The organism is Arhodomonas sp. AD133 (assembly GCF_051195215.1).
Classification (GTDB): Bacteria; Pseudomonadota; Gammaproteobacteria; order Nitrococcales; family Nitrococcaceae; genus Arhodomonas.
This window is the reverse complement of sequence record NZ_JBNAZM010000008.1, coordinates 1-57,671: the sequence shown is the minus strand read 5'-3', so window position 1 is coordinate 57,671 and position 57,671 is coordinate 1. Positions and strand designations below refer to the sequence as shown.

Here is a 57,671-nt window from a genome sequence, read left to right as displayed (position 1 = left end):
AGATCATGGAAGTGGGCCCGGAGTTCTTCGGCGAGAAGCTCGACGTCTGGGAGCAGCGCTGGCGTGAGCGTACGCCGGTTCTGGAGGAACTGCGCGCGGATGCCGAGAGGCTGTTGTGAGCTTCGAGGCAACGAATACCCGGGAGGGACGCGTCGCAGCGGCGGCGCGTTCGACCGGGGGCGGTCACCGCTGCCGGTTGCCTCCCGTGGCATGGCTCGTGGGCGTCGATGACGTGGTCGGCCGCTGCGAGGCACGTCTTTGCCAGACGCTGGTGGCCGCGTTGCCGCTGATGATCCTGGTGAACGTGACGAGCCGTGCCATCGGCCAGCCGATCTTCTGGATGGATGAGCTCGCCATCTACACCATGGTCTGGCTCGCCATGATCGGCCTTTCGCTCACAGTGCACAATCGAGACGCTGTGGCGGTCACGCTGGTCCAGAACGTGGTCCCTGCGCGCCTGCGCCGCGCCCTGGTGGTGGTGGCCGATGCGGTGGTCGTCGCGTTTGCCGTTGCCCTCGGCTATCTCTCGTATCTGTGGTTCGATCCCGTCGGTCTCGCCCGCGCGGGCTTCGACGTCGCGGAGTTCTCCACGCAGACGTTCAACTACGTTTACCAGGAGCCCACCGCCACCCTGGGTGTTCCCAAATTCTGCTTCTGGCTGATCGTCCCGCTCGTGGCGGTCACCACCACCCTCCACGGGGTCAACAACCTCATCGCGAGCGTCACCGCCGCGGTGTCCGGCGTCGACGCCGAGGCGCGCACCGACGCGCGGGGCAACTCACTGGAGTAGCGCCATGGTCGCAAGCACGTTCCTGGCATTGCTGTTCGTGGGAGTGCCCATCGCCGTGGTGCTGGGCATCTCGGCGATGGTGTACATCGGCGTGAGCGGCAATGCCGTGCTGTATCTGTCGTTCCCGCAGCAGTTCTTCGGCGGGCTGGAGAAGTACGGCCTGCTCGCGATTCCGCTGTTCATGCTGGTCGGCGAGCTCATGAACGAGGGCGGCATCACCCGGCGGCTGGTCTCGCTCGCCTCGGCGTTCGTCGGTGCCGTGCGCGGCGGACTCGCCTACATCAACATTCTCGCCAACATGCTGCTGGCCTCCATCGTGGGTTCGGCGAATGCCCAGGTGGCGGTGATGTCGCAGGTCATGGTGCCGGCGATGCACGAGAAGGGCTACGACCGCGGTTTCGCGACGGCGACTACCGCCGCGGGCGCGCTGCTCGCCCCGGTCATTCCGCCGTCCATGCTCTTCGTCATCTACGGCGTTCTCGCCCAGATCTCCATAGGCGATCTGTTCATCGCCGGGATCATTCCGGGGTTGTTGATGGCGGTGGGCTTCATGGGCGTGATCGCGCTGCTGGGGTTCGTTTACAACTATCCCCCGGGCGAGCGCCTGACTCTCGCCGAGAAGGCCCGCAACGTGCTCGCCGGGCTGCCGTCCATGCTGGTGCCGGCGGTAATCATCGGCGGGATCATTGGTGGTTTGACTACCCCCACCGAGGCCGCTGCCCTCGGCGCGGCGATGGCGGTGGTGGTGGGCAAATACGCCCACGGCGAGATCCGCTTCGAGCGCATGGGCGCGATGCTGCTGCGGGTGGCCACCAACACGGCCGTGGTGCTGGTGCTGGTCGCCGCCGCCAACGTCTTCGGCTGGATCATCGTCTACGAGGAGCTTCCGCAGACGCTGACGGTCTATCTGCAGTCTCTCACCCAGGATCCGTTCCTGTTCATGCTGCTTATCAACGTGCTGCTGCTGGCGATCGGCACGGTCATCGACGGCATTGCGGCGCTCATCATCCTCGTGCCGATCCTCTTGCCGGTGGCGCAGTCGACCTACGGCATCGATCCGTTCCACTTCGGCGTGGTGATCTGCATCAACCTGGTGCTGGGGCTACTGACCCCGCCGGTGGGAGCGGCGCTGTACGTGGCCTCGCGGGTCACCGGCGTGAACCCGGGGGCGATCTTCAAAGCGCTGCTGCCGTTCCTGCTGGTGACCGCCGCGGTGCTCGTCGTCATCTCCTGGCAGCCGCACCTCGTGACCGTCTTCATCCAGTAACTGCCCCGGTGTTCCCGCGTTGATCGGAGGCACTCGGGCGAACACATCGAACCATCAGGAGGAGGGCTTCCATGGGCAAACTCCAGGGCCGCGTCGCCATCGTCACCGGCGGCGCTCAGGGTATCGGCGCCGAGTACTGCCGGGCGCTTGCCGAGGCGGGTGCGAAGATCGTCGTGGCGGACATTCTCGACGGCCAGGCAGTGGCCGGCCATATTGAGAAGGCGGGTGGAGAGGCGATGGCGCTCACGGTCGACGTCGGCGACGAGGTTTCGGTCATCGCCATGGTGGACGCCGTGGAGGCCCGGTTCGGCCGCATCGACATACTCGTAAATAATGCGGCGGTCTATGCCTCCCTCGCGCTCAAGCCGTTCACCGAGATCGACGTTGCCGAGTGGGACAGGGTGATGGCGGTGAACGTCCGCGGGCCGTTCCTGTGCGCTCGGACGGTGGTGCCGGTGATGCGGCGCAACCAGTACGGACGGATCATCAACATCGCCTCGGGCACCCCCTACAAGGGCACCCCCGGGATGCTGCACTACGTGAGCTCCAAGGGCGCGACCATCGCCTTCACCCGGGCGCTGGCCCGCGAGGTGGGCGAGGACGGCATCTGCGTCAACACCCTCTCGCCGGGACTGGTGCTGAGCGAGGGCGTGATGGGCAACGACAGCCTGCGCGAAACCCTCACCGAGCCCGTGCTCGCAAGCCGCGCGATCAAGCGTGACCAGCTACCCGAGGACCTCCTGGCTCCGCTGATTTTCCTGGCCAGCGACGATTGCGCGTTCATGACGGGGCAGTCGATGGTGGTCGATGGCGGCTCCGCCATGAACTGAACCGCCCGTCGGGCGGCGGTATTCCCGCAACACGTGCAGCCACGGCCCGGCCGTGGCGATGGAGGAGACAATGCAGCAGACAGCCCAGCACTGGATCGATGGGCAGTGGGCATCGGCGTTCAGCGGTGGCGAAGCGGACAGCCAGGACCCGGCGACCGGCAAGGCGATTGGCCGCTTCGCCGACGGTGGCCGGGAAGAGGCGGAGGCGGCGATCGCCAGCGCCCGTCAGGCCTTCTTTTACGGTGACTGGGCGGCGAGCCCGAGGCAGCGCGCCCAGGTACTGCTCGACTACGCCGATGCCCTGACGAGCCGGCGGGACGGGCTTGCCGAGCTGCTCACGCGCGAGACCGGCCGGCTGCTGGGAGCCGCGCGCGCGGAGATCGACGGCGCCATCTCCGAGCTCCGGTTCTACGCGGGGCTCGCGCGCACGGTCTTCGGGCGGGTTTCCGAGGTGGAGCCCGGCACGTACTCGCTGCTTACCCGCGAGCCTGCCGGCGTCGCCGGAATTATCGTCCCCTGGAACGCGCCTGCCATCCTGCTGGTGCGCTCCCTCGCGCCCGCCATGGCGGCCGGGTGCACCAGCGTGATCAAGCTCGCGCCGCAGTCGTCGCTGTGCCAAACCGCGTTTCTCGCGCCGTTGTACGAGCAGACGTCGCTGCCGCGCGGCGTGGTCAACTCCGTATGCGGTACCGGCAACGAGGCTGGCGAGACGCTGGTGGCCTCGCCGGATGTGCACGTCATCAGCTTCACCGGCAGCAGCGCAGTGGGCAAGCGCATCATGGCCGCCGCGGCCGGCACCATGAAGCGGCTCAACCTGGAGCTCGGGGGGAAGGCGCCCTGCGTGGTGTTCGACGATGTCGACGTACAGGCCGTTGCGCCGCGGCTCGCCGCTGCGGCTACCATCCTCTCCGGTCAGCAGTGCACCGCCGCCGACCGGGTTCTGGTCCACGAGAGCCGGGCCACGGAGATGCGGGAGGCGCTTGCCGAGGCGCTGTCGGCGTTGGTGGTGGGGCCCGGTGACGATGCCGCGAGCCAGATGGGCCCCCTCATCGATCGGGCGAGCCGCGACCGCGTGGCCGCGATCGTCGACGACGCCGAGCGCTACGGCGAGGTGATCCTGCGTGGATGCATTCCGGATGGAACGCTCGCTGACGGCACCTTTCTCACGCCGAGCCTGATCGCGGTCAGCGACCTCTCCGCGCCCATGGTCCAGGAGGAGTTCTTCGGGCCCGTGGTCAACCTGGAGACCTTCGCCGACGAGGCGGATGCGGTGGCGCGGGCCAACGCCACGCCCTTTGGCCTGGCGGCGAGCGTGTGGACCGCCGATGCCGCACGGGGCCGCCGGGTGGCGCGGGCGATCCGTAGCGGCACCGTGTGGATCAATGACCACAACAAGCTCTTCGCCGAGGCCGAGACCGGCGGCTTCGGCGAGAGCGGGGTAGGGCGGCTGCACGGCGCCGAGGCGATGGCCGAGTTCCTGGAGACCAAGCACATCTACGAGACCGTCGGGCACATCGAGCCCGCGGTGTTGCACCCACACACCAGCGATCGGACTCCGGGGTAAAAGGCCGGCGTCCGGTGCAATGCCTCGTGTCGATCATCGACTTGCGATTTGAAGTAACGACAGGGCAGTGGCCACGTCACGGTTACGGTGCCGCGCCCTCCTGGAGGAGAGAGTCCATGCCTGACGAGACGCGCCCGGTAACCGGCCTGCGCGAATGGCTGCGCCGGCTTGCCGACAGCGGCCGCCTGAGCGTGGCGCGCCCCGGTACGCCCCTCGTCTACCGCCTAGCCGCCCTCGCCAAGCGCCTGGACGGCCGGCAGGCGACGGTCTTTCCCGAGCCCGACGGCCACCCCATTCCGGTGATTTCGGGGCTCGTGTCCTCCCGGGCGTGGATCGCCGAGGCCATGGGCGTGCCGGAATCCCGGGTGCTCGAGTGCTACGAGGCCGCCGCCGAGGCGCCGGTGCCCTGGCGGGAAGTCTCCGATGCGCCGGTGCAGGCCGAAGTGCACCGCGAGGTGGATCTGACCCGTCAGCTGCCGGTGCCCACCCACAATGAACACGACAGCGGCCCCTATATCACGGCGGGGTTGCTGCTCGCGCGCAATCCGCGCACCGGTGTGCAGAACGTCTCCATCAACCGCTGCCAGATCAGCGGTCCGGACCGTATCGGCGTGTTGATTCTGCCGCGGCACGCGCACGCGTTCTACCAGATGGCCGAGGCCGCCGAGGCGCCCCTCGAGGTGGCGGTGGTGGTGGGGGTCGACCCGATGACGCTGCTCGCCTCCCAGGCGATCGTGCCCATCGATCACGATGAGCTGGAGATTGCCGGTGCACTGCGCGGCGAGCCGCTGGAGACGGTCAAGTGCGTGACCAACGAAGTGCGTGTGCCCGCCGCCGCCGAGATTGTCATCGAGGGGCGCCTGCTGCCGCAGGTGCGCGAGCCGGAAGGGCCGTTCGGCGAGTTCCCCCAGTACTACGGCCCGCGTGACGACCGTCACGTGATCCAGGTGGATGCGCTCACCCACCGGTACGCGCCGCTGTTTCACACCATCGTCGGCGGTGGCCTGGAGCACTTGTGGCTCGGCGCCATTCCGCGGGAGGCGACGCTGCTCGGGCATCTGCAACGCAGCTTCCCGGGTGTGGCGGACGTGCACCTGCCGGTGGGCGGTGTCTGCCGCTATCATCTGGTGGTGCAGCTCGACAAGCGCCAGGAAGGCGAGGCGAAGAACGTCATCATGGGGGCGTTCGCCGGCCACTATGACATCAAGCAGGTCGTGGTCGTGGACCGCGACGTCGATATCCACGACCCGGACCAGGTGCAGTGGGCCATCGCCACCCGCTTTCAGGCTGACCGCGACCTGGTGGTGATCCCGGAGGCGCAGGGCTCGAAGCTCGACCCGTCGGCTCGGAACGGCATCAGCGCGAAGATGGGTGTGGACGCCACGGTGGCGCTGGCGGCCGATCCGTTCGAGTTCACCCGCATCCGTGTACCGGATGAGGACAAGGTCGATCCCGACGCCCAGCTGGATCCGGACGGGTTGAACTGGCTTCGGCGGAAGCTTGGGGAATGAGTGCCACGACCTCGCGTCCGCGCATGATCGTCGGCATCACCGGCGCCTCGGGCACGGTGTTCGGTGTGCGCCTGCTCGAACGGCTGCGTGAGATGAATGTCGCGGGCCACCTGGTGATGAGCCGGGCCGCTCACCTCACATTGCACTACGAGCTGGGCATGAAGCCGGCGGCGGTTCACGCCCTGGCCGACACGGTCTACCCGGTCGAGGACGTGGGCGCGGCGATCTCGAGCGGCTCCTATCGCACCCTGGGCATGATCATCGCGCCGTGCTCCATGAAAACGCTCGCGGAGATCGCCACCGGTGTCACCGGCAACTTGCTGAGCCGCGCGGCGGACGTGGTGCTCAAGGAACGCCATCGGCTCGTGTTGCTCGCACGGGAGACACCACTGAACGCGGTACACCTGCGCAACATGCTCACGGTCACCGAGATGGGCGGTATCGTCGTGCCGCCGGTACCGGCCTTCTACAGCCAGCCGCAATCCCTCGACGACATGGTCGAGCACATCGTCGGCCGCAGCCTCGACCTGTTTGGCCTGGACACCGGCGAGGTGCGGCGATGGGGGGCATCGCCGGCATAGATAGCGCCGGCAAAGCGAGCTCCGCCGGAGCTGGCTGGGGCGAGCAGGTGCTGGGCACCATCGGCGCCGATGAGCGGACGATCAGCGACGATGGCGGCAGCAACACGTTCACGGATCTCTCCATCGTGAACCCCACCTCCCCGGCCGGGCGCGTGGATCCCTCGAGTCATGCCTCGCGGTTGTCCGGCGATCACGGAGATCGCGGAGACCACGAAGCGGCACTTACGCGTCAGGTGCCGTGGACCACGCTGTCGGTGTCGCCGCGCGGGCCCGACGGGTTGCCCTGACACTGACAGTCCGCCTGCTGCCGCCACCGGCGGCGCGCAGGCCGGTGCCTTTCAGACTCTCGGGCAAATCCCCGGACTGTTGTGCAGATATTCAGGCCCCGCGGCAATGCCCCGCGGCCGGGTCAACCGTAACCTTTTGCCCACGTGGCGCGCATTCCGGTTCGAACGGCGCCATGGGAGGAGAGAGATGGAAGCCCTTCGAGAGGTCGAGCGCGAGGTTCGGCAAAGCGAGATCGGCCGTTCCCGGGAGCGGGTGGAGGACGACGCGCTGCTGCGCGGCGCCGGCCGCTACGCCGACGATCTCGCCGTGCCCCCCGGCACCCTGCAGGCGGCCGTCCTGCGCTCGCCCCACGCCCATGCGCGGATTCGCGCGCTGGACTCCAGCGCCGCGCTCGCCGTCGACGGCGTGCACGCGGTGCTCACCGGCGAGGACGTGACCGCCTGGGCGGCGCCGTTTCCGGTGGGCGTGCGCGAGCCCATGGAGCACTGGTGCCTCGCCGTGGAACGGGTACGCTACGTCGGCGAGCCGGTGGCGGTGGTGGTCGCCGACGACCGCTATATCGCCGAGGATGCCCTGGAGCACATCGATGTCGACTACGAGCTGCTCGCCCCGGTGATCGATCCGGAGGCCGCCACCGAGGCCTCGGCGCCGGTGCTCCACGAGGGTGTCGGCGCCAATGTGGTGAGCGAGCGCCACTTCCGCTACGGTGAGCCCGAGGAGGCGTTCGCCGCGGCCGACCACCACGTCTCGCTCGAGGTGCGCTACCCGCGCAATTCCTGCACCCCCGTCGAATGCTACGTGGTGCTGGCGAGCTACGACGTCGCCGCCGGTGCCTACGACGCGACGGCGAACTTCCAGGGGCCGTTTGCGCTGCACTCGGTGATGGCGCGGGCGCTCAAGGTGCCGGCCTCGCGGCTGCGCCTGCGCACGCCGGCGGACTCCGGCGGCAGCTTCGGCATCAAGCAGGGTGTCTTCCCGTACGTCGTGTTGATGGCGCTCGCCGCCCGCAAGGCGGGGGCGCCGGTGAAGTGGGTGGAGGACCGCCTGGAGCATCTCCAGGCCGCTTCGTCCGCGACCAACCGGGTGAGCGAGATCGAGGCGGCAGTGACTGCGCACGGGCGCGTCACCGCCTTGCGCTACAACCAGATCGACGACTGCGGCGCCTACCTGCGCGCACCGGAGCCGGCGACGTTCTACCGTATGCACGGCACCATGACCGGCGCCTACGACATCCGTCATCTCGCCGTGCGCAACCGCGTGGTGCTCACCAACAAGACGCCCACCGGTCTCAACCGCGGCTTCGGCGGGCCGCAGGTGTACTACGCGCTCGAGCGGTTGATGCAGCACATCGCCGTCACGCTCGATCTCGATTCGCTCGAAGTGATCCGGCGCAACCTCGTGCCCGCCGACGCCTTCCCGTACCGCGCACCGGCGGGCTCGCTGCTGGATTCCGGCGATTATCAGGCCGCCGTGGATCTCGCGGTGCGCCAGGGTGGCTTGCAGAGCCTGCGCGAGCGCCGCGACGCCGCCCGCCGGGAGGGCCGGCTCTACGGCATCGGCCTGTGCGCGGCGGTGGAGCCGTCCATCTCCAACATGGGCTACATCACCACGGTGATGCCCCCCGAGGAGCGGCGCAAGGCCGGCCCCAAGAACGGCGCCGTGAGCACCGCGACGGTGAGCGTGGACCCACTGGGGGCCGTGAGCGTGCACGTCTCTTCCACGCCCCAGGGGCAGGGGCACCGCACCGTTGCGGCCCAGGTGGTCGCCGACGTGCTGGGCATCCCGTTCGAGTCGATCACGGTCAACGTCGAGCTGGATACGCAGAAGGACCCGTGGTCCATCGCCTCCGGCAATTACTCCAGCCGGTTCTCGGGGGCCGTCGCCGGAGCCGTGCACAAGGCGGCGGTGCGGGTGCGCGAGCGTCTCGCCGACATCGCCGCGCGGCAATTCGGCGTCGAGGCGGCGGCTATCCGATTTGCCGACGGCCGCGTACACGTCGATGGCGGCGACGAAACCTCGGTGTCGTTCCACCGCGTCGCCGGCACGGCGCACTGGTCGCCCGCCCTGTTGCCGGAGAGCGAGCCCGGCGGCCTGCGCGAGACCGCGTTCTGGACGCCGCCGGAGCTCGCCGCCCCCGACGAGGGCGATCACATCAACAGTTCGTTGTGCTACGGCTTCGTGTTCGATTTCTGCGGGGTGGAGATCGACCCGGTAACCGGGCGGGTGCGCCTGGACCGCTACGTCACCCTCCACGACCCGGGCCGCATCCTCAACCCCGAGCTGGTGGACGGTCAGGTCCGCGGCGGCTTCGCCCAGGGTCTGGGTGCCGCGCTCATGGAGGAGCTCGCCTACGGCGAGGACGGCAGCTTTCTCGCCGGGACGCTGGCGGATTATCTCATTCCCACCGCCATGGAGGTGCCCGAGCCGGTCATCCTCCACATGGAGACGCCGTCGCCGTTCACGCCTCTCGGTGCCAAGGGCGTGGGCGAGGGCAACAACATGAGCACGCCGGTGTGCATTGCCAATGCCGTGGCCGACGCGCTGGGCCGCGCGGACATCGAGCTGCCGCTCACACCCGCCCGCGTGCGTGCACTGATCGGCATCGACGAGCCGCCACCACCGGCGGGACTGGAACCCGCGGCGTCGCCTGCCGCGGGCGGTTCCTCGCTGAGCGCCAGCGACTCGGTGGAGCTGCCCGCGCCGCCGGAGACCGTGTTCGCCAGGATGCTGGAGCCGCAGACCCTCGCGGCGATCATTCCCGGCTGCCACCACCTGCAGGCGGTGGGGGAGAACGCCTACCGCGCCGACGTCACCGTGGGTGTGGGCATGATCCGCGCGCGCTACGAGGCGAGCGTGACCCTGAGCGATCTGGATCCGCCCCACGCGTTGCGTCTCTCCGGTGTGGGCAAGAGTGCCATGGGTACCGCCGAGGGCAGCGCGCGGGTGCGTCTGACCGCCCTCGATAACGGCGGCACGCGGCTTGACTACGACTACGAGGCCGCCATCGGCGGCAAGTTCGCCTCGGTGGGCGGGCGCATGCTCCAGGGCGCCGCCCGTGTGATCGTGGGCCAGATCTTCAGCCGCCTCGCCGCGGAGCTCGATGGCGGACGGGCGTCGTCGCCGTGGCGCCGCGTCGTCGACACGATTGCCCGCTTGCTGGGCGGCAGGGGAGGGCGCTCATGAAGCCTGCCGCATTCGACTACGCACGCCCCCGGACACGCCGCGAGGCGATCGATCTGCTCGTCGACGCCGGCTCGCAGGCGCGCATCCTCGCCGGCGGCCAGTCGCTGATGGCCGTGCTCAACATGCGCCTCGCCGAGCCGGGGCTCGTCATCGATATCACCGGCGTCGACGATCTCCACTACATCGAGGAACGCAACGGCGCACTGTGCGTCGGCGCGGCCACGCGCCAGGCGGAGCTCGCCGCCCATCCCGGGCTCGCCGAGCGCGTGCCGCTGGTGGCACGGGCCCTGCCGTGGGTAGGCCACTTCCAGACACGCAATCGCGGCACCGTCTGCGGTTCCATCGCACACGCCGACCCCAGCGCCGAGCTGCCGCTGTGCCTGGCGAGCCTCGGTGGCGAGGTGGTGCTCGAGACCCGGCGCGGGCGACAGCGCGTCGTGCCCGCCGCCGAGTTCTTCCAGGGCGTGCTGACCACCGCCCGCGGCCCGGAGGAGCTGATCATCGAGGTGCGCTTCCCCCTGGTCCGGACGGGCGTCGATTACCGCTTCACCGAGGTGGCCATGCGCCACGGCGACTTCGCCATCGTCGCGCTCGCCGCGGCGCTCGATCCCGACCAGGTCCGGCTCGGTGTCGGTGGCGTCGCCGACCGGCCCGTCGTGCAGACGCTGCCGCGGGCCGACGGCCTGGCGGACGCCCTCAATGAGCTCGCCTGGGCGCTGGGAGCGGAGGACGACCCGCACGCCTCGGCCGCATACCGCCGCCAGCTCGTCCGTGAGCTGGGATATCGACTGGTGACGGAGGGTTAGCAGGTGCTCAAGGTCCAGGCCAACACCACCCATCGCGTGCGCCTGACCCTGAACGGGCGGGCGCGCAGCGGCAACGCGCAGTCGCGCACGCTGTTGAGCGACTTTCTCCGCCACGAGCTGGGAGCCACAGGCACTCACGTGGGCTGCGAGCACGGCGTCTGCGGCGCCTGCACGGTGCTGGTGGACGGCGTCGCCTCGCGTTCGTGCCTGATGCTCGCCGTTCAGGCCCACGAGCGTCGCGTGGATACCGTCGAGTCCCAGGCGGAGGGTGACGGTCTGGGCGATCTCCAGGCCGCCTTTCGACGCAACCATGCCCTGCAGTGCGGTTTCTGCACGGCGGGGATTCTCAATTCCTGCGCCGATTTTCTCGGCCGGGAGCCCAACCCCAGCGAAGCGCAGGTGCGCGACATGCTCTCCGGTCACCTCTGCCGGTGCACCGGGTACACGGGCATCGTGCGCGCCGTCCTCGAAGTCGCCGCCGAGCGGCGTGGGAGTCAGGAGGAGAGGAGCGATGTTTGATCTCGGACGCAGTCTGCTGGCAACGGTGGAGCGCCGTCCCGGCGCGCTCGCCGTCAGCGACGGGGACCGGCGGCTTACCTATGCCGAGTGGTTCTCGCATATCCAGTGCGTCGCCCACGGCCTGGAGAGCCTGGGCGTGGGGCAGGGCGACCGCCTGCTCGTGGTGATGCAGAACCGCTGGCAGATGGCGACGCTGCACTGGGCCTGCCAGTTCGCGGGGGTGATCGTCACCCCGCTCAACTGGCGGTCGAAGCCCGAGGAGATCGATTACTGCATTCGTGACGCCGAGGTGTCGGCGATCGCCTTCGACGATGCGGCCGCCGACGCGGTGCGCCGGTGCGCGGCCGCGAGCCGTCTGCCCCAGGTGGTGGTCGACGGCGTGGAGGCACCCGGCGCAACGGCATTCTCGGAGCTCGCGGCGGCCGTGCCCACCGCAACCATGCTGCGCGCGAACGCCGAGGACATCTCGTTGATGCTCTACACCTCGGGCACCAGTGGCCGGCCCAAGGGCGTGCCGCGCCGTCACCGTGCGGAGCGCGCGGCCGCGCTCGCGCACGTGGCGCAGAATCTCTACGGCCACGGCGAGTGCACACTCGGCGTGATGCCGCTCTACCACACCATGGGCGTGCGCTCGCTGCTCGCCATGGCGCTGGTGGACGGGCACTTCGTCTGCGTGCCCCGCTTCGACGCCGGCGCGACGCTGGATGCCATCGAGCGTGAGGGCGTCACCAACCTCTACCTGGTGCCGACGCTCTACCACATGCTCCTCGAGCACGAGGGCTTCGCCCGCGAGCGGGTGGCGAGCGTGGAGAAGATCGGTTTCGCCGGTGCGCCCATGAGCGCGGGGCTCATGCAGCGCGTGGAAGCGGCGTTCCAGCCGCGGCTATTCGTCAACCACTACGGCAGCTCCGAGATCTACACCTTCACCATCGACCAGCGGGCATCGGCCAAGCCCGGCTCTTCCGGGCGGGCGGCGCTCAACCAGCGCATCCGGGTGGTGCCCATCGGTGCGAAGAGCCCCGAGCAACGCTGCGGTGCGGGCGAGGAGGGCGAGATCATCGCCGACCTCGCCGGCGACGAGGCCTTCGAAGGCTACTGGAACCGCCCCGATGCCGACGAGAAGGCGCTGCGGAACGGCTGGTACTTCACCGGCGACACCGGTTACTTCGACGCCGACGGCGATCTTTTCGTCACCGGACGCGTGGACGATCTGATCATCACAGGGGGCGAGAACATCAGCCCCGTGGAAGTGGAGAACGCCCTGTCCACCCACCCCGCGGTGGCGGAGGTGGCAGTGGCGGGGCTGCCCGACGAGCAGTGGGGAGAGGTCGTCACGGCGTTCATCAAGCGCCGCGAGGCCGTGGACGAGGCGACGCTCAACGATCACTGCCTGGACTCCGGGCTTGCCAACTTCAAGCGTCCGCGGCGCTACGTCTTCGTCGAAGAGATCCCGAAATCCGCGGTGGGCAAGATTCTGCGCCGCGAGCTGGTGGCGCATCGCTACGAAGTGGAACGCGCCAGTTGAGCGCCGCATTCAGACATTAGGTAGAACGATGGATTACGAGAGCATTGAGAACTTCCTCGGGACCACCTTCGACGGCTTCCGCGTCGAGGTGGATGCCGCACGCGAGCGCGCCGACATCGTGCTCGACCGCCCGCCGCTGAACGTGGTCTCCATGCCCCAGCGCGATCAGCTCCGCCAGGTCTTCGAGGTTCTGGACGACCACCCCGGGGTGCGCGTGATCGTGCTGCGCTCCAACAGCGAGCACTTCTCCAGCGGCGGCGACATCAAGGGCTTCCTCGAGGCGTCGCCCGAGCACGTCTCCAAGCTCGCCTGGAACGTCGCCGCGCCCGAGCGCTGCGAGAAGCCGGTCATCGCCGCCAACCGCGGCTACTGCTTCGGCGTGGGCTTCGAGCTCTCGCTCGCCTGCGACTTCCGCATCGCAAGCGAGACTTGCCGCTATGCGCTGCCGGAGCAGAACCTGGGCCAGATTCCGGGCTCGGGCGGCTCGGCCCGGCTGCAGAAAATGATCGGCATCGCCCGCACCAAGCACATGGTCATGCGCGCCAAGCGCATCAGCGGCGAGCAGGCCCACGAGTGGGGCATCGCGGTCGAGTGCGTGGCTGATGCCGAGCTCGAGGCGGCCACCGACGCGCTGGTCGAGGAGCTCCGCGGCTTCTCGCCGCTCGCCCAGCGCACGGCGAAGCGCCTGTTGAACGATGGCGAGAACGCCACGCTGGCGACCGCCATCGAGCTCGAAGGGCACTGCTACAGCCGTCTGCGCGCCTCGGAGGACTTCCGCGAGGGCGTGGAGGCGTTCGGCGAGAAGCGCAAGCCGGAGTTCCGCGGCTGCTGATTCGGTGGCCTTACGCGGGGAGGAGAGGATCATGAGTATCGACAATCACGGCGATTCCACCATGGCCCCTACCGAGGGCAGCTTTCGCGCGGGCCTTGCCGCGCTGCCGCGAGCGCTCACGCTCAAGGCCTTCAGCGCCGGCACGGTGGCCGCCATCTTCGGCTGCTCGGGGCCGGCACTGATCGTCATCAGCGCGGCGGACTCGGGCAAGCTCAGCGGCGGGCAGACCGTGGCCTGGTTGTTTGCCGTGTACTTCCTCGGTGGACTGATCAGCCTGCTGATGGCCTTGCGGTACCGGCAGCCCATCACCGGTGCCTATTCCATACCTGGCGCGGCCATCATGGTAGGTGCACTGGCGAGCATCAGCTTCAACGAGGCGGTCGGCGCATTCATCATGAGCGGTGTGCTCGTGCTGTTGATCGGGTTGAGTGGGGTCGTCGGCCGGATCATGCGCTGGCTGCCGATGCCCATCGTCATGGCGATGATTGCCGGGGCCTTGATCCGCTTCGGTGTCGGCGCCGTCGAAGCAGTAGGTAACGCCCCCATCGTGGCCGGTTCCGCCGTTGTGGCGTTTCTGCTGGCCGCGCGTTTCGTGCGTGCGGTGCCGCCCGTGCTTGCCGCCCTGGTCGTGGGGCTCGCCACAGCCATCATGTCGGGGCTGCTGCAGCCGGCACAGGTGGATCTCGCCTTTACGATGCCGGCGTTTACCGCGCCGGCATTCACCCTGGATGGTTTCTTCGCCATCTCCGTCCCCCTGGCCGTGCTGGTGATCGGCGCCGAGAACGCTCAGGCCACCGGTGTGCTCATGGCCGAAGGGTATCGTCCGCCGGTCAATGCCATGACCGTGATCAGCGGTGTCGGCGGCATCCTGGCCGGGGCACTCGGCGGGCACAACGCCAACATTGCCGGCCCCATGACCGCGATCTGCTCCTCCGACGAAGCCGGTGACGACAAGAACAAGCGGTTCGCGGCCACCGTGATCAACGGTGTGCTCTTCGGCGGTTTCGGACTGGTGGCCGGCGCGGCGGTGCCTTTCGTGCTGGCCTTGCCAAGCCGCTGATCGCTGTGGTGGGCGGGCTGGCGATGGTCAGCGTTCTGTTGATCGCGTTCCAGCAGGCCTTCTCCAAACAGGCTGGCCACCAAATCGGCGCCTTCGTGGCACTGGTCGTGGCCATGAGCAACGTCAGTCTGCTGGGGATCAGCTCGCCCTTCTGGGCGTTGGTGTTCGGCGTGGTGGTATCGCTGGTGCTCGAGGGTCGATTGGTGCCCCCGGCGCCGGAGACACGGGTCGAACAGAACTGATCGATTCCAACGCATTCCAGCGGTGCCTTTTGCCGGGCACCGTACGTTCACATGACGAACGGGGCGCCTGCGGGTGAGGTCCGGCGCCCAGAGGTGATAACCTACATAATGAGTTGCGGCCCCCGCCCGGGCGGTCGCTGGAGGAGAGATAGCCATGTCGAACGCGCAACGCGTGTTTCATGGGGACTTCGGCCGCGTTGCCCTGCTGGACATGGATGACCCGCTGGTGCCCCATGCGCATTCGGAGTGCCATGTGCTGCTCAAGGCCATGGGCGCGGATACCTACTTTTCCGTGCGCGGTCGGCAGCAGCCGCTGACCGATCGCACTGCGGTGCTGGTCAATGCCTGGGAGCCCCACTACTATGACCATCGCCCGGATGCGCCGCATACCCTGATTCTCGCGCTCTACATCGAGCCGGCGTGGCTCGCCGCGCTGCAACGCTCGCTGGCGCTGAGCAGCCGCCCCGACTTCTTCTCACGGCACTGCGTGGAACTCTCCCCGAGTATGCGCTTGACCGCGGACGCGCTGATCGCCGAGATGATGGCCTTCGGCCCGACGCCTCAGGATCGCATCGAGGCGCTGCTCTCGGAGCTGCTCATCTCCATCTGCGAATCGTTCTCCGAGTGGCGGCATCTCGAGCGCATGCGCGTCGCCTCGCCGATGGCGTTCTACGACGTGCGTATCCGCCGCGCCAACGAGTACCTCATGGCGCATTACGCCGAGGAGGTGCGCATGGATGAGCTCGCCGCACAGTGCGGGCTTTCCCGCGCGCACTTCTTCGCGCTGTTCAAGAAGAGCACCGGCATGACGCCGCACATGGTGCTCAACATGATCCGCATGAAGAAGGCCTGCGAGTGGCTCGCCTCGGCGCGCAGCGGCACCCTTGGCAATCTCTCGGAGTCGCTCGGCTTCTCCGAGCAGGGCCACTTCACCCGTTTTTTCCGCAACCATCTCGGCGCGGCCCCGAGCCAGTATCAGCGCGTGGTCGACCGTTATTCATCGTAAGCGCCTTTCGTCTCCTGCCCTGGCCGGTGCGGTCATCTATCGCCTGATCAGTACATTCCCCGCTTGCCCGGAGGCTTTCCCACCAGCCGTCGAAAAGAATGAATGGTTCATATAGACTGTTAATGGAATATATGTTCTATTCAGGCGGCTCGATGGAAGGAGGAGAGTCATGGTCCGGATCTGTCAGTTCGGCGCCGGCCGCATCGGCGCGATTCACGCGGCCAACGTCGCCGCCCATCCCGACGCGGAGCTTGCGTACGTGGTCGACGTCAACGCTCCCGCGGCTTTTGCGCTCGCCGAACGCTATGGGGCGGAGGTGACCGACGTCGCGACCGCGCTCGCCGATGACACCGTCGATGCCGTCATCGTGGCGAGCTCTACGGATACCCATGCCGATCTCATCGAGGGTGCCGCGAACGCGGGCAGGGCGATTTTCTGTGAGAAGCCCATCGATCTCGACATGGAGCGCATCGAGAGCTGCCTGGAGACGGTGCGTGCCTGCAACGTGCCCCTGGCCCTGGGGTTCAACCGGCGCTTCGATCCGAACTTCCGCGCGATCCGCGCGGGTATCGACGAAGGGCGTGTCGGTGCTGTTGAAAGCGTGCTCATCACCAGCCGGGATCCGGCGCCGCCGCCGGCGGAGTATGCCCGGCACTCCGGTGGTCTGTTCCGTGACATGACCATCCACGACTTCGACATGGCGCGTTGGATGCTCGGCGAGGAACCGGTGACTGTCTACGCGGTGGGGAGCTGCCTGGCGGCACCGGAGCTGGCCGACGTGGGGGATATCGATACCGCGATGGTGACCCTGCGCACGGCCTCGGGGCGTATGGCCCAGATCAGCAACAATCGCCGCGCCGTCTATGGCTACGATCAGCGCGTGGAGGTCTTCGGGTCGGCGGGCATGCTGCGTGCCGAGAACGAGACGCCCACGCGCGTCGAATACGCCGGCGAAGCGGGCGTGTGCCGGGACAAGCCGCTGCACTTCTTCCTGGAACGCTACGCGGCGGCCTACCGCGACGAGCTCGATGACTTCATCGCCGCCGTGCGTGACCGTCGACCACCGCTGGCCGGGGGTGAAGATGGCCGCCTGGCCCAGCGCCTCGCCGACGCCGCTCAGGCCTCCCTGGAGCAGGGCACGCCAGTATCGGTATGAGCCGGGACTGGTGTTCCGAAATGGCATTTCGTTGTCGGCCAGCGCCCGCGGCGCTCGCCGGCGTACAGCGACGGCGCTAGTTGGAAACCAGGTAGAAGGTCGGCTGCACTCGGCAGCCGACATCTCTGCGCCGGGCACGTCGGCCAGCGCTACGCACTCGCCGACGGCCATTGGTGCAGCGGCGGTGCTTCGGCGAGCACGGCGGCGTTGCCCGGTCGGTTCCGTGGGTTCGGTCACGTAGGTCGGGGACCGCCGCAGGCGGTGCCCGACATCGGTTACTCTGTGGGACGGGTTCGGCTGCCGGGTGCGAAGGGCGGAACCCGTGCGGGGAAAGTCGGTTGCCAAGAGCAACCGACCTACGGCTGCGGCCACCGTGTCGGTTGGCTGCTCTTGCCAGCCAACAGGACGCGCAAGCGGCCCGGGTTCCGGATCACCTGTTCACGCCGGTGCGTGTCTTATCGTGCTGTCCTTGCCTCAGGCATCCTGCCGCTCGTCGACGATATCCCGTTCCAGCCTCAGACCCACCCCAACGCACAATACCTGCGCCAGGCACATGGACGCGGTCAGTGAGCGGAACGTGTGCAGCTCCGCGTCGTGGATCTCGAAACAGACGTTCGCCTCGGCGGCGATCGGGCTCAGTGGGCTGTCGGTGATCACTATCGTCGGGCAGCGGCGCTTGCGTGCCCGGGCCACCACGTCCGTGGTCTCTTCCGCGTAGGGATGAAAGGAGACGGCGATCAACGCGTCGTCGCTGGTGAGGGCACCGGCCTGCTGGCGGAGCATTCCACCCACGCCGTCCAGCAGGTTCGCATAACAATCGATGCGCCCGAGCGAATAGGCCAGATAGGCCACCACGGGAAACGAACGTCGATGCCCGCACAGGTGAATGGCGCGAGCGTGGGCAAGAACATCCGCTGCTGCTTCGAGCTTGTCCGCCGACACCGTTTCGGGCAGATGCTCCAGAGAGAGTGTGTTTGCCTCGCAGAACTCCTGGAGCATGCCGTAGACGGTGGGCTCGCCATTGTGGGTGTGCTCGGCGCGCAGGCGGCGGATGCGTTCGCTGTAGCTGAGTGCCGTTTCCGCCAGCCGCGCCTGATACACCCGTTGCATGTCGCTGAAACCGCTGAAGCCGAACGCCTTGGCGAAGCGGATCACGGCCGAGGGTTGGACCTCCGCGCGCCGCGCGATCACTGCGATCGTCTCCAGCGCCATGTCGTTGGGGTGATCCAGGGCGAAGCGGGCGATCTGCTGCAGTCGCTTACTGAGCGCCTCGTAGCTATCGAGGATGGCGGCGCGCAGCTCGCTCGGGGTCTGGGGTGGGTTGGTGTTCATGCGCGGCATGGTATCGGCCTTCCCGGTGCTGGTTCCACTACATATAGAATAACAATTCCATAGTGGGTTGTAATGGAATTTTCTTTCTACTATAGTCGATTCCAGACTCCAGCGACTCGCCGGTGATCTGACCGGGGGCGTGAAGGGAGCGCTCGGCGCGCAAGCGCCGTCGATCGATCAACGTGGTATGGAGGAGAGGATCATGGCGCAGGCGTCTGCGACGGCCACGCCGAAGAGCGCATCCGGCAGTGACGAACGGGTGCGGCGGATCTCGGGCGTGCGCAAGCTGCTCAACCGGCCGGAGCTCGGTTCGCTCTCCGGTGTGATTCTGGTGTTCATGTTCTTCGCCCTGGTGGCGCCCGACTCCGGGATGTTCTCGCCGGATGGCACCCTGAACTGGCTCCAGGTCTCCGCCGAGCTCGGCATCATCGCCATCGGTGCCACCATGCTCATGATCGCCGGTGAGTTCGATCTGTCCATCGGCTCGATGATCGGCTTCTCCGGCATGATGATCGGCATCGCCAACGTGTTCTGGGGCTGGCCGGTCTGGGCAGCGATCATCTTCGCGTTCGCGCTGGCGCTCGCTATCGGCTTCATCAACGGCTACATCGTCGTGAAAACGGGGTTGCCGTCATTCATCGTCACGCTCGCATTCCTGTTCATCCTCCGCGGCCTGACCATCGGCCTGTCGGTGACGCTGACCAACCGCACCATCATCAGTGGCGTGATCGACAACCCCGAGGACGACTGGCTGGCCAACCTCTTCGGCGGCGACGCCTTCGGCTGGCTATTCCAGTGGCTTGCGGATATCGGTGTGATCGACACCTTCGTCGGTGGCGTGCCGGTGGTGCAGGGCATTCCCATGTCGATCATCTGGTGGCTCGGCCTTGCCGCGGTGGCGAGCTGGGTGCTGATGCGCACCAAGTACGGTAACTGGATCTTCGCCTCCGGTGGTGACGCCAAGGCGGCCAAGAACGTGGGTGTGCCTACGGACTGGGTGAAGATCTCGCTGTTCATGTTCACCGCCTTCTGCGCGACCGTCTACGCCGCCTGCCAGGTCACCGAGTTCGGCTCGGCGTCGGCTGACCGTGGCGTGCTCAAGGAGCTCGAGGCGATCGTCGCGGCGGTCATCGGCGGGACGCTCCTCACCGGGGGCTACGGCACCGTGGTGGGGGCCTGCTTCGGTGCGCTCATCTTCGGCGTGGTCCAGATGGGGCTCTACTTCACCGGCGTCGAGTCCTCCTGGTTCCGCGTGTTCGTGGGCGCGATGCTGCTGGTCGCGGTGATCTTCAACAACTACATCCGCAAGCGGGTCACCGAGGCCCGGTAAGGGAGAGTCAGCCATGAGCGAGAACATCCTCGAACTGCGCAAGGTCTCCCGCTTCTTCGGGTCGGTGATCGCGCTGCAGGACGTCTCCTTCGAAGTGAAACCGTCGGAAGTGCACTGCCTGCTGGGGGACAACGGTGCCGGGAAATCGACGCTGATAAAAACCCTCGCGGGCGTCCATCAGCCCAGCGACGGCGAATACCTCATCGATGGCAAACCCGTGACGCTCGGCTCGCCCCGTGAGGCGCTCGACCGCGGCATCGCCACCGTATACCAGGATCTCGCGCTGGTACCGCTGATGAGCATTACCCGCAACTTCTTCATGGGTCGCGAGATCACGAAGGGCTGGGGGCCGTTCAAGCGCTTCGACATCGACCGCGCCGACGTCATTGCCTGCGAAGGGTTGGCGCGCATGGGCATCGAGGTGCGCGACCCGGGGCAGGCCATCGGCACCATGTCCGGCGGCGAGCGCCAGAGCCTGGCGATTGCCCGGGCGATTCATTTCGGCGCGCGCGTGCTCATCCTGGACGAGCCCACCGCGGCGCTTGGCGTGAAACAGTCGGCCAACGTCATGAAGACGGTGGCCAAAGCACGCGCCGAGGGCATCGCCGTGATTCTCATCACGCACAACGTGCATCACGCCTTTCCCGTGGCCGACCGCTTCACGCTGCTCAACCGCGGTCAGAGCCTCGGCACCTTCGCCAAGGGCGACGTCAGCCGCGAGGAGGTACTGGAAATGATGGCCGGCGGTGCCGTCCTCGACGAGCTGGAAGTGGAGCTCGCGGAGTTCCAGCGCGCCGATGCCGCCCGCAATGGTGCCGCGGCTACGGATCAGACTGCGGCGCGATAGAACGAACCGCTTTACCGGTACGGGGCCGGACGGCCCTCAAATGGAGGAGAAGAGACGATGCGAAACGTGTTGCGGAAGATCGGACTGTCGGCGATGGCCGCGGCAGGCGCGGTCGCGTTCGGGCTTGCGGCGGGGCCGGTGGCGGCTCAGCAGAACAACGAGGCGCTGAGGTTCGTGCTCGTCAGCCACGCACCCAACGGGGACTCCTGGTGGAACACCGTCCGTAATGCCATCAACGAAGCCGGCGAGCGTGTGAATGCGGAGGTCGAGTACCGCAATCCGCCCAATGGCGACCTGGCCAACATGGCACGGATTATCGAGCAGGCGGTGGCTTCCCGACCGGATGGCCTGATAACGACGATCGCGGACTACGACGTGCTCGAGGATCCGATTCGCAAGGCTGTCCAGCGAGGGATTCCGGTGATCACGATCAACTCCGGAACCGAGGAGCAGAGCGCGGAGCTTGGCGCCAGCATGCACGTCGGGCAACCGGAGCACTACGCCGGCCTGAAGGCTGGCGAACGCGCCAAGGAAGCCGGGGTGACGCGTTTCGTCTGCGTCAACCACTACATCACCAACCCTGCGTCGGTGGAGCGTTGCCGGGGGTATGCCGAGGGCCTGGGCGTCGAGCTCGGTGACCAGATGATCGACGCCGGTATCGATCCCACTGAGGTGCAGAAAAAAGTGGCCGCCTATCTGCGTCAGAACCCGGATACCAACGGCATTCTGGCGCTGGGCCCCAATTCCGCCCATCCAACGATTCGTGCCCTCAAGGATCTCGGCGTCGCCGGCAAGGTCCACTTTGCCACCTTCGATCTGAGCGATCCCATCGCGGCGGCGATCCAGGCGGGTGTGGTCGACTTCGCCATCGATCAGCAGCCCTATCTCCAAGGCTATATGCCGGTGGTCACACTGGCGCTGTATAGCCGCTACGGCCTGATGCCCGCCAATAACATCCGCTCCGGCCCCGGTTTCGTGACCAAGGAAAACGTTGACTTGGTCAAGGAGCTCGCTGGGCGCGTGCGCTAAAGCCCGGTGGCGCCCCGGCCTGCGGGCCGGGGCGGCCCTTCGCGATCACTGAGAGAGCGTGGACGTAACGCAATGAACGAGCTGGGTATCGGGCTGATCGGCTCCGGGTTCATGGGCAAGGCCCACACCATCGCCTATCGGGCGTTACCGGCGGTATTCCCGGAGGCGGGGGCGGTGCACCTCGCCGTGCTCGCCGACGCCGACGAGGAGAACGCCCGCGCCGCCGGGCAGCGGCTGGGGTTCACCCGCTGTAGCGGTGATTGGCCGACGCTGGTCACCGATCCGGCCGTGGACATCGTGGACGTGTGTTCGCCCAACCACCTACACAAGCCCATGGCACTCGCGGCCATCGAGGCCGGCAAGCACGTCTACTGCGAGAAACCACTCGCGCTCACCGCCGTTGACGCCGAGGCCATGGCCGATGCCGCAGAGGCCGCCGGCGTGGTGACCCTGGTCGGTTTCAACTACGCGAAGAACCCCGCAACGGCGTTGGTTCGCGAAATCATCGCGAGCGGCGAGATCGGGGATGTGGTGCATTTTCGCGGCACCCACAACGAGGATTATCTCGCCGATCCGGCGGCGCCGTTCAACTGGCGCTGTGACCGAGCCCTGTCCGGCAGTGGTGCTCTCGGTGACGTCGGCGCCCACATCCTGCACCTGGCGCGTTACCTGGTGGGGTCGGTGGTGGAGGTATGTGCCGACCTGCGCACTGTGGTGCGCGAGCGCCCGCTTCCGGAAGACCGCACGCGCACGCGCTCGGTAGAGAACGACGACGAGGCCGCCTGCCTGATGCGCTTCGCCGGCGGGGCCAGCGGCGTCGTTGAGACCAGCCGCGTGGCCGTGGGCCGCAAGATGGGGCTCACCTACGAGATCACCGGCACCCGCGGGGCGATCGCCTTCGACCAGGAGCGCATGAGCGAGATCCGTCTGTACACCGGCTCCGACCCCCGCGGACGGCAGGGCTACCGCACCATCCTGCTGGGGCCCGATCACCCGGATTACGGGGCGTTCTCCCCGGCACCAGGCCACGGCCTCGGCTTTAACGACCAGAAGATCGTGGAGGCGCGCGATCTGGTGACGGCCGTGCGCGAGGGGACAAGCGCCGCGCCGGACTTTCGCGAAGCCTCACGCGTCTCGCGGCTCATCGAGGCTATCGAACACTCGGCCGCCGAGCGTGCCTGGCAGGCGCTGCCGGCGGTTTGACCGGAATGCACTGGCGCGGGCGTAGCGCGCCGAAACGGAGGTTTGCCTGACATGACCGACAAACCACTCGACGTGATCTGTCTCGGCCGGGCAGTGGTGGATCTCTACGGGGACCAGCTCGGCAGCCGCCTGGAGGACATGCAGTCGTTCCGCAAGTACGTGGGCGGCTCGTCGCTGAACATTGCCACCGGCAGCGCGCGTCAGGGCCTGCGCTCCGCCATGCTCACCCGCGTGGGCGACGAGCACATGGGCCGCTTCGTCCGCGAAACACTCGCCTCCGAAGGGGTGGATACGAGCCACGTGGTCACCGATCCGGAGCGGCTCACGGGGCTGGTGCTGCTCGGTATCAAGGACCGGGATACTTTCCCGTTGATCTTCTATCGCGAGAACTGCGCGGACATGGCGGTGGACGTGGCGGACTTCGACGAGGCGTTCATTGCTTCGGCACGCACGCTGCTCATCACCGGCACGCATTTCTCCACCGGCCAGGTGGACCGTACGAGCCGCCGGGCCATTGAGTACATGAAAGCCGCGGGCGGGCGGTGCGTCTTCGACATCGACTACCGCCCGGTCCTCTGGGGGCTCACCGGTCACGGTGCAGGTGAAGAGCGCTTCGTCGCGTCCCAGAGCGTGACCGAGCATTTGCAGGGCATCGTGGGGCTGTTCGATCTCATCGTCGGCACCGAGGAAGAAATCCATATCGCTGGCGGCAGCACCGACACCATCGCCGCACTGCGGCGGCTGCGCGAGCTCACCGACGCGGCCATCGTGGTCAAGCGCGGTCCCACGGGGTGCAGCATTTTCCCCGAGGCGATTCCCGAACGCCTCGACGATGGAATTTCCGTGCCGGGCGTGGCGGTCGAGGTTCTGAACGTTCTCGGTGCCGGTGACGCTTTCATGGCGGGCTTTCTGCGGGGGTACCTCAACGGCGAGGACTGGGGGAGCTGCGGGCGTTATGCCAATGCCTGCGGAGCGCTGGTGGTGTCCCGCCACGGTTGCACGCCCGCGATGCCGAGCAAGACCGAGCTCGACGACTATCTCGCCCGGGCCGAGCACGTGCCGCGGCCCGACCGCGACGCCCGATTGAATCACCTCCACAGGGTGACTACCCGGCGTCGGGACTGGCCGGAAGTCTGCGCGCTCGCCTTCGATCATCGCGTGCAGCTCGAGGACATGGCCGCCGAATGCGGCGCCGACGTCTCGCGGCTGCCCGCGCTGAAGGCGCTCATTGCCCGCGGTGCCCGGGAGGCGGCGGCGCAGGCGGGGCTCGCCGGCAATGCCGGTGTGCTGGTCGACGGCCGTTACGGCGAGCACGTGCTCGAGTCGCTCACCGGCGAGGGCGTGTGGATCGGGCGGCCGGTGGAGCAGCCCGGCTCGCGACCGTTAACCTTCGAGGCGGGTGCGAATGTCGGGCTCGAGATCGCACGCTGGCCGCAGGAGCAGGTGGTCAAGTGCCTGGTCTTCTATCACCCGGATGACGAACCTGACCTGCGTGTGGCGCAGGACGCGCGGGTGAGCGCTCTCTATGAAGCGTGCGTTGCCACCGGCCACGAGCTGTTGCTGGAGATCATTCCACCGGCCGAAACCGGGCGGGACGACCGTACGGTCGCGCGTGCGCTGGAGCGCATCTACGCGCTCGGTGTCTATCCCGACTGGTGGAAGCTGGAGGCGCCGAGCGAGGCGGCCTGGACCCACATCACGGCAGTAATCGAGGCGCGCGATCCGCACTGCCGGGGCGTGCTGCTGTTGGGGCTGGAGGCCCCGGCCGAGGCGCTCGCCGCAGGGTTCCGCGCCGCCGCCGCCCAGCCCTGGTGTAAAGGGTTCGCGGTTGGGCGCAGCATTTTCGCCGACCCTTCGCGGCGGTGGCTCGACGGCGAGATCGACGACGAGCGCGTGGTCGCCGAGGTCGCCGAACGCTACCGCGAGATCGTCGACCTGTGGCAGCAGGCTCGCACGAGCGTGACGGTACCCCCGCGGGGACAGGCATAGCCGGATCATCGATAAGGAGAGGGCGATGTCCACGGTTCGACTCACAATGGCGCAGGCGTTGGTGCGCTATCTCGCCAATCAGTACACCGACATCGACGGCGAACGTGTGCCGCTCGTCGCCGGCGTGTTCGCGATCTTCGGCCACGGCAACGTCGCCGGTTTGGGTGAGGCGCTCTATCACGCCCGCGAGGCGCTGCCCACGTTCCGCGGCCACAACGAGCAGGCGATGGCGCACACCGCGATTGCCTATGCCAAGGCGCACGAGCGTCGGCGCATGATGGCGTGCACCACCTCCATCGGTCCGGGGGCGACCAACCTGGTCACCGCGGCCGCGCTCGCGCACGTCAACCGCCTGCCGGTACTGTTGTTGCCGGGGGACACATTCGCCACGCGCGCTCCTGATCCGGTGCTGCAGCAGGTCGAGCACTTCGATGACCCCACGACCACGGTAAATGACTGTTTCCGCCCGGTCTCGCGCTACTGGGACCGTATCACCCGACCGGAGCAGCTGCTGCGCAGTCTTCCCCAGGCGGTGGCGACGCTTACCGATCCCGCCGACTGCGGGCCGGTGACCATCGCGTTGCCCCAGGACGTGCAGGCGGAGGCTTATGACTACCCGGAAGCCTTCTTCCGTCCCCGTGTTCACAGGCCACGCCGTCCTCAGCCGGACGCCGACGAGCTCGCCGAGGCGGTGACGCGGCTGCGCTCGGCCCAACGCCCCCTCATCGTTGCCGGTGGTGGCGTGCACTACGCGGGTGCCCGTGAACGCCTCGGTGAGTTCGCCGAGCGCCACGGGATTCCCGTTGCTGAGACCCAGGCCGGCAAGGGCACGCTTACCGCCGAGCATCCGGCGAACGTCGGCGCCGTCGGGGTGACCGGCACAGCGGCGGCCAATGCCCTGGCCGCCGAGGCGGACGTGGTGCTGGCGGTGGGGACACGTCTGGCCGATTTCCCGACCGCTTCCCGTTCGGTCTTCCAGGACCCGGACTTGCAGCTCATTGGCCTCAACGTCCAGCGCTTCGACGCGGCCAAGCACGACGCTGTGCCGCTGGTCGCCGACGCCGATGTGGGCCTGGCAGCGCTGGGTGAAGCCCTGGGTGGGCATCGCGCGCCGACGCAATGGATCGAGCGTGCCCACCACGCCTGGGACGACTGGTCGGCGGTGATCGACACCGTCACCGCCGACGACGGCCGGTTACAGCCCACCGACATGCAGGTGCTGGGGGCGGTGAACCGTTTCAGTCGGGAGGATGGAATCGTGGTTTGCGCCGCCGGCGGTCTGCCCGGTGAGCTCCACAAGCTCTGGCGGGTGAAGTCCCCGGGCGGCTATCACCTGGAGTACGGCTATTCGTGCATGGGCTACGAGATCGCCGGTGGCCTTGGGGTGAAGCTCGCCCAGCCGGAGCGCGAGGTGTTCGTGCTCGTCGGTGACGGCAGCTACCTCATGCTCAACTCCGAGCTCGCCACCTCGGTAGCCATGGGGGCGAAGCTCATCGTGGTCGTCCTCGACAACCGCGGCTTCGGCTGCATCAACCGCCTCCAGCAGGCCTGCGGCGGGGCGCCGTTCAACAACCTCCTCGCCGACACCTGGCAAGCCGGCGAAGGCGCGCCACCGGTGGATTTCGCCGCCCATGCCCGTGCCTTGGGCGCGGAGGCCGAGTACGTCGAGGGCATCGCCGCGCTGGAAGCGGCCCTGGAGCGCGCCCGCGCGGCGGAGCGCACCTATGTCATCAGCCTCGCCACCGACCCGGGACCGAGCACTGCCGAGGGCGGCGCCTGGTGGGACGTGCCCGTCCCCGAACGCTCCGAGCGCCAGGAGGTGACGGAGGCGCGGCAGGGCTACGAGGCGAACAAACGCCGGCAAAGGCCGTAGTCGAGTGGCAAGAGGAAAGTGGCAAGTACAAAGCGGGAGCGGCCGTGCCGTGGCGGCGGCCAGCCTACTGAACGGAAATGCGTTTCTTTTGACTTGCAACTTGAAACTTTCGCTTGGAGTTCCGCGGCCAAAGAACGCACTACGGTCGCCCCGCGCGACCTGAAACTCGCAACCCGAAACTCGCAACTCACACCCGGGAGCCCGCAATGACCGTACGTCTCGGCATCAACCCGATCACCTGGAGCAATGACGACATGCCCTCGCTGGGCGGGGAGACGCCGCTTGAGATCTGCCTGGCCGAGGCGCGGGAAGCGGGTTTCGAGGGCATCGAGATGGGTAACAAGTTTCCTCGGGAGCCCCAGGCGCTCGAGGCGAAGCTGGCGGAGTTCGATCTGAACCTGGTTTCTGGCTGGTATAGCGCGCAGCTGCTCGAACGCAGCGCCGAGGCAGAGATCGAAGCTGTTCAGAAACACTTGGAACTACTGAAAAGCCAGGGATGCACCGCCATGGTCTTCTGCGAGGTCACTGGCTGTGTGCACGGTGATCGTACCACGCCGGTCTCCCGGCGGCCGCGCATGAGCGACATCGAGTGGCAAGGCTTCTGCGAACGGCTAACGGTGGTGGCCGATTACCTGGCCGAGCAGGGTGTCCGCATGGCCTATCACCACCATATGGGCACGGTGGTGGAGACCGAGGAGGAGATCGATCGGCTCATGGCGGGGACCGGTGAGTCGGTCGGTCTGTTGCTGGATACCGGGCATCTCGTCTACGCCGGCGGTGACCCACAGCGGGTGATCGACAAGCATGGGCCGCGCGTCAACCACGTCCATTGCAAGGACATTCGGCGAGACGTGCTCGAGCAGGCGCGGGCGGCGGATTCGAGCTTCCTGGATGCAGTGCTCGCCGGCGCGTTCACCGTCCCGGGGGATGGCTTCATCGATTACCCGCCGCTGTTCCGTCATCTGGCCGCGCTCGACTACTCGGGCTGGGTCGTGGTGGAAGCTGAGCAGGACCCGGAGAAGGCGCATCCGCTTACCTATGCGCGCATGGGCTTCGATTACCTCGACCGCGAGACGGCGGCCGCGGGCCTGCGTTGATAGCCGTTCGTGCCCGGATGGTGGGTTGCGCGTTGCTTCACCCACCCTACGCCTATGGCGCAGCGCAAGCTTGAAGACCAACGAGTTGTCCCGAATATCGACAGGCACTTGTCAGGAGGCGACTATGCCAAACCTCATCGCCAGACCCCATGAGCGCGAGGCCGACGGGCGCGTGCTCGCCGTCACCCCGGAGTCCGCTGGCTGGCAATACGTGGGCTTCGAGGTCTATGAGCTCAAGGCCGGCGAGACGCTGGAGCGGAAAACCGGCAGCCGGGAGCTCGGCGTGGTGATGCTCACCGGCCGTGCCCGGGCGCAGACCGCGAACGAGGACTGGGGCGAGATCGGCGGCCGCATGGATGTCTTCGAGCAGACACCCGCCTACGTGCTTTATGTCCCCGACGGCGACCAAGTGCGCCTGGAGGCGGTGACCGACGTGGAGGTGGCGCTGTGCTCCGCACCGGGCAAGGGTACTCACAAGCCTCGCCTCATCCGCCCGGAAGACGTGGACACCATGAACCGCGGCACCGGCTCCATGCGCCGGCGCATCCATAATCTGCTGCCCGACTCCGAGCCGGCGGACAGTCTGCTGCTCGTGGAGGTCTACACCCCCGGCGGCAACTGGTCGAGCTACCCGCCCCACAAGCACGACACCGACCGCGAGACCGAGGAAACGCAGCTCGAGGAGACGTACTACCACCGCCTCAATCCGCGCCAGGGCTTCGCCTTCCAACGCATCTACACCGACGACCGCTCCCTGGACGAGGCGCTGGCCGTGGAGCACGGCGACTGCGTGATGGTCCCCCGCGGCTATCACCCGGTGGGCGCGCCGGCGGGCTATGACCTCTATTACCTGAACGTCATGGCGGGGCCGAAACGCCAGTGGTTATTCCAGAACGATCCGGACCACGCCTGGCTGTTCGAGGGCATACGCAGTGACTAGGAGCGGCGCGGTGCGCCGAGTTTCAGGTTGAAAGTTTCAAGTGGCAAGTCCGCGGGGTGTCCGCTGTGCCGGCTCGGGCCGATTACGTGCCGTGGCCAGATCGTTGAACTTCAGACGTGGAGCTTGCGGTGTAGGGCGTTGGCTGCAGGCCCGCTCCCGTGCGCGATAAACGCACCGGAAGCCGGCATAACCGATTTGCCGCGCGAGCGGCGCTTCGTCGCAACCTCGCGAGTGGCAAGTCTCAAGCCTCTGCCCTGCCGTCCAGCGGTGCGCTGCCGCGTCGCTAACGAGGCAGCATCATCGTAGGTCGGCGAGCGCGAAGCGCTGGCCGACGTGCCGGCTGCCGCGTGGCGCTTGAAACTTGCCACTTGGAACTCGCAATCGATCACTCGCCGCGAATCCAGTGCGTCGCCGCTGACATAAAAACCTTCTACTAGCGAGGACTGATTGATGAGTACCCCTGCACCCAGCGTCGCTACCGACGGCACGATTCACCACTACATCGACGGCGCCGTGGTCGCCGATTCTGGCCGCCGCCGGGCGCCTGTCTTCAACCCCGCTACCGGCGCGCAGAGCGCGGAGGTCGCTCTTGCCTCCGTGGAGCAGACCCGCGCGGCCATCGCCGCCGCCGAGGCGGCGCTGCCGGGATGGGCGGGGACCACGCCGCTGCGCCGCGCGCGGGTGATGTTCAAGTTCAAGGAGCTGCTGGAGGCCAACCTCGACCGCCTCGCCGAGGCCATCACCCGCGAGCACGGCAAGGTCTTCTCCGACGCCAGGGGCGAGGTTATCCGCGGCATGGAGGTGGTGGAGTTCGCCTGCGGCATCCCGCATCTGTTGAAGGGCGAGCACTCGCTGAACGTGGGTACCGGCGTCGACTCCTTCTCGCTGCAGCAGCCGGTGGGCGTGTGCGCGGGCATCACCCCGTTCAACTTCCCGGCGATGGTGCCCATGTGGATGTTCCCGGTGGCGCTCGCCTGCGGCAACACCTTCGTGCTCAAGCCTTCGGAGAAGGACCCGACGACGGCGCTGCTGCTCGCCGAGCTCTTGACCGAGGCGGGGCTGCCGGCGGGCGTGTTCAACGTGGTCAACGGCGACAAGGAGGCCGTCGACACCCTGCTCACAGACGAGCGCGTGGGGGCGGTGAGTTTCGTCGGCTCCACCCCGATCGCCGAGGCCATCTACGCTACTGGGGCGGCTCACGGCAAGCGCGTGCAGGCGCTCGGCGGCGCCAAGAACCACCTCGTGGTGATGCCCGATGCCGATCTCGACGATGCCGTCGACGCGCTCATGGGCGCGGCGTACGGCAGCGCCGGCGAGCGTTGCATGGCCGTCTCCGTCGCCGTGCCCGTGGGCGAGGCGACCGCCGACCGCCTGGTCGCCAAGCTCGTCGAGCGGCTGGGCACGCTCACTGTCGGCAACGGCCTCGACCGCGATCCCGAGCCGGAGATGGGGCCGCTGGTCACCCGCGAGCACCTGGACAAAGTCCGCGGCTACGTCGACACCGGCGTCGCCGAGGGCGCCGAGCTCGTCGTCGACGGCCGCGGCTTCAGTGTCCCCGGCCACGAGGAGGGCTTCTTCCTCGGCGGCTGCCTCTTCGACCGGGTGCGTCCGGACATGCGCATCTACCGCGAAGAGATCTTCGGCCCCGTGCTCTCTGTGGTGCGCGCCGGCGACTTCGACGAGGCCGTCGAGCTCGTCAACGCCCACGAATTCGGCAACGGCACCGCGATCTTCACCCGCGACGGCGAGGCCGCGCGCACCTACGCTGATCGTATCCAGGCGGGCATGGTCGGCGTGAACGTGCCCATCCCCGTGCCCATGGCCTTCCACAGCTTCGGTGGCTGGAAGCGCTCGCGCTTCGGCGTCCTCCACGCCCACGGCCCGGAGGCGGTGCGTTTCTACACGCAGATGAAAACGGTAACCCAGCGCTGGCCCAAGGGCGTGCGTGAGGGCAGCGAGTTCGTCATGCCGACCATGGAGTGAGCGGGGGCGAGTTCGAAGTTTCAGATAGCAAGTTTCACGAGGCAGGCGCCGTGCATCGTTTTGCCACGGTGCACGGCGGCGAAGCGAGGCAACGCGGCGGCCTCCCGAAACGTGGAACCTGAAACGTTCAACTTGAGACCTTTTACTTACTCAGCTACGGCGACCTGGTTGCGGCCCCTGAGCTTGGCCTGATAGAGACCGGCGTCGGCGCGGTCGAGCAGACCGTCGTGGTTCGTCTCGTCGGACTGGCGCTCGGCGACGCCGATGCTCACGGTGGTGTGGATCGGTGTGTCCTCCACCATGGCAGGCGTTTCCGCAATGGTGCGACAGAGGCGTTCGGCAACTGCCTGTGCCCCGGTAAGGCCGGTTTCCGGCAGGATGAGTGTGAATTCCTCGCCGCCGTAACGGCCGAGGGTGTCGGAATCGCGCAGGCTTTGTTCGGCCAGCCGGGTCACGTGGCAGATGACCTCGTCGCCTGCCAGGTGGCCGTGGGTGTCGTTGATCCGCTTGAAGTGGTCGATGTCGAACATCAGCACCGACAGCGTGAGATCATGACGGCGGCTGCGCTTGAGCTCGATGGCGAGCACGTCTTCCAGGTGGCGCCGGTTTGCCACACCGGTGAGCGGATCGCTCACGCTGAGCTTCGCCAGGTGCGCCTTGGTTGCCTGCAGCTCGCGCTGGTACACCGCAATGTCGGTGACGTCGTGGACAATCACGCACACGCCTTCGACGGTATCGGTGTCCTCGTCCACGAGCGGGAGGAAGTCGCAGTTCTGGTACATCCAGTCCACGCCGCCGGTGAGGGGGCGGCGGTTGGCGAAGTGGAATAGTCGTGGGCGTTGTTCCCAGGCGCTGAATGCGGACTGTCGTGTGAGCATGACGCCACGGATCTTGGCCTCGAACCACCGCCGTGGCAGCTCGGGAAAGCAGGCGAACAGGTCGTGGCCGAGCAGATTCTCCGCCGAGTGCCCGCTATGAATCTCCATGAATCGATTGCACAGGCGCACCCGGGCGTCGCCGTCGATCACGACCACGCCGACGTTGATCTGATCGACAACGCTCTTGAGCAGGGTCGCGGGAATCATCACAGCGGCTAACGTCCTGGAGCGGGGATTCGCCGCATTTGCAAGTACCCCATTCGCGCCAGGGCCTGGCACGGCGACAGGTCGCAGTGCGGTCTGCGGCGAGAGAGGGGCACTTTCATAGCGTGCCGGCGTCTGATCCAGCGCACTAGCCGATATCCTCCAGGAGGCGGTTCACGGCGGCGCGCATGGTGTCGATGCTGTCCTCGGGCATAAGGAGCACGAGATGGCAGGCGAAACCGCGTTCGGTGAGGCTGAAGTTGACCTCCACGAGCAGCGCCTGGTCCCAGGCAAGGTGTTCGGGATGCAGCAGTTTCGACACAGGAGCGGAGAGCGTGAGGATGGTCGGGCGGCTGAGAGACAGGCGCGTCGAAGTGTGATCGGCGAGCCCGCGCAGGACCGAACCGAGGAGGATGTTGCTCACGTCCAGCAGCAATTCGCGCTCGACATCCTCGGTAACGAGGTCATGGCCGAGCAGATCGGCGAGCCCCCGGCAGCCTTGCTCGCTGAACAAGGCGATGGCTTCGCCGTTGAGACCGTCCACGAACGACTGCCGTACCGCCGCTACCGATTCACGGGTCTGGGTGAGCTCCATGACCGCATCACTCAGGGCGTCGGAGTCGATCAGGCGCACGCGCGGAACGGAAAGCTCGATATAGGCGTCGAGCATTTCCGCCAGTACCGCACCGGCGCGTCCCATGGCCATATTGGCCAATTCCTGTAACGCGTCCTGCTGATCGGTGGAGAACGGCTGCACGCTCATAGGAGTCCGGCGTCGCGGAGGGTCGCTGCCAAAGCGTCGGGTTGTACCGGCTTGCGCACGAATCCCCGTGCCCCCAGCTCGCGGGCGCGCTCCTCGGCCTTGGGCTGCGCATCCGCGGAAATGACCACGACCGGTGGTGCCGCGTCGATCTCGCGCAGGGCCTCGAGCACGTCGAAGCCGCTCATCCCGGGCATGGTCAGATCCAGGAGCATGACGTCCACGGAACGGTCGCGGCATGCGGCCACGGCGTCGGCGCCGTTGTCGAGCTGCACGATTTCCCCCGCCCAGTTCTCGGGAAGCGCGCGAACGGTGATCTTGCGCGACATGGTCGAATCGTCGACCACCAGAACGTGAGTGGTCATGAATACCTCGCCAGGGCTGTCCTTGGAGTCCAGTCGGCGGTGGCGCCTGCCGCGTCGGAGCGTTGGCGATCGAACGGCAGCGCAAAAACCCCGACATTATGAGTCGAGATACGCTCCAAGCCAACCTTTGTCGTGCGTAAATTGTGATGCAGTCGGTTGAATGCTATTTGTTGCGCTCTCCTTTGGTCGCCCCCGTTGGTCGCGTTTCACCGCAGCATTCGATCCGAAACCCGGCCGTCGGTTCCGAGTGCCGTGGTTCGCGGCGGCAGGCAGCGCCGGACGTCTCACCCCAAGGGTGAGCCGATCATCCTGCCGCTGCAACCGTGCGTTGGCGAGCTATTGCGCATTGTGATCGAGGGCAGATGGCTGCTGATTTTGCGGTATGCCGCCGCACGGGCGATTGCGCAATTGTGAACAAATGTGAATATCGGAGTGCCACGCTTTCCCGGCCTGTCTCCAGCCGTCGATAATGCGTCTGTACCAGAGGAGCCACTATTCGATGTCAGTAACCCGAGCGTCGGTTATCGCCGTCGCGTGCTTCATTGCCGCCGCCACACTCATCGGATGCGCCCCGGGGCGGCATGAATCCACGGCTCAGGTGCCGCTGCCCGATTCGTTCTCCACCGAAGGCGAGGCGGTGCTGCCATCGCGCTGGTGGCGCCATTTCGACGACCAGGCGCTCAACCGGCTGGAGAGTGCGGCCATGGCCGGCAGCTTCTCCATGGCCGCCGCGCGTGCGCGGCTGCGCCAGGCGCGGGCGGTGGTTCGCATCGAGGGCGCCGATCTCAAGCCCAGTCTCGATGGCACCGTCGAGGCAAGCGATCAGCGCAATGGTTCCACCGGGGGAGACAGCTACAGCGCCGGTCTGGTCGCGGGTTACGAGGTGGATCTCTGGGGCGGTGTTGCTGCCGAGGCCACCGCAGCGCGGCTGGAGGCGCAGGCGACCCGGTTCGATCTGCGTGCGGCTGCGGTGTCGCTGACAGCGGAGGTGGCGACTACGTACTACACGTTGCTGCGTCAGCGCGCTGTCGTCGCCTTGCTGCAGCGTCAGCTCGAGGTCAGCGAGCAGATCGCCGAGCTGGTGCGGGTGCGCTACCGTAACGGCCAGGCGAACCTGGACGAGCTCCTGCGCCAGCGCCAGCTGAGCGAGCAGACCGCCACTCGGCTGGAGACCGCACGCGGCGAGGTTCAGCGCCAGCGCACGGATCTCGCCGCTCTGGTGGGACGTCCACCGGAGGCGCTTGCGCTGCCGGCGGGCCATGAGCGGGTTATGGTTCCACCGCGCCCGGCCATCGGGGTGCCTGCCGGTTGGTTGCGGGAGCGGCCGGACCTGGCGGCTGCCTATCTGCGGGTGCGGTCGGCGGACGCGGAGGTGGCGAGCGCCATCGCCGCGCAGTATCCAAGCCTGGATCTGTCGGCTTCTCTAACGTCTTCGGCGCTGGCACCGGCGGCTCTTTTCGAAGACTGGGTGACGCAGCTGGCCGCTTCGCTCGCCGTGCCGCTCATTCGTGGCGGTGCGCTGGAGGCCCAGGTGGAGCGTGACCGTGCGGCCCGGGCGGTTGCTTTCAACGAGTACGCCCAGGCGGCGGTGGACGCTGCCGCGGAGGTGGAGCAGGCGCTGATCGCGGAACGTACGGACCGCCGCGTGCTCCAAGGATTGGAAAGGGAGCTGGAGCTCGCCGAGCGCGCCCACCAGCAGCTTCGCCTGCGCTACTTGAAGGGTGCAGCCAATTATCTGGACGTGCTCGACGCCCTGTCGAGCCTGCAGGACACCCAGCGTGACGTCCTGGAGGCGCGCTGGGAGCTGCTGCTCGACCGTATCGCGCTGATTCGCACGGTCGCCGGTGGTGGCTTCGGCGAGACCGGACTCGATAGCACCGAGGGTAATTGATGTACCGAGACGATGAGGGGGCAGCGCAGGCGTCGGGTGCCCTCGTGACGGACGGCGGTCACCGCGGTAGACGACTGATCCACGCCGTGCTCGCCCTCGCCCTGGTGGCCGTTGGTGCGGCGCTGGCGTACTGGCTGCTCTCCGCGGAGGAGCAGGTGGGCCGGCGGGCACCGCCTGAGCGTACCGCCCGGCTCGTGGGGGTGACGCAGGCGCGCGTGGGCTCGGAGCGTATTACGGTGACCGCGTGGGGAGAGGTCGAGGCCTCCCGGGAGCTCGTGCTGCGCCCGCGGATCTCCGGGCGGGTGGAGAACGTGGCGGCCGCCTTCGACCCCGGACGGCGGGTCATGGCGGGACAACCCCTCGTCGAGTTGGAAGCCCGCCCCTATGAGCTCGCGCTGGAGAGTGCCCGCGCCGAGCTCACCCGCGCTCAGGCGGATCTTGCGCTGGAGCGCGGCCAACAGGCAGTCGCCGAGCGCGAGTACGAGCTCCTCGGTGAATCCGTCACCGAGGACGAGCGCGAGCTCATCCTGCGCCAGCCCCAGCTTCGCAGTGCGCAGGCGGACGTAGCCGCGGCGCGGGCTCAGATCGCCGAGGCGGAGCTGGATCTCTCGTACACGTCGGTCGCGGCACCTTTCGATGGACTGGTGATTTCGCGTGATGTCGCCCCGGGTGCCGAGGTTGGTTCTTCCACCGACCTGGGCACGCTCGTGGGCCTGGACCGATGGTGGGTGGAGCTGACGGTTCCGGTAAGTGCGCTCCAGTGGATCGATGTGCCGCCGGACGGCGAGAGCCGAGGCTCCGCCGTGCGATTGCACTACGAGAACGCCTGGCGGGACGGCGTCTACCGCACCGGCTACGTCACGGCGCTGATCGATCGCCTGGAGGAGAACGGCCGCATGGCGCGGCTGCAGGTGGCCATCGATGACCCGCTGGGCCGCGAGGCTGACGAGGCGGTGCCGCGTGTTCTCCTGGGGGCCTTCGTGCGCGGCGCGGTGCAGGGGCGCTCCGTGGACGACGCCGTTGCCCTGGACCCGGCGTGGCTACACGACGGCAATACCGTCTGGGTGATGACCGCAGACGACGAGCTGGCATTTCGCGAGGTGGAGATCGCCTACCGGGACAGGCAGCGCGTAATCGTCACCGATGGACTGGAGGCGGGCGAGCGCATCGTCACCTCGCGCATCTCCACGCCGGCGGCGGGGATGCCGCTGCGCGTCGGCGACTCCGGGGCGGGGGCTAACCGCAATGGCGATTGAGCGACGCCAGCGGGGTATCGTCGGCTGGTTCGTCGAACACCGGGTAGCGCCCAACCTGCTGATGCTGGTGCTCATCCTCGGTGGTCTTTACATGACCACCCGCATCACCCAGGAGGTGTTTCCGGGCTTCCAGCGCGACGCCATCGACGTGAGCGTTGCCTACCCGGGGGCGACGCCGGAGCAAATCGAGAAAGGCGTGGTGCTGCCCATCGAAGAGGCGGTCACCGGCCTTCAGGGTGTCAAGGACATCACCGCCCGTGCCGGTGAGGGCAGCGGCACGGTGATCCTGGAGCTGATCGAGGGGTACGACCTCCAGCGCGCCTACCAGGACGTCACCCGCGCCGTGGACATGATCGACACTTTCCCCGGTGACGCCGAGGACCCGCAGGTCGAGTTCAGCGGCTGGCGCCGGGACGTGCTCGACATCCTCGTCCACGGTGACGTGCCCGACCATACCCTGCGCGCCGCCGCCGAGCAGGTGCGCGACGGCATCCTCCTCGCCGACGGTGTCACCCAGACCGCTCTGGAGAACGTGCGCGACTACGAAATCCACATCGATGTGCGGGAGGGCGCGCTGCGCGCCTACGGGCTGAGCCTCTCGGATGTCGCCGAGGCGGTGGCCGGCAATGCCCGCGATCGTTCCGCCGGCACTGTGGAGACCGAGGGCGGCGAGATTCTGCTCAAGGTGGACGAGCGCCGCACCCAGGCGGCGGCATTCCGGGACATCGTCATACGCGCCGGCGCCGGGGGGGCCATCGTCCGCCTGGAGGACATTGCCACCATCCGCGAGGCCTTCTCACGCGACGTCGACGAGATCTCCACTTACCAGGGCCGGCCGGCGATCGAGGTGGAGGTCTTCCGGGTGGGGGACGAGACGCCCATCGGGGTTTCCGAGGCGACCCGCGCCGTATTGCCGGAGATTCGCACGGGCCTGCCACCCCAGATCGACGTGGATATCCAGAGTGACGCCTCGGAGGTTTACCAGCAGCGCCTGGAGCTGCTGATGCAGAACGGTTTCATCGGGTTGCTGCTGGTGCTGGCGGTGCTGAGCCTGTTCCTCGAGTTCAAGCTCGCCTTCTGGGTAACGGTGGGCATTCCCACCTCGTTCCTGGGCGCGTTCCTGTTTCTTCCGTGGTTCGATGTCTCCATCAACATGGTCTCGTTGTTCGCGTTCATCATCGCGCTCGGCATCGTGGTGGACGACGCCATCGTCGCCGGCGAGAACATCTACGAGTACCGACAGCGAGGAATGGGCTTTCTGGAGGCCGCCACCCGCGGCGCGCAGGACATCGCCATTCCCATCGTGGTGAGCGTGCTCACCAATATCGTCGCCTTCCTGCCGCTAGCGCTCATTCCCGGGGCATTCGGCCAGATCTGGGCGGTCATCCCGGTGGTGGTGGGCACGGTGTTCGCCATATCGCTCATCGAGGCCCTGATCGTACTGCCGGCCCACCTCGGGCACACCCGCGAGGGCGGCACCACCGGTCCCGGCGCCAGGCTTCACCGCCTCCAGCAACGCTTCAGCCGCGCGGTGAGCCGGTTCATCGAGCACGGCTACGGGCCGGTACTCCAGCTCGCGGTGCGGTGGCGCTACGTGACGCTCGGTGCGGCGGTGGTGCTGCTCTCGGTAACGCTCGCCTACGCCATGAGCGGGCGCATGGGGTTCATCCTCATGCCGCGGGTGGAGTCGGACACCGCCGAGGTCACGGCGACGTTGTCCTATGGTTCGCCCATGGCCGATCTGGAACGCGTTCGCGCGCGCCTGGAATCGTCCGCGGAGACGGTCGTGGCGGGCAACGGTGGCGAGTCCCTGGGCGAGGCGATCTACACCGAGATCGAGGGCGACGCCGTCGAGGTACGGGTGTATCTCACACCAGCGGACGAGCGGCCGATCAGTACCGGCGAGTTCGTGCGGCGCTGGCGTGAGGCCACCGGCGAGGTCCTGGGCGTGGAGTCGTTCAGCTTCGACGCCGACCGCGGCGGGCCCGGCGGCGGGGCAGCCGTCACCGTGGAGCTGAGCCACGCCAACGTGGATACCCTGAGCCGTGCGAGCGCCGCCCTTGCGGAACGGCTGGCGGAGCTCAACTACGTGAGCGACGTGGACGATGGTTATCAGCAGGGCAACCCGGAGTGGAATCTGCGGCTCACGGAGAGTGGCAGGGCGCTGGGGCTCACCGCCGACGACATCGCCCGTCAGGTTCGTTCCGCTTTCTACGGTACCGAGGCATTGAAGTTGCTGCGCGGGGGTAACGAGGTCACGGTGCGCGTTCAGCTCCCGCCGGAGGCCACCGACAGCGAGGCAGCGGTGTCTTCGTTCATGGTCCGGACCCCCGGGGGCGAGTTCGTGCCGCTCGCCGGGGTCGCGCGCATCGAGCGGGGTCGCGCGCTCACCAGCATCAGCCGGGACAACGGCCGGCGCGTGCTCACGGTGACGGCGGATGTTGCTCCCATCGAGCAGACCAACCGGGTGCTAAGCGAGCTCCGCAGCGAGATGCTGCCCCAGCTCGAACGTGACTTCCCGGGCCTGTCCCACTCCTTCGGCGGCCGCCAGGAGAGCATGCGCGAGGCCATCCAGAGCTTCTTCCAGACCGTGACGCTGGCATTGCTGGGCATCTACGTGCTGCTCGCGCTGCCCTTCCGCAGCTACTTCCAGCCCATGATCGTGATGGCGGCGATTCCCTTCGGCATCGTCGGCGCCATCCTCGGGCATCTCATCATGGGCTACAGCCTCAGCATGATCAGCATCATGGGGATGATTGCGCTGGGGGGCGTCGTGGTGAACGGCTCGCTGGTGATGATCGACTACGCCAACGCCCGCCGGCGGGAGGGCAGCTCGCCGGAGGAGTCGGTGCTGGCCGCCGGGGTGCGCCGTTTTCGGCCGATCCTGCTCACTACGATGACCACCTTCGGCGGGCTCGCACCGATGATCTTCGAAACCTCGATGCAGGCTCGGTTCATCATCCCCATGGCGATATCGCTGGGCTACGGGATCGTGTTCTCCTCGGCGATTCTGCTGTTCCTCATCCCCTGCCTGTATCTGGCAATCGAGGACATGCGTGGCCTGTTCACCGGCGGTGGCCGTCAGACGGTGACGCAACCGGCCGAAGGCGAGCGCAGGCGCGCGTCGGCGGCGCGCTGATCAGGTCTCACGGTTGAGGCCGGAGAGATTGACCGCCAGTGGGGCATCGGTGTCGTGCCGAACGAATCAATGGGACATCGGTGCCGTCACGTACCCAGGCGGCCATGCGCGGCTGTTACGTCGCGGTATGCGTCGGCCAGCGCGTCGACGCTCGCCGGTATTATCTCGGCGGAGACGGTGGCGTAGCCGAGAAGGATCGCTGCGGTGTTCGTCGTTCCCGGTTCGGCAGCGCGATACATGGACAAGGGATAGATGCGCACCCCGCGGGTGGCGGCCGCGTCGACGAGCCGCGGGGTCGCCTCCGCCGCCAGGGCAGGGAAGTGCGCGACGAGGTGCATCCCGGTGTGGGCGCCCGTTACCACGACGGCGTCCGAGAACGCCGCGCGCAGGGCGCGTATGAGCGCATCCCTCGTGCGCTGCAGACGTTTTTGCGTGCGCCGAATGAACCGCTCCATCTCGCCACGCTCGATGAGCTCGGCGAGCGCGACTTGCACCGGCGTCGTGGTGGCCCGGTCCCCGAGCCATTTGAGCGCTCTGACCGGTTCGACCAGTCCCGGTGGCAATACCAGGAAACCCAGACGTATGGCGGGTGAGAGCGCTTTGGAGAACGTGCCACCGTAGATGACCCGGCCCTGGGTATCCAGCGAATGCAGGGTTTCCAGGGGCGGACCCTCGTGACGGAATTCGCTGTCGTAGTCGTCTTCGAAAATGAACGCACCGGCCGTCTCCGCCCAGCGCAACAATGCCCGTCGGCGCGCGAGGACCAGAACGCCGCCGGTCGGGAACTGGTGGCTCGGGGTCGCGTAAGCGAGAGAGGCACTTTGGGGTAGGTCGTCGGTTACCAGTCCGTCACTGTCGATGCTCTGGTGGTGCGTGTCCGCCCCACTGGCTTCGAAGACCACCCGCGCGCCGGGATACCCGGGCTCCTCCATGACCACCCGGCGGCCGGGTTCGAGCAGGGCCTGGGCGACCAGGGAGAGTCCCTGTTGGGAGCCATCGGTGATCACGATGCGGTCCGGATCCACCACCATTCGGCGACGCCGGCGCAGGTGGTCGGCTACCGCCTGGCGCAGGCGCGGATCACCGGCGGCGGGCGGATAGGCGGTCGCGAGCTCGTGACCGGCACGGGCGAGGGCAACCCGCCAGGCCCGGCGCAGCCCCTCGTCCACGGCCACCGCCCCGTACTGGAAGTCCACCGCCGCTTCGCCATGGGGTCGCTGCTCGTGGCGCTCGCGCAGGTGTGCCATGGCGTGAAGGGCCGCCGGTGCCAGTGCCGGGGTCACGGCGGAGCGCTCGGTGCCGGTTTCCGCCGCCGCCGCGCCGTCGGCCACGAAGGTACCGGCACCGCGCCGGGTTTCCACGTATCCATGAGCCTGAAGCCGCTCATAGACATCCACCACCGTGTTGCGTGCGCATCCGTGTGTGCGTGCGGCCTCGCGGCTGGCCGGCAGCCGGTCGCCCGGGTGCAGCCGCCCGGCGAGGATGTCCGCTCTCAGCGCCTCGTACAGGGCCCGGCGTTTGTGGCCAGTAGTGGCTGCCGTCGGTGACAAGGGGGCTCCAATTGGACCAGTTGTATGCGCCGAAAATGGACCTTTTGGATAATCCAATATTCTCTAGCCTAGAGGGCGAACCCTGATCGAGTACAGGAGAGAAACACGATGAGCGAGACTCGCGAGGCTGCCCACGCCGTGCTCGACGAGGCCCTGGTGGCCCACGTGGCGTTCGCCCTCGGGGACAGGCCCGTGTGCCTGCCCATGGTCTACGCACGGGCCGACAACGCACTCTGGCTGCACGCCGCGCGCGGGGGGCGGTTTTTCCGGGCCCTGGCCGGTGGCCTGCCGGTGACGGTGGCGGTCACGCTGCTCGATGGCCTCGTGCTGGCGAAGTCCGGTCTCAAGCACTCCGTGAACTTCCGTTCGGTGGTGGTGACGGGTACCTCGCGCGCGGAGGAGGATGGCCACGTGAAAGCGGACATGCTCGACCGGATCGTCGACCACGTGATGCCGGGGCGGTCGGCGGATTGCCGTGCTGCCAACCGCAAGGAGCTTGCCTCCACGGGCGTCATCGCGGTGTCCATGGACGAGGTGAGCTTCAAGCGTCGAAGTGGTCCACCGAAGGACCTGGAGGGCGATCGCGGACTGCCGCACTGGGCGGGCGTCGTGCCGCTGCACCAGGTGGTCGGAGAGGCGGTGCCAGCGCCCTACGGGGCTGCCGCGTCATTGCCGCCGTACCTTGCCACGGATCCGCAGCGCACGGCGTCGACGCAGGGGCGGTCATGAACGGGCGGGCCCCACGCATGACCGTGGACCACGCGTTGCAACGCCTCGTCGAGCAGGGCGGGGGTGAGGTGGCGCTACTCTTCGAGCACGGTTCGCTGGCCATCGAATACTACAAACCGGACAAGGTGGATCGCCAGCAACCCCACACACGGGACGAGGTCTACGTGATCGCCTCCGGTGCCGGGCACTTCGTCAAGGCCGATCAGCGCCACCCCGTTACCGTGGGCGAAGTGCTGTTCGTGCCGGCGGGCGTCGTCCATCGCTTCGAGCAGTTCAGCGAGGATTTCGCCACCTGGGTGATCTTCTATGGCCCGGAGGGCGGTGAGGCGCCGTAGCGGTGGCATGCTGCGCCCGCCGGAAGCTGTTCCGGCGGGCGCATACCGGCGTTCGTCATACTTTGAACTGCTGGACCTGCTCCTGCAGCCGGGCGGCGAGCCGGGCGAGCTCGTCGCTCGCCCCGGAGGTGTCCCGGGCGCCGTTGGCTGTTTCCTCGCCGATCTGGCAGATGCTGGTGATGTTCCGGTTGATCTCGTCGGCGGTGGCACTCTGCTCTTCGGTCGCCGTGGCGATCTGGCTGGTCATGTCGGCCATGGCGCTCACCGAAGCCGTGATCTCCTCCAGCGCCTGACGGGCCGATTCGGAAGCCTCGCGGGTTGTGGAGACCTTCTCGTGTCCGCGCTGGACTGCGGTGACGCCTTCCAACGCCACTTTCTGCAGGCCGCCGATCAGCTCGCGGATGCTGTCGGTGGATTCACTGGTCTTCTGCGCCAGCGAGCGCACTTCCGTTGCCACGACCGCGAAACCACGCCCGTGCTCGCCGGCCCGTGCCGCCTCGATAGAGGCGTTGAGAGCCAGCAGGTTGGTCTGCTCCGTCACGCTCTGGATGATGTCGACGACCTGGCTCATCTGCTCGGCGCGCTCCTCCAGGGAGCGCATCAGGGTCGTGACCTGTTCTACCGCGGCGGCGACGTCGGTGACATCCTGGCTTACGTCGGCGACCTGCTGATCCACATCGCGTGTGCGCTGATCGCTGTCGGTGGCGGCATTGGACGCCTCGGAGGCGTTGCGTGCGACTTCCTGTATTGCCGCCGTCATCTCGTTCATGGCGCTGGCGACCTGATCGGTCTCGCTTTGCTGGCGCTGGATGCCGTCGCGCAGTTGCTGGCTGACGGTGGCGAGCTGCTCCGCGGGGGTGGCAAGCTCGCCGGTGGCTTGGGCAACGCTGCCAACGGTGACGGCGAACCGGGCCAGCATCCGGTCCAGTCGTTCGGCGAGGCCGCCGATTTCGTCGCGACTGCTCATGCCGCTGCGCCGGGTGAGGTCCGAGGTACGCTCGACGGTCTCGACCGTGTCATAGAGTGCGGCGAGCCGGCTGCGAATGTCCTCCGCGAGTATCCAGGTCAGCGCGAGCGCGGCGAGAATCATCACGCCCAGGCCCGCGGCCAGCATGAGTGAGTTCCAAGCGGACGCGCGTTGCGCCTTGGCCACGGTGAGCAGGTAGTCGTTGACCGCCTCCTGGGACTGAAACAGCCCGTCGATGCGTTCCGAGGCGGCTTGCCACCACTGTTGCTGGGAGACGCTCCCGACATTGCCGGCAAAGATGCGTTCGCGCAGCGCCCGTACGCGATCGGCGCGCTGGTCCGTCACGCGGTCGGCAACCGCTGCCGGTGCACTTTCCCGCGCGAGATGCACCAGTACGGCCTGTTCCGAGGCAAGGCCGATGGCCGTGTCGCGCAGGGGCAGCGGAAGTGTACCGGTCGCTGTCGCCCGTGAGAGCGCTGCCCGTTCCTTCCCTGCCGCTTCCTGAACGCCGATGAGCCGGGTCAGCGTTCGGGTGGTGTCGGCGAGCGTGCCCGCCGGCATGGTCTCCGCCAGGCGTTCGATCACCCCGATAAGGTTGGCGATCACCCGGGAATAGGATTCCACGGCCTCGTCGGCGCTCATGGACTGCGACAGCACCTGACGCCGGAACTGTGGCACGCGCTCGACGCCTCGCTCGACGCCTGCGATCGACACGCCTGTCTCCGCGAGTGCGGATCGATCCCGCAGTCTCTGTTTCAGGGCGGCCAGGGTCTCTTCGGTATCGCTGTGCTTGCCGGTGAGCTGCGTACGGAGGGATCGGTCGGGATTCTCCAGATACGTCGCCGACAACCCGCGCTCGTGTTGCAGATCGTGCACGGCGTCGCCGATGGCAACGGCGAGCTCAGCCGTGAAGTACGCACCGTTGGCAACCCCCTTGCGCTGCCAGGCCTGCTCCACCTGAATGACGATGAACGCCAGCAGGGCCAGTGTGAGGGGGGCGACCATGATCAGTAGTCGCGCACGTAGGGGAATATTGGCGAAGATGGTCTTCAGCCCGTTCGCTCGCTCGTCCATGGCCGAAACTCCCGCCGCTTCGCGCTGACCGAGCGCTAACCGGCAATAAGCTGCCTCCGTATTGGATGCGTCGCTGCCCGCCTCGGTCGCGCACCGAGCGGCGCATCACCCCGGCTAGCGGCACCTCTACCGAATCATTGATGGGGAATACGGGTTTGCAAGGCGGGTTCTGCCGGCGAATTGACAAGCGGTATGCGAAATCAGCTTCGGTTCGGTGAAATCCCCATCGAAGCGCTTGGAGTTCCACCGCGATTGCCGAGGAGGTGCAACCCGCCGAGCGTCTACACGCCAGCGACCACCGGGCCCGGAGTGGCCAGCCGCAAAGGCTCAATGGTTCCTGCCGCGGCGATTACTAATCTTCTCAGAAGTATTGTCATGCGTCAGCCGGACTGTGCGCCGATGGGGCAAGGCGCGAGGCGCGCCGTGTAGCCGGGCTACACAAGCGGTGAGCAACGCAGATCCCATCGGCGCACAGACCGGCCCAAAGGGAGCGCCACAGCGACCCGGTGGCGGCGTTGCGCTCGCTTGACGTGACCCAGCCACGCCGGCGCGAACGCGTCTTGCCCCCGGGCCGCTGTGGTGCTCTGACGTATGACAATACTTCTGAGAAGATTAGTAAGCGCGACGGCCCGTCTAGCTCCAGCCCCACGGGGAGCCCTTCCGCCGTGAGCCCCGCGGGCACGCTGATCCCCGGTAGACCCAGCGTTGCTGGTGGGGTCCCTGTTGTGGATGTAGCTAGGGAAGGGGGCTCTGCTCCACCGTTGAGGGGCACGCTTTTGCCACTGTCCGCGATGAGGCGGGCGGGCAGCGGCGTGGTGGGGTCGTGGAACTGGAAGTGATGCTCATGGGTGGCGATGTTAGCCGGGTCCATATTGAGCGTGACCCGGCGGAACTGGCGGTTCGTCAGATATACGCGGCCTCCCCGGGTGAGGGAAGGGCTCACTCTTGGGCGCCGGGAGAACAGTGCCTACGACGTTAGCGTTTCGAAAGTATCCGGGCGTGCGACGCGAGCCGACTGGGACTATGTCGGAGTGAATCGTCGCTTCGCCGACACCGGCGCGTTCGGCGCCGTGCGCACGCTAGCGGTGACGCCTCCGGTATCTACACGGAAAACGGCGGTCGCCAGCGTGTTCTCGCCGTCCGGGTCGTTGGGGTCTGTACGGTGAACGGGCAATACCGCGTCGCTGTGGTCGCCGAGAATCGCGAGTAGCGCGTCAGGGGTAGCGGGGACGTTGAGTTGTTCCCGCCAGGCGTTGAGTCGTGCCTGGCGGGCTCGCGAGGAATCGGTGATGCGTTGGGGCAAGTGCGCGCAGTCAGGGTGCACGAGGTGATTGGCGTGCGCGCTGACGGTTGCAACGGCTTCGACGGAAACCCGCTGAATCGGCGCCTCCACGGAAACGGGCGCACGGTGGCGCGAATCGGCCATCATGAAGTGGAAACCGCCGGTTCGCCGGGTTCGGCGCAGCACCGCCAGTGCTTCCTCCACGCCGGAGCAGGTCAGCAGCGCGCGAGCGGTCACCATGCGCGGGATGCCGGTGGGGCACTGCGTAAGCCGGAGATTGTTCACCGTATAGGCAAGCCCCGCAGCGTTCATCGCCAGCGTGTGGCCGGGCAGGGAGCCAGGATAGCAGAAGGTGAAAAAGGCCGGACCGTCGTCCGGGACCGCGTCGACCAGGAAGCAGTGCTCGCGCAGCGCCGGATCGCCGTCCCCGTTGTGGGCGAGCCAGATGCCGTCGCTGCTCGCGGCAGCCACGGAGCTGCAGCCCTCCGGGTCGGTCGGCGTAATATCACCCCGGCAGTTCCAGACCAACACGTCCTCGAAGGGTTGTTCCAGACCCGCCGCCAAGCCCTGTAGCTCGTTCCAAACGTTCGGGAAGTCCGCACGGATTCGTGCGGCGACGTCGGCCAGCCAGCCATATGGAACCCGGCGTCGGAGACGCTCGAACGCCGGGTTCGGTCGGATGACTTCAGCGAAGGCCGCACATGCCCGCTCTCCCAGAGCCCGACCCAGTGCGAAAGGGGCGCCGTGCGCGCTGTAGGCATCCATCATTGCTCCTGGTGCGTGCCCCGCTCCGATATCCGGCACATTGGGGCGTTACCGGTAGATGACGTTACGTCAGATGGCCCTGCAATGGGGCGAGAACATTTGTATGATGCGAGGCTCTTCTTCGCAGCGGAATAGCACGCGAGCTGAATGACTACGACTACCCGCATCCGCGAGATTCCCTATAACTACACATCGTTTTCCGACCGCGAGATCGTCCTGCGCTACATGGGCGAGGACGCCTGGAATACGCTCAACGAGCTGCGTTCCAGCCGCCGCACAGGCATCTCCGCCCGCATGCTCTTCGAGGTCCTGGGCGACCTCTGGGTGGTCAAGCGCAACCCCTACATCCAGGATGATCTGCTCGACAGCCGCAAGCGCCGGCGCGAGCTCATCGAGGCCATGCATCACCGCCTCGACCAGATCGTCGAGCGCGCCGACGGCAACGAGAAGGCGCTCGCCCTCGCCGAGCAGGCGCGCAGAACCGTGCGCGAGTTCGAGCAGTGGTTCGAGGAAACCCGGCGCAAGCGCGAGGCCGCGCGCCGCGCCTTCGCGCGCCACACCCGGGAAGACAACATCTGCTTCGACGGGCTATCGCGCGTCTCCCACCAGACCGACGCCACCGACTGGCGCGTGGAAGTGCCCTTCGTCGTTCTCTGTCCGGACACCGAGGAGGAGATGGCGAGCCTGGTGAAGGCTTCCATCGATCTTGGGCTGGTGATCATCCCCCGCGGCGGCGGCACCGGCTACACCGGCGGCGCCGTGCCCATGCACGAGGATTGCGTGGTCATCAACACCGAGAAGCTCGAGGGCCTGGGCGAGGTGGAGATGACCGAGCTCCCCGGCGTGGAGGAGCTCGTGCCCACGGTGCGTGCCGAGGCGGGCGTGGTCACCCGGCGCGTTTCCGACATCGCGCAGAAGAACGGCTATGTCTTCGCCGTGGACCCCACCTCCCAGGACGCCTCCACCATCGGCGGCAACGTCGCCATGAATGCCGGCGGCAAGAAGGCGGTGCTCTGGGGCACGGCGCTGGATAACCTCGCGGCCTGGCGTATGGTCACCCCGGACGCGGAATGGCTCGACGTGGAGCGCCTGGACCACAACCGGGGCAAGATCCACGATCAGGAGACCGTGCGCTTCCGCGTCACCCGCTATGAGGCCGACGGCAGGACCCGCAAGGGCGAACCGGAGGTGATCGAGTTTCCGGGGTCCACTTTCCGCAAGGTGGGTCTCGGCAAGGACGTCACCGACAAGTTCTTGAACGGTGTGCCCGGCGTGCAGAAGGAGGGCTGCGACGGCCTCATCACTTCGGCGCGGTTCGTGCTCCACACCATGCCGCAGCACATGCGCACGGTGTGCCTGGAGTTCTACGGCTACGACCTGCACGAGGCCGTGCCGGCAATTGTGGAGATCGTCGACGATCTCCAGGGCGACGACAGCGTCAAGCTCGCCGGCCTGGAGCACCTCGACGAGCGCTACGTGCGCGCGGTGGGTTATGCGCCCAAGGGTGCCCGCGGCGAGAAGCCCAAGATGGTGCTCGTCGCCGATCTCGCCGCCGACGACGAGAACGCCTGTGCGGAGGCCGCCTCGCGCATGGTGCGCATGGCCAACAAGCGCAACGCCGACGGCTTCGTCGCCGTATCCGCCGAAGCGCGCAAGACCTTCTGGGCGGACCGCTCGCGCACTGCGGCCATCGCCTCGCACACCAACGCGTTCAAGATCAACGAGGACGTGGTCATCCCCCTCGACAAGCTCGCCGAGTACAGCGAGGGCATCGAGCGGATCAACATCGTCCAGTCCCTGAAGAACAAGCTGCGCCTGCTCGATGCGCTACGTGAGCACTTGAGCGGGTCGCTTCCCGAGCTCAAGCAGCGGCCGGACTACCTGGATCGTGAGCACTACGAGGCGTCGGAAGAGGGCGGCTCGATTCTGCATCGCAAGTGCACGTCCGCGGTGGAGCATCTGGTGGCGGTCTCCGACCGCTGGCAGGCCATCCTCGACAACATGGACGGCGACCCGGTGGCGCTGAACTCGCTGCTCGACGACACCGCCCGCGCCGACCGTCGGGAGGGCGATACCATCGCCAACCTGTTGCTGCGCCGCAGCCTGCGCATCTCCTACCGCCGCGAGGTGGAGACGCGGCTGAAGGAGATCTTCGACGGCCGCGACCTGGAGCCGGTGCGCAAGAAGATCGACGCCATCCACCAGGAGGTGCTCTCCAGCCGCCTGTTCGTTGCGCTGCACATGCACGCCGGCGACGGCAACGTGCACACCAATATCCCGGTGAATTCCAACGATTACGAGATGATGCGCGAGGCCGACCGGATCGTGGATCAGGTCATGGAGTTCGCCGGCGAGCTCAACGGCGTGATTTCCGGCGAGCACGGAATCGGCATCACCAAAATGCAGTACCTGGAGCCGGCCGTCTCCGAGCGCTTCGCCAACTACAAGCGCGAGGTGGATCCGGACGGCTGGTTCAACCGGGGCAAGCTCCTGAAGGGCTCCGGCCTCGCCGATGCCTACACGCCGTCGTTGCGGCTGCTCCAGCAGGAGGCGCTGATCCTGGAGGCCACCGAGCTCGGCGAGCTCAACGAGGACATCAAGGACTGCCTGCGTTGCGGCAAGTGCAAGCCTGTGTGCACCACGCACATCCCGCGGGCGAACCTGCTCTACAACCCGCGCAACAAGATCCTCGCCACCGGGCTGATGGTCGAGGCGGTGCTCTACGAGGAGCAGACCCGCCGCGGCATCTCGCTGCAGCACTGGGAGGAGATGAACGACGTCGCCGACCATTGCACCGTTTGCCACCGTTGCGTGACGCCGTGCCCGGTGAACATCGACTTCGGCGATGTCACCGTGAAGATGCGCGGCATCCTCAAGAAAAAGGGCCACCGCCGCACCAGCCCGCAGACCAAGGCCTCCATGGCGTTCCTCAACGTCAAGGATGCCCAGACCATCAACGTCATGCGCAAGGGCATGATCGAGTGGGGCTACGGCGCCCAGCGCCTGGGCTTCAACATGGCGAAGAAGGTGGGCCTCGCCGGCAGCGGCGGGAAACGCCCGGACGCCCAGCCCAAGAAACGCCCGCGCCACACCCGGGATCTTTCCAACGTGCCGGCGCAGGTCGTCCACTTCGTCAAAAAGCCCATGCCGGGGAACCTGCCGTCCAAGACCACGCGCGCCATGCTCGGGCTCGAGGACGACAAGGTGGTGCCGATCATCCGCAACCCGGAGAAGGTCACCGACGACTCCGACGCCGTGTTTTACTTCCCCGGCTGCGGCTCGGAGCGGCTGTTCAGCCAGATCGGCCTCGCCACCATGGCGATGCTCTACGAGGCGGGCGCCCAGACCGTGCTGCCGCCCGGGTACCTGTGCTGCGGTTACCCGCAGACCTCCAACGGCGATATCGACAAGGGCCAGCAGATCACCAACGAGAACCGTGTGCTGTTCCACCGCGTGGCCAACACGCTGAACTACATGGACATCAAGACGGTGATCGTCTCCTGCGGCACCTGCATGGATCAGCTGCTCAAATACGAGTTCGAGCAGATCTTCCCGGGTTGCCGGTTGCTCGACATCCACGAGTACCTGCTGGAGAAGGGCTACAAGCTCGACGGTGTGGACGGGGTGCAGTACATGTACCACGACCCCTGCCACACACCCATGAAGACCCACGACGCCCAGAAGACCGCCAGCACCCTCATGGGCAAGGAAGTGCCGCTCAACGACCGCTGCTGCGGCGAGGCCGGCACGTTCGCCGTCAGCCGCCCGGATATCGCCAGCCAGGTCCGCTTCCGCAAGGAAGAGGAGTACAACAAGGGCCTCGAAGAGCTCACCGGCCAGCCCACGGCGGAGAAGGGCAAGGTCAAGATGCTCACCTCCTGCCCGGCCTGCCTCCAGGGCCTCTCCCGCTACGAGGACGATACCGGCGTGGAGGCCGACTACATCGTCATCGAGATGGCCAACCACCTCCTCGGCGACGGCTGGCAGGAAGGCTTCATCAAGAAGGCCCAGGCGGGCGGCATCGAGAAAGTGCTGCTGTAGGTCGACGCCACCACGGCGCATCGAAGCACTGTGGGAACCCCTTCCCCAAGCCGACGCAGTCGGCACCCCCCTCTCCCTTGACGGGAGAGGGGCAGGGGGAGAGGGTGTATAGCGGAGCTCGCAATGAAGGCCTCCGCGGGGCGACTACGCCGCGAACGAAGTGATCTGAGAGACGAAGCCAGGTTCAGCTGTACTGGCGCGGCCGGATCACCGAAAGGACACGATTGAGCAAGGGAAAGCGCCTTCGTGACACGCTGTCATCTCTCCCCCTGTCTTGCCACAACGGCTCACGCGACTGCCGAGGCCTGGCGATAGAATGAGCGCTTCGCGATTGATATATCGCCCTGCCGTTATCGAGGACGCCCCCGATATGGTGTCGACCCATTATGCGTCCGTTCACGCTATTGCGAGCGATTACTACCCTGCCGATATCCTTCGCGTGTGGTCACCTGTGCCAGACGAAACCCGTCAAGAATGGCTCGCGAGCCTCATCGTGAACGATTCCACGCTTTGTGGAGTCGCCGTTGCAACTACCGGCAGGGTGGTTGGCTTCTGCATCGCGCTACCCGCGCAATCCCAACTCAAGGCCTTGTATGTTCACCCGGAGTTTTCCAACCATGGCATTGGTTCCGGCTTACTCCGCAACATGGAAGCGTGCTGTCTGGCCAACGATGTTGATGAGCTCGAGCTCAATGCGTCTTACAACGCAGAAAGCTTCTACCGCAAAAACGGTTATGAGAAGGTCCGAGAGACCACACAGAAACTCGCTGACGGCTCCGAAATGGGGGCGATCCTCATGATCAAGTGTCTGATGCGATCGCCTGATAACACGTCCAAACGGACACACTAGCGCGTGCCGGTTCCTGGCTTTCTTGAAAGTATTGCGTGGACGCCCCCGGGCATTGGGGGTTCGGAATGACGCTGTCATTATCGAACCGACTTCGACCTTTGCACCTGGCTTTGTGGCTGATCGCACTCGCAGTATTAATGGCTGGCGAGACGATCCGGGCTGCCGAGACCGTCAACGACGTCACCGGTCTGAACCCCATTGAGGTAACCCGCGTGGTCCGCGTCACGACCGAGGAAGACGTGCGGCGGGCGCTGCGGTATGCGGATGAGCGCGGACTACCCGTGTCCATGGCAGGTGCCCGGCACAGTCAGGGCGGTCATACCGGGGCGCGTGACGGGATCGTGCTCGACATGTCGGCCTACGACCGTGTGCTGGCGGTTAACGCCGAGCGGCGCGTGATGCGGGTTCAGGCCGGCGCCACGTGGGCGGACGTTCAGGCGGCGGTGAATCCCTTGGGGCTGGCGGTCGCGGTCATGCAATCGTCGAATATCTTTACCGTCGGCGGCTCCATTGCCGTCAACGCGCACGGTCGTGATCCCCGGTACGGACCGGTTCTCGATACCGTAACGGAGATCCGGGTGATGCTCGCCTCGGGTAGGGTGGTAGAGGTCAGTCGCCGCCGGCAACCGAAGCTCTTCGAGGCAATGGTCGGGTCCTACGGCCTCATCGGCGTCATCCTGGAGGCGGAGCTCCAGCTCGTCGGCAACGCCACTCTGGAGAAACGGGTAGAGTCAATCGACTACCGAGACTATCCGGATTACCTGCGCGATCGAATAGTAGGGCGCGATGACGTGGAGCTGCACTTCGGCCGGCTCTCGATCGCGCCGGGGGATGATTTTCTCCGGGACGGGTACGTGGTGGATCATGTCCGAGTGGGTTCGCCTCCCGAGTCGCCACCGTCGCTGAAGCCGGAAGCGCATCGATTCCGCAACCGGCTGGTTTTCGATCTCTCGCGGGAGTCAGACCTTGGGAAGTCGGTGCGCTGGGAACTGCAGCAACGCGTCGTGGATCCTGTCGACGAGCGCAGCGTTGCCACCCGCAACGAGGCCATGCGGCCGCCCATCCGCTTTCTCGAGCGGGACAGCGACGAGGACGCCGACGTGCTCCAGGAATACTTCGTTCCGCTCGATCGGTTCGAGCCGTTCATCGACTCCATGAGAACCATCCTGGCGGAGCACGACGTCAACGTGCTCAACGTCACACTGCGCTACCTGCCAGGGTTTGATGAGACGGCACTTGCCTACGCATCGCGGAATTCGGTGGCGGTCGTGCTGTACCTGAACGTACGGGCCGACGCTCGGTCCCTGGCTCAGGCACGCCGTTGGACACGAGCGCTGATAGACGCCGCGCTGGATAACCGCGGCAACTATTACCTCCCATATCTGGGCTTCGCGGCACGTGGGCAGTTTCAGCGTGCGTATCCAGACGCCGATCGCCTCCTGGAAGTGAAGAACACGTTTGATCCGGAGCACCGTTTTCAGAACCGCTTCTACCGGCAGTACCTGCGTCCGCGGGACCAGGGCGGATAGCGTTGTGGGCCGGTGCCGGATGCCCCGGCGCAGGACCGGCGCTCGGCCGCAATGGCAGCACCTCACCGCCTCAGGATTCGGCGGAATTCGCGCATCTCTCACGGAGACAGAGTGAGGCGGCTATTATGCCGGGCCTTACTCATGCTCTGCGGGTGAACCGGAGATCGCCAACGAGAGCCGAGTGCTGTTCCGCAGCGTGGCCAATTTGGCAGACCCGATGCGGCCGCGGCACACCGTGGGCCGGACCAGGGGCGTCTATAGCACGGCGGTAAGCGGACTCTTCACAGCTCGGCCTCCACGCTCGATGACATGCGTGTAAATCTGCGTGGTGCGCACGTCCGCATGGCCTAGCTGTTCCTGGACCGTACGGATATCGGCGCCGCGTTCGAGCAGGTGCGTGGCGAAGGAGTGCCTCAGGGTGTGGCAACTCGCGGGCTTGACGACGCCTGCTTCGCGGACCGCTCGGCGAACCGCTTTCTGAACGGCGCTCTCATCGACATGGTGCCGGCGACGGGCGAGGCTGCGGGGATCCTGGCTGATCCGCTCCGCCGGAAACACGTATTGCCAACCCCACTCCCAGGGCGCGTTCGGGTACTTTCTCGCCAGCGCATGTGGGAGATGCACGGATGCAAAGCCCGCTCGCACGTCCTGCTCGAAGAGGTTCCGCCGCCACTGCAGGTGCCGCTGAAGTGGCTGAATCAATTCATCGGGCAACGTGACGACGCGGTCCTTGCCACCCTTGCCGTCCCTTACGAAAATCGCGCGGTGCGCGAAGTCCAGATCTTTCACGCGCAGCCGAACGCTGAAGTTAGCCTTCGCAACGAGGCGATCCAGCCTCCGGATGTCTCTCGGGCCGGACATGCTTCTTCACTGGCGCTGTGAGCCTGATCTGGCTTGGGTGTGGGTTCGGTTATTTTGGCGAGCCCGTCCAAGGGTGAATAAATCGATCCCATGGGCAACCACGACTCGCCCTCTGCAACTTCAAACGTTTCCAGAGGAATCCCTACGTTGCTCAAGCGTGCACTGGCGCCTTGTGCGGATTCCTGCGTCCAAAAGAGGTACGCCTCTCCCTGCCGGAAACCATCATCCCAGCTTTCAGAGAAGCCAGCGGCCAAAACGGCTTCCTTCGGGCAGCGAAGGATCCGCGTGTTCCGGCCAGCGAAATCGTATTGCTGTGACCAGCGGGCCTTTTGCTCCGAGCTGTAGAAGCAGATGCGGAATAGCGCCGCACCTTCAGGCAATGAGCTTTCGAGCTTCTTAAGTATCTCGTGTGGATAGCAGGACGGTGTCCACCTGACGGCGCGAAACTTCCCATCCCTTATCTTGGCGAGACCGTCGACGGTGTCAATGCGGTATAGGTAGCTATCCACGTGTCCTCGCTTTGGTAGGCTAACACTCTCCATCAGCCGCAACCCCGAACCGTACTGCAGGCACGCAATGAGCCAGTGCACGTCGGATAGCCCGCGAAGCACCCGACCGATCTCATCGGGTGTGAGAACAACCGGTAACTTGCGCGATGGCTTCGCCCGTACGATACCGCCAATCTCACCGAGCGGCTGCTCCAGAACCTTGTCGTAAAGAAACACCAAGGCATTGAGCGCCTGGTTCTGCGTCGCCGCGGCGACGCCTTTCGTGGTCGCCAGATCGGTAAGAAATGCCGCGACTTCCGCCGTGCCCATGTCTTGCGGGTGCCGCTTGTCGTGGTACAGGATGAACCGACGGATCCAGGTCACGTACGCCTCTTCCGTGCGAATGCTGTAGTGGCGCACCTGGATCGCGGAACGGACACGATCGAGAAATGGAGAGCTCTTCCGTGACACGCTGTTGCCCCTCCATAGGATGCTGTATATCTATACAGTATCCCGCTGACCAGCGGCGCGCAAGCGCGTATTGCCGCAAGCGTCCGCCTATCACGCCGTCCGCTTGCCGCATGCAGCCGTTGGCGGGAGCCGGAGCGCTGGACCAGCCCCGGGCTAGTGCCGACCCGAGGCGACCCCGTCGCAGACAGCAAAGGGTCTTGGTGCATGCATATTATGCGGACATAGTCCGTGTTATAACGCGGACGACGTCCGCCTATTAGCTGTTGAACTAAACCGCTTCGCGGGGCTTCCCTTCGTTCCACATTCCTGAGATTGGGCAAGACTTTCATCTCCTGCAACCGTGTTAGGAGATGAGAGATGACGCCGTTACGTCAGCAGATGATCGAGGCCATGCGCGTGCGTGGCTTCTCCGCGCGGACCCACCAGAGCTACCTGGGCGCCGTCACGGACTTGGCCCGATATTATCGCCGCTCACCGGAGGTATTGAGTGTGGCGGAGTTGGGGGCGTATTTCCGCTACCTCGCCTGTGAGCGCGAGCTCTCCGGAGCCAGTTGTCGGCTGTATCTGAACGCGATCCGGTTTTTGTACCTGCGGGTGCTGGGCTGGCCGTCGTTTGACGTGGCGATCGCGATCCCGAAGCGCGCGCAGCGCATTCCGGAGCTGCTCACGCGCCGGGAGGTGGTGGCGATCCTTGCCGCCTGCGCCAACCTGAAGCATCGCATGCTTCTGGCCACTTGCTATGGGGCCGGACTGCGGGTGAGCGAGCTGATGGCGCTGCGGGTGTGCGATATCGACGGCGAGCGCCGGCTGCTGCGGGTACGCCAGGGTAAAGGGGCCAAGGACCGCCTAGTGCCGCTGGGGGCGACGTTGTTGACGCAGCTGCGCGCGTACTACCGGGTGGTTCGCCCGCCGGTCTGGCTCTTCCCCAGGGTGTCGTCGCCGCAGCAACCGCTTAGCATTTCCACGGCGCAGCGCGTGTTCACGCGTGCTAAGGCCCGGGCCGGGGTCGTGAAGGTGGGTGGTATCCACGGCCTGCGCCATGCCTACGCGACCCACCAGCTGGAGGGCGGCCTGCCGGTGCACCGGCTGCAACAGTTGCTGGGGCACCAAGACCTGCACTCGACCCAGCGTTACCTCCACTGGGTGGGCGACGACCGCGAGAGCGAGCGCTGGGATGGGGACCTGCTGGCCACCCTGGGGGAGGTCAACCATGGCTGAGTCGACCGATCTGCAAGCGGTATTGGCGCGGTTTCTGCCGGAGCTCGCCGCCGAGCAGCGGCTCGACGGACAGCGCCAAAAGGTCAGCCGCCACCTCGGGCAGTGCCGCACGCCGGCGCTGGGCGGCATGCACTGGCAGTGCGATCGCTGTGCGTACGCACAGCCGATCTACTTCGCCTGCCGCGACCGCCACTGCCCGCGCTGCCAGCAGCGCGCCTCCCGGCGTTGGGCCGAGCGCCAGAGCCAGACGATCCTGCCGGTCGCCTACTACCACTTGGTCTTCACCCTGCCGCACGGGCTCAATGGCTGGGCGCAGCTCCATCCCGCGGTGCTCTATGACAGCCTCTTCGCCGCGGCTGCCGGGACGCTGAAGGCCTTCGCCGCCGACCCCAAGCGCCTCGGCGGGGAGCTGGGCTTCACCGCGGTGCTACACACCTGGGGGCAGACGCTCACCCAGCATATCCATCTGCATTGCCTCGTCCCGGGTGGCGTGCTGACCCCGGAGGGTCGCTGGCGCACGGCCAAGGGGCACTACCTGTTCCCGGTGCGGGCACTGGCGCGGCAGTTCCGCGGTCGGCTGGCGAGCCTGCTGCGCCGGGCCGCGCGTACCGGCGCGCTTTCGCGCGTGGCCCCGGCGGACGTGGATCACCGCCTCGCCGAGCTCATGCGCACCGAGGTGGTGGTCTACGCCAAGCCCTGCCTGGGCCAGGCCGAGACCGTGGTGGGCTACCTGGCCCGCTACAGCCACCGTATCGCCATCTCCAATGCGCGCATCCTCGGCATCGACGGGGAGTCGGTAGCCTTTCGCTACACCGACTACGCCGATGGCCACCGGGCCAAGGTCATGCACCTGGCCGGCGTGGAGTTTGTCCGGCGTTTCCTGCTTCATGTGCTACCGAGGGGGTTCATGCGGATCCGCCACTACGGCTTTCTCGCCAACCGTTGCCGCCGTGCGAAGCTCGCGCGTATCGGCGCCTGTCTCGCGCGCCCCGAACCCACCGCCGAAGGCGCCGCGGCCGGCCGGGTAGCCGACACCGAGGAGCGCTACCCGTGTCCGGCCTGTGGCACGGGCGCGCTGCGCCCCGGGGCGCTGTTGCCCGCCCCGGCACTGGCACCACCCAGACGGGAGAGCGGATGATACCGAGCGGCTAAGCTGAGACAACGTCACCGACGTTCGCCGACAGGCCCCGTGGGTGCCTGGGCGTGCGTATGTCCGAAACACCGAAAACGGCCCGGAGAGCGCCATGCGTCCACCGAATTTGCCGACATGAGCGCCAATTTATCACCGCCTAGCGGTATCCTCGGGGACGCCGACACCCCGGATCCACGCCAGCCCCTCCTCCGGCGACTTCGACTCCCCGAGCGCCAAACCATACAATCCCCTTAGAAGCAGCGCCTCGGCAGACTGCGGGGCGGCTCAGTCCAACAGACATTTATCCGCCATGCTCCGCACGACGGATAAATGCTTAGCTGTTACGTGTTGAGGGCTCATCGTGTCATCTGACGATTGGTACAGGAATAAAGATTGGAACGAATCTATCGAAGATTTTTTCTACTCAAAGTTGAAAAGAGCGAGAACGCAACGAGACCAGTATTTGGTAATCCAAGCTCTCACGTTGGCTGAGAATCATCCTAAGGTTACGCTTCGTCTAGTTAACGAATACTTTGTATCAAGAAAAGATCAATTTGATGACGTTCGCGCATTACTGGCAAAAGCAAACGCATACTTTGCCTTAAATGATCTCGAAAGATGCATTGCCGCCTTCAAAGAGGTCCTTGAAAGAGAAAAGGAATTTCCTAAACACCAAACAGGTGTGTACCTTGATTATCCCTATTTGGTTGCGAATCGGAAAATCGAACACGAATACACCACCGCGCTTAATGTATTAGATGAGCATGTTGATAGGCTGACGTTCCCGTTGGATCATTTCAAGTGGCATGCTTCTAAAGCATTAATCAATAACGATGGTTCAGAAGCGCAAAAGGCTCTTGATGCGGCGAAAATCAAAAGGTCTGGATTTCGTTTTCATCAAGATGTTGGCTTGGTCGGCAAAGAACATGAAAAGACAATCAAACATCTGTGCAAAATCAGCACGTAACAAGTGCGTCAACGGGACCGGTTTTCCGCTAGCGCTCCAAACCGGCCCGTTACGCTAGCGTTGCACAAAGCCGCTGCGCGGCAGGAAGGAAGCTTTGACGTGATCGGCAATTGTTTGCCGATGGAGATGTTACAAA

Annotated in this window: 44 protein-coding genes and 1 pseudogene (1 of these 45 running past the window's edge); 36 read left to right on the top strand and 9 right to left on the bottom strand. The window is 66.5% G+C overall.

What is annotated here, in order from left to right; translation table 11 throughout:
• From ACPEES_RS07030 to iolG, 16 genes and pseudogenes are all read left to right on the top strand, one after another.
• Positions 1-119: the 3' portion of a TRAP transporter substrate-binding protein gene (locus ACPEES_RS07030; RefSeq protein WP_435102471.1), read on the top strand. Its footprint begins 856 nt before the window's first position; 119 of the gene's 975 nt are visible here — the last part of the coding sequence; its start codon lies off the left edge, out of view; it ends in the stop codon at positions 117-119.
• Positions 116-790, top strand: coding sequence for a TRAP transporter small permease (locus tag ACPEES_RS07025; RefSeq protein WP_435102469.1), 675 nt, complete (start codon positions 116-118; stop codon positions 788-790). The genes ACPEES_RS07030 and ACPEES_RS07025 overlap by 4 nt, the downstream gene beginning before the upstream one ends.
• 4 nt (positions 791-794) lie before the next feature.
• On the top strand, positions 795-2,057 hold the full coding sequence (locus tag ACPEES_RS07020; RefSeq protein ID WP_435102467.1) for a TRAP transporter large permease: 1,263 nt from the start codon (positions 795-797) through the stop codon (positions 2,055-2,057).
• 71 nt (positions 2,058-2,128) lie between these two features.
• Positions 2,129-2,887, top strand: a complete 759-nt coding sequence (locus tag ACPEES_RS07015; protein WP_435102465.1) for an SDR family NAD(P)-dependent oxidoreductase — start codon at positions 2,129-2,131, stop codon at positions 2,885-2,887.
• Between the two features lie 70 nt (positions 2,888-2,957).
• Positions 2,958-4,451 (top strand): aldehyde dehydrogenase family protein, encoded by a 1,494-nt coding sequence (locus ACPEES_RS07010; RefSeq protein ID WP_435102463.1) that lies wholly within the window; start codon positions 2,958-2,960, stop codon positions 4,449-4,451.
• A gap of 116 nt (positions 4,452-4,567) precedes the next feature.
• Positions 4,568-5,962, top strand: a complete 1,395-nt coding sequence (locus ACPEES_RS07005; RefSeq protein ID WP_435102461.1) for a UbiD family decarboxylase — start codon at positions 4,568-4,570, stop codon at positions 5,960-5,962.
• Positions 5,959-6,543 (top strand): UbiX family flavin prenyltransferase, encoded by a 585-nt coding sequence (locus ACPEES_RS07000; protein WP_435102459.1) that lies wholly within the window; start codon positions 5,959-5,961, stop codon positions 6,541-6,543. The genes ACPEES_RS07005 and ACPEES_RS07000 overlap by 4 nt, the downstream gene beginning before the upstream one ends.
• On the top strand, positions 6,522-6,830 hold the full coding sequence (locus tag ACPEES_RS06995; protein ID WP_435102457.1) for a hypothetical protein: 309 nt from the start codon (positions 6,522-6,524) through the stop codon (positions 6,828-6,830). The genes ACPEES_RS07000 and ACPEES_RS06995 overlap by 22 nt, the downstream gene beginning before the upstream one ends.
• A 187-nt stretch (positions 6,831-7,017) precedes the next feature.
• The gene (locus tag ACPEES_RS06990; protein WP_435102455.1) at positions 7,018-10,014 is read left to right on the top strand and encodes a xanthine dehydrogenase family protein molybdopterin-binding subunit; all 2,997 of its coding nucleotides are present in this window, start codon (positions 7,018-7,020) and stop codon (positions 10,012-10,014) included.
• On the top strand, positions 10,011-10,820 hold the full coding sequence (locus ACPEES_RS06985; protein ID WP_435102453.1) for an FAD binding domain-containing protein: 810 nt from the start codon (positions 10,011-10,013) through the stop codon (positions 10,818-10,820). Before ACPEES_RS06990 ends, ACPEES_RS06985 begins: the two co-directional genes overlap by 4 nt.
• Positions 10,821-10,823: 3 nt before the next feature.
• Complete coding sequence (locus ACPEES_RS06980; protein WP_435102451.1) at positions 10,824-11,339, top strand: (2Fe-2S)-binding protein; 516 nt, start codon at positions 10,824-10,826, stop codon at positions 11,337-11,339.
• Positions 11,332-12,864 carry an AMP-binding protein gene (locus ACPEES_RS06975; protein WP_435102449.1) on the top strand — a complete coding sequence of 511 codons (1,533 nt, stop codon included), beginning with the start codon at positions 11,332-11,334 and terminating at the stop codon, positions 12,862-12,864. The genes ACPEES_RS06980 and ACPEES_RS06975 overlap by 8 nt, the downstream gene beginning before the upstream one ends.
• 28 nt (positions 12,865-12,892) lie before the next feature.
• Positions 12,893-13,696, top strand: a complete 804-nt coding sequence (locus ACPEES_RS06970) for an enoyl-CoA hydratase/isomerase family protein (RefSeq protein ID WP_435102447.1) — start codon at positions 12,893-12,895, stop codon at positions 13,694-13,696.
• A gap of 31 nt (positions 13,697-13,727) precedes the next feature.
• Positions 13,728-14,998 (top strand): annotated as a pseudogene (locus ACPEES_RS06965) (benzoate/H(+) symporter BenE family transporter).
• 154 nt (positions 14,999-15,152) lie between these two features.
• On the top strand, positions 15,153-16,004 hold the full coding sequence (locus tag ACPEES_RS06960) for an AraC family transcriptional regulator (protein WP_435102445.1): 852 nt from the start codon (positions 15,153-15,155) through the stop codon (positions 16,002-16,004).
• Positions 16,005-16,173: 169 nt separating this feature from the next.
• Entirely contained in the window at positions 16,174-17,160 is a 987-nt protein-coding gene (gene iolG / locus ACPEES_RS06955) for an inositol 2-dehydrogenase (RefSeq protein ID WP_435102443.1), read from the top strand.
• 474 nt (positions 17,161-17,634) lie between these two features.
• Here the strand turns inward: iolG and ACPEES_RS06950 are convergent, their stop codons facing one another.
• On the bottom strand, positions 17,635-18,501 hold the full coding sequence (locus ACPEES_RS06950; protein ID WP_435102441.1) for a MurR/RpiR family transcriptional regulator: 867 nt from the start codon (positions 18,499-18,501) through the stop codon (positions 17,635-17,637).
• Between the two features lie 193 nt (positions 18,502-18,694).
• On the opposite strand from ACPEES_RS06950, the gene ACPEES_RS06945 reads away from it, so the two are divergent.
• The 9 genes from ACPEES_RS06945 to ACPEES_RS06905 all read left to right on the top strand — a co-directional run bounded on the left by ACPEES_RS06945 (position 18,695) and on the right by ACPEES_RS06905 (position 30,783).
• Positions 18,695-19,822 (top strand): ABC transporter permease, encoded by a 1,128-nt coding sequence (locus tag ACPEES_RS06945; RefSeq protein WP_435102439.1) that lies wholly within the window; start codon positions 18,695-18,697, stop codon positions 19,820-19,822.
• A gap of 13 nt (positions 19,823-19,835) precedes the next feature.
• A complete protein-coding gene (locus tag ACPEES_RS06940) occupies positions 19,836-20,669 on the top strand; it encodes an ATP-binding cassette domain-containing protein (protein WP_435102437.1) in 834 nt (277 codons plus the stop codon).
• 57 nt (positions 20,670-20,726) lie between these two features.
• Entirely contained in the window at positions 20,727-21,698 is a 972-nt protein-coding gene (locus ACPEES_RS06935; RefSeq protein WP_435102435.1) for a sugar ABC transporter substrate-binding protein, read from the top strand.
• A gap of 72 nt (positions 21,699-21,770) precedes the next feature.
• Positions 21,771-22,901 carry a Gfo/Idh/MocA family protein gene (locus ACPEES_RS06930; protein WP_435102433.1) on the top strand — a complete coding sequence of 377 codons (1,131 nt, stop codon included), beginning with the start codon at positions 21,771-21,773 and terminating at the stop codon, positions 22,899-22,901.
• A 51-nt stretch (positions 22,902-22,952) separates the two neighbouring features.
• Positions 22,953-24,890 carry a bifunctional 5-dehydro-2-deoxygluconokinase/5-dehydro-2-deoxyphosphogluconate aldolase gene (locus tag ACPEES_RS06925; protein WP_435102431.1) on the top strand — a complete coding sequence of 646 codons (1,938 nt, stop codon included), beginning with the start codon at positions 22,953-22,955 and terminating at the stop codon, positions 24,888-24,890.
• Positions 24,891-24,915: 25 nt separating this feature from the next.
• The gene (gene iolD, locus ACPEES_RS06920; protein ID WP_435102428.1) at positions 24,916-26,763 is read left to right on the top strand and encodes a 3D-(3,5/4)-trihydroxycyclohexane-1,2-dione acylhydrolase (decyclizing); all 1,848 of its coding nucleotides are present in this window, start codon (positions 24,916-24,918) and stop codon (positions 26,761-26,763) included.
• A gap of 206 nt (positions 26,764-26,969) precedes the next feature.
• The gene (iolE, locus tag ACPEES_RS06915; protein ID WP_435102425.1) at positions 26,970-27,860 is read left to right on the top strand and encodes a myo-inosose-2 dehydratase; all 891 of its coding nucleotides are present in this window, start codon (positions 26,970-26,972) and stop codon (positions 27,858-27,860) included.
• Between the two features lie 124 nt (positions 27,861-27,984).
• Complete coding sequence (iolB, locus tag ACPEES_RS06910; protein WP_435102423.1) at positions 27,985-28,800, top strand: 5-deoxy-glucuronate isomerase; 816 nt, start codon at positions 27,985-27,987, stop codon at positions 28,798-28,800.
• 450 nt (positions 28,801-29,250) lie between these two features.
• Positions 29,251-30,783, top strand: coding sequence for a CoA-acylating methylmalonate-semialdehyde dehydrogenase (locus ACPEES_RS06905; protein ID WP_435102421.1), 1,533 nt, complete (start codon positions 29,251-29,253; stop codon positions 30,781-30,783).
• A gap of 146 nt (positions 30,784-30,929) precedes the next feature.
• Here ACPEES_RS06905 and ACPEES_RS06900 read toward each other — a convergent pair whose 3' ends face one another.
• The 3 genes from ACPEES_RS06900 to ACPEES_RS06890 form a co-directional block, all read right to left on the bottom strand.
• Positions 30,930-31,868 (bottom strand): diguanylate cyclase, encoded by a 939-nt coding sequence (locus ACPEES_RS06900; protein WP_435102647.1) that lies wholly within the window; start codon positions 31,866-31,868, stop codon positions 30,930-30,932.
• Between the two features lie 145 nt (positions 31,869-32,013).
• Positions 32,014-32,628 carry a chemotaxis protein CheC gene (locus ACPEES_RS06895; protein ID WP_435102418.1) on the bottom strand — a complete coding sequence of 205 codons (615 nt, stop codon included), beginning with the start codon at positions 32,626-32,628 and terminating at the stop codon, positions 32,014-32,016.
• Positions 32,625-32,990 carry a response regulator gene (locus tag ACPEES_RS06890; protein ID WP_435102416.1) on the bottom strand — a complete coding sequence of 122 codons (366 nt, stop codon included), beginning with the start codon at positions 32,988-32,990 and terminating at the stop codon, positions 32,625-32,627. The genes ACPEES_RS06895 and ACPEES_RS06890 overlap by 4 nt, the downstream gene beginning before the upstream one ends.
• A gap of 499 nt (positions 32,991-33,489) precedes the next feature.
• Here ACPEES_RS06890 and ACPEES_RS06885 point away from each other — a divergent pair, with 499 nt between their 5' ends.
• The 3 genes from ACPEES_RS06885 to ACPEES_RS06875 are packed head-to-tail and all read left to right on the top strand — an operon-like array spanning position 33,490 to position 39,276.
• Positions 33,490-34,881: an efflux transporter outer membrane subunit gene (locus ACPEES_RS06885; RefSeq protein ID WP_435102414.1), complete on the top strand. Its 1,392-nt coding sequence runs from the start codon at positions 33,490-33,492 to the stop codon at positions 34,879-34,881.
• Complete coding sequence (locus ACPEES_RS06880) at positions 34,881-36,137, top strand: efflux RND transporter periplasmic adaptor subunit (protein WP_435102412.1); 1,257 nt, start codon at positions 34,881-34,883, stop codon at positions 36,135-36,137. The genes ACPEES_RS06885 and ACPEES_RS06880 overlap by 1 nt, the downstream gene beginning before the upstream one ends.
• Positions 36,127-39,276 carry an efflux RND transporter permease subunit gene (locus ACPEES_RS06875; protein WP_435102410.1) on the top strand — a complete coding sequence of 1,050 codons (3,150 nt, stop codon included), beginning with the start codon at positions 36,127-36,129 and terminating at the stop codon, positions 39,274-39,276. Before ACPEES_RS06880 ends, ACPEES_RS06875 begins: the two co-directional genes overlap by 11 nt.
• Positions 39,277-39,362: 86 nt before the next feature.
• Here the strand turns inward: ACPEES_RS06875 and ACPEES_RS06870 are convergent, their stop codons facing one another.
• The gene (locus ACPEES_RS06870; protein WP_435102408.1) at positions 39,363-40,826 is read right to left on the bottom strand and encodes a PLP-dependent aminotransferase family protein; all 1,464 of its coding nucleotides are present in this window, start codon (positions 40,824-40,826) and stop codon (positions 39,363-39,365) included.
• 108 nt (positions 40,827-40,934) lie between these two features.
• Between ACPEES_RS06870 and ACPEES_RS06865 the strand changes: the two genes are divergently transcribed.
• On the top strand, positions 40,935-41,555 hold the full coding sequence (locus ACPEES_RS06865) for a pyridoxamine 5'-phosphate oxidase family protein (protein WP_435102406.1): 621 nt from the start codon (positions 40,935-40,937) through the stop codon (positions 41,553-41,555).
• Positions 41,552-41,890: a cupin domain-containing protein gene (locus ACPEES_RS06860; RefSeq protein WP_435102404.1), complete on the top strand. Its 339-nt coding sequence runs from the start codon at positions 41,552-41,554 to the stop codon at positions 41,888-41,890. Before ACPEES_RS06865 ends, ACPEES_RS06860 begins: the two co-directional genes overlap by 4 nt.
• Before the next feature lie 55 nt (positions 41,891-41,945).
• Here the strand turns inward: ACPEES_RS06860 and ACPEES_RS06855 are convergent, their stop codons facing one another.
• Together ACPEES_RS06855 and ACPEES_RS06850 are read right to left on the bottom strand one after the other, a co-directional pair.
• On the bottom strand, positions 41,946-43,931 hold the full coding sequence (locus ACPEES_RS06855; protein WP_435102402.1) for a methyl-accepting chemotaxis protein: 1,986 nt from the start codon (positions 43,929-43,931) through the stop codon (positions 41,946-41,948).
• 1,021 nt (positions 43,932-44,952) lie between these two features.
• Positions 44,953-45,978: a C45 family autoproteolytic acyltransferase/hydolase gene (locus tag ACPEES_RS06850; RefSeq protein WP_435102400.1), complete on the bottom strand. Its 1,026-nt coding sequence runs from the start codon at positions 45,976-45,978 to the stop codon at positions 44,953-44,955.
• 147 nt (positions 45,979-46,125) lie between these two features.
• Between ACPEES_RS06850 and ACPEES_RS06845 the strand changes: the two genes are divergently transcribed.
• The 3 genes from ACPEES_RS06845 to ACPEES_RS06835 all read left to right on the top strand — a co-directional run bounded on the left by ACPEES_RS06845 (position 46,126) and on the right by ACPEES_RS06835 (position 52,398).
• Positions 46,126-50,019 carry a DUF3683 domain-containing protein gene (locus tag ACPEES_RS06845; protein WP_435102398.1) on the top strand — a complete coding sequence of 1,298 codons (3,894 nt, stop codon included), beginning with the start codon at positions 46,126-46,128 and terminating at the stop codon, positions 50,017-50,019.
• Between the two features lie 370 nt (positions 50,020-50,389).
• Positions 50,390-50,869: a GNAT family N-acetyltransferase gene (locus ACPEES_RS06840; protein WP_435102396.1), complete on the top strand. Its 480-nt coding sequence runs from the start codon at positions 50,390-50,392 to the stop codon at positions 50,867-50,869.
• A 137-nt stretch (positions 50,870-51,006) separates the two neighbouring features.
• A complete protein-coding gene (locus ACPEES_RS06835; protein WP_435102394.1) occupies positions 51,007-52,398 on the top strand; it encodes an FAD-binding oxidoreductase in 1,392 nt (463 codons plus the stop codon).
• 255 nt (positions 52,399-52,653) lie between these two features.
• Here the strand turns inward: ACPEES_RS06835 and ACPEES_RS06830 are convergent, their stop codons facing one another.
• Both ACPEES_RS06830 and ACPEES_RS06825 read right to left on the bottom strand, forming a co-directional pair.
• Complete coding sequence (locus ACPEES_RS06830; RefSeq protein ID WP_435102392.1) at positions 52,654-53,187, bottom strand: integron integrase; 534 nt, start codon at positions 53,185-53,187, stop codon at positions 52,654-52,656.
• Positions 53,184-54,218 (bottom strand): phage integrase N-terminal SAM-like domain-containing protein, encoded by a 1,035-nt coding sequence (locus tag ACPEES_RS06825; protein WP_435102390.1) that lies wholly within the window; start codon positions 54,216-54,218, stop codon positions 53,184-53,186. The genes ACPEES_RS06830 and ACPEES_RS06825 overlap by 4 nt, the downstream gene beginning before the upstream one ends.
• A 357-nt stretch (positions 54,219-54,575) precedes the next feature.
• Here ACPEES_RS06825 and ACPEES_RS06820 point away from each other — a divergent pair, with 357 nt between their 5' ends.
• The 3 genes from ACPEES_RS06820 to ACPEES_RS06810 all read left to right on the top strand — a co-directional run bounded on the left by ACPEES_RS06820 (position 54,576) and on the right by ACPEES_RS06810 (position 57,535).
• The gene (locus ACPEES_RS06820; RefSeq protein ID WP_435102388.1) at positions 54,576-55,436 is read left to right on the top strand and encodes a tyrosine-type recombinase/integrase; all 861 of its coding nucleotides are present in this window, start codon (positions 54,576-54,578) and stop codon (positions 55,434-55,436) included.
• Positions 55,429-56,574, top strand: a complete 1,146-nt coding sequence (locus tag ACPEES_RS06815; RefSeq protein WP_435102386.1) for an IS91 family transposase — start codon at positions 55,429-55,431, stop codon at positions 56,572-56,574. Before ACPEES_RS06820 ends, ACPEES_RS06815 begins: the two co-directional genes overlap by 8 nt.
• A gap of 355 nt (positions 56,575-56,929) precedes the next feature.
• Complete coding sequence (locus ACPEES_RS06810) at positions 56,930-57,535, top strand: hypothetical protein (protein ID WP_435102384.1); 606 nt, start codon at positions 56,930-56,932, stop codon at positions 57,533-57,535.
• Positions 57,536-57,671: the final 136 nt, after the last annotated feature.

Coding starts and splice junctions, on each gene's coding strand:
- ACPEES_RS07020 (WP_435102467.1), top strand. CDS start 795: ATGGTCGCAAGCACGTTCCTGGCATTGCTGTTCGTGGGAGTGCCCATC.
- ACPEES_RS07015 (WP_435102465.1), top strand. CDS start 2,129: ATGGGCAAACTCCAGGGCCGCGTCGCCATCGTCACCGGCGGCGCTCAG.
- ACPEES_RS07010 (WP_435102463.1), top strand. CDS start 2,958: ATGCAGCAGACAGCCCAGCACTGGATCGATGGGCAGTGGGCATCGGCG.
- ACPEES_RS07005 (WP_435102461.1), top strand. CDS start 4,568: ATGCCTGACGAGACGCGCCCGGTAACCGGCCTGCGCGAATGGCTGCGC.
- ACPEES_RS07000 (WP_435102459.1), top strand. CDS start 5,959: ATGAGTGCCACGACCTCGCGTCCGCGCATGATCGTCGGCATCACCGGC.
- ACPEES_RS06995 (WP_435102457.1), top strand. CDS start 6,522: ATGGGGGGCATCGCCGGCATAGATAGCGCCGGCAAAGCGAGCTCCGCC.
- ACPEES_RS06990 (WP_435102455.1), top strand. CDS start 7,018: ATGGAAGCCCTTCGAGAGGTCGAGCGCGAGGTTCGGCAAAGCGAGATC.
- ACPEES_RS06985 (WP_435102453.1), top strand. CDS start 10,011: ATGAAGCCTGCCGCATTCGACTACGCACGCCCCCGGACACGCCGCGAG.
- ACPEES_RS06975 (WP_435102449.1), top strand. CDS start 11,332: ATGTTTGATCTCGGACGCAGTCTGCTGGCAACGGTGGAGCGCCGTCCC.
- ACPEES_RS06970 (WP_435102447.1), top strand. CDS start 12,893: ATGGATTACGAGAGCATTGAGAACTTCCTCGGGACCACCTTCGACGGC.
- ACPEES_RS06960 (WP_435102445.1), top strand. CDS start 15,153: ATGTCGAACGCGCAACGCGTGTTTCATGGGGACTTCGGCCGCGTTGCC.
- iolG (WP_435102443.1), top strand. CDS start 16,174: ATGGTCCGGATCTGTCAGTTCGGCGCCGGCCGCATCGGCGCGATTCAC.
- ACPEES_RS06950 (WP_435102441.1), bottom strand. CDS start 18,501: ATGCCGCGCATGAACACCAACCCACCCCAGACCCCGAGCGAGCTGCGC.
- ACPEES_RS06945 (WP_435102439.1), top strand. CDS start 18,695: ATGGCGCAGGCGTCTGCGACGGCCACGCCGAAGAGCGCATCCGGCAGT.
- ACPEES_RS06940 (WP_435102437.1), top strand. CDS start 19,836: ATGAGCGAGAACATCCTCGAACTGCGCAAGGTCTCCCGCTTCTTCGGG.
- ACPEES_RS06935 (WP_435102435.1), top strand. CDS start 20,727: ATGCGAAACGTGTTGCGGAAGATCGGACTGTCGGCGATGGCCGCGGCA.
- ACPEES_RS06930 (WP_435102433.1), top strand. CDS start 21,771: ATGAACGAGCTGGGTATCGGGCTGATCGGCTCCGGGTTCATGGGCAAG.
- ACPEES_RS06925 (WP_435102431.1), top strand. CDS start 22,953: ATGACCGACAAACCACTCGACGTGATCTGTCTCGGCCGGGCAGTGGTG.
- iolD (WP_435102428.1), top strand. CDS start 24,916: ATGTCCACGGTTCGACTCACAATGGCGCAGGCGTTGGTGCGCTATCTC.
- iolE (WP_435102425.1), top strand. CDS start 26,970: ATGACCGTACGTCTCGGCATCAACCCGATCACCTGGAGCAATGACGAC.
- iolB (WP_435102423.1), top strand. CDS start 27,985: ATGCCAAACCTCATCGCCAGACCCCATGAGCGCGAGGCCGACGGGCGC.
- ACPEES_RS06905 (WP_435102421.1), top strand. CDS start 29,251: ATGAGTACCCCTGCACCCAGCGTCGCTACCGACGGCACGATTCACCAC.
- ACPEES_RS06900 (WP_435102647.1), bottom strand. CDS start 31,868: ATGATTCCCGCGACCCTGCTCAAGAGCGTTGTCGATCAGATCAACGTC.
- ACPEES_RS06895 (WP_435102418.1), bottom strand. CDS start 32,628: ATGAGCGTGCAGCCGTTCTCCACCGATCAGCAGGACGCGTTACAGGAA.
- ACPEES_RS06890 (WP_435102416.1), bottom strand. CDS start 32,990: ATGACCACTCACGTTCTGGTGGTCGACGATTCGACCATGTCGCGCAAG.
- ACPEES_RS06885 (WP_435102414.1), top strand. CDS start 33,490: ATGTCAGTAACCCGAGCGTCGGTTATCGCCGTCGCGTGCTTCATTGCC.
- ACPEES_RS06880 (WP_435102412.1), top strand. CDS start 34,881: ATGTACCGAGACGATGAGGGGGCAGCGCAGGCGTCGGGTGCCCTCGTG.
- ACPEES_RS06875 (WP_435102410.1), top strand. CDS start 36,127: ATGGCGATTGAGCGACGCCAGCGGGGTATCGTCGGCTGGTTCGTCGAA.
- ACPEES_RS06865 (WP_435102406.1), top strand. CDS start 40,935: ATGAGCGAGACTCGCGAGGCTGCCCACGCCGTGCTCGACGAGGCCCTG.
- ACPEES_RS06860 (WP_435102404.1), top strand. CDS start 41,552: ATGAACGGGCGGGCCCCACGCATGACCGTGGACCACGCGTTGCAACGC.
- ACPEES_RS06855 (WP_435102402.1), bottom strand. CDS start 43,931: ATGGACGAGCGAGCGAACGGGCTGAAGACCATCTTCGCCAATATTCCC.
- ACPEES_RS06850 (WP_435102400.1), bottom strand. CDS start 45,978: ATGGATGCCTACAGCGCGCACGGCGCCCCTTTCGCACTGGGTCGGGCT.
- ACPEES_RS06845 (WP_435102398.1), top strand. CDS start 46,126: ATGACTACGACTACCCGCATCCGCGAGATTCCCTATAACTACACATCG.
- ACPEES_RS06840 (WP_435102396.1), top strand. CDS start 50,390: ATGGTGTCGACCCATTATGCGTCCGTTCACGCTATTGCGAGCGATTAC.
- ACPEES_RS06835 (WP_435102394.1), top strand. CDS start 51,007: ATGGCTGGCGAGACGATCCGGGCTGCCGAGACCGTCAACGACGTCACC.
- ACPEES_RS06820 (WP_435102388.1), top strand. CDS start 54,576: ATGACGCCGTTACGTCAGCAGATGATCGAGGCCATGCGCGTGCGTGGC.
- ACPEES_RS06815 (WP_435102386.1), top strand. CDS start 55,429: ATGGCTGAGTCGACCGATCTGCAAGCGGTATTGGCGCGGTTTCTGCCG.